This window comes from Streptomyces tremellae, assembly GCF_039540215.1.
Classification (GTDB): Bacteria; Actinomycetota; Actinomycetes; order Streptomycetales; family Streptomycetaceae; genus Streptomyces; species Streptomyces tremellae.
The window spans coordinates 1-50,095 of sequence record NZ_BAABEP010000050.1 but is presented as its reverse complement, the minus strand read 5'-3'; the positions used below and the strand labels follow the sequence as shown (position 1 = coordinate 50,095).

The 50,095-nt window shown below is 74.6% G+C and carries 47 protein-coding genes and 1 riboswitch; of the genes, 24 read left to right on the top strand and 23 right to left on the bottom strand.

Translation table 11 applies throughout. The annotated features are described in order from the left end of the window. Window positions 1-912, top strand: a 912-nt coding sequence (locus ABEA77_RS26200) for a lysophospholipid acyltransferase family protein (RefSeq protein ID WP_345652481.1), incomplete at its 5' end; no start/stop codon positions are given. Between the two features lie 88 nt (window positions 913-1,000). Here the strand turns inward: ABEA77_RS26200 and ABEA77_RS26195 are convergent. The 3 genes from ABEA77_RS26195 to ABEA77_RS26185 all read right to left on the bottom strand — a co-directional run bounded on the left by ABEA77_RS26195 (window position 1,001) and on the right by ABEA77_RS26185 (window position 4,762). Further along, window positions 1,001-2,260 carry a DUF5667 domain-containing protein gene (locus ABEA77_RS26195; protein WP_345652478.1) on the bottom strand — a complete coding sequence of 420 codons (1,260 nt, stop codon included), beginning with the start codon at window positions 2,258-2,260 and terminating at the stop codon, window positions 1,001-1,003. A gap of 258 nt (window positions 2,261-2,518) precedes the next feature. Then, a complete protein-coding gene (locus ABEA77_RS26190) occupies window positions 2,519-3,322 on the bottom strand; it encodes an ECF subfamily RNA polymerase sigma factor, BldN family (RefSeq protein ID WP_345652475.1) in 804 nt (267 codons plus the stop codon). A gap of 480 nt (window positions 3,323-3,802) precedes the next feature. After that, complete coding sequence (locus tag ABEA77_RS26185; RefSeq protein ID WP_345652472.1) at window positions 3,803-4,762, bottom strand: HAD family hydrolase; 960 nt, start codon at window positions 4,760-4,762, stop codon at window positions 3,803-3,805. A 159-nt stretch (window positions 4,763-4,921) separates the two neighbouring features. Between ABEA77_RS26185 and ABEA77_RS26180 the strand changes: the two genes are divergently transcribed. The 6 genes from ABEA77_RS26180 (at window position 4,922) to hemB (ending at window position 11,576) form a co-directional block, all read left to right on the top strand. Beyond that, window positions 4,922-5,227 (top strand): glutaredoxin family protein, encoded by a 306-nt coding sequence (locus ABEA77_RS26180; RefSeq protein WP_345652469.1) that lies wholly within the window; start codon window positions 4,922-4,924, stop codon window positions 5,225-5,227. A 304-nt stretch (window positions 5,228-5,531) separates the two neighbouring features. Next, window positions 5,532-6,374: a redox-sensing transcriptional repressor Rex gene (locus ABEA77_RS26175; RefSeq protein ID WP_345652466.1), complete on the top strand. Its 843-nt coding sequence runs from the start codon at window positions 5,532-5,534 to the stop codon at window positions 6,372-6,374. Beyond that, the gene (locus tag ABEA77_RS26170) at window positions 6,371-7,711 is read left to right on the top strand and encodes a glutamyl-tRNA reductase (RefSeq protein WP_345652463.1); all 1,341 of its coding nucleotides are present in this window, start codon (window positions 6,371-6,373) and stop codon (window positions 7,709-7,711) included. Before ABEA77_RS26175 ends, ABEA77_RS26170 begins: the two co-directional genes overlap by 4 nt. Next, on the top strand, window positions 7,708-8,697 hold the full coding sequence (gene hemC, locus ABEA77_RS26165) for a hydroxymethylbilane synthase (protein WP_345652460.1): 990 nt from the start codon (window positions 7,708-7,710) through the stop codon (window positions 8,695-8,697). The genes ABEA77_RS26170 and hemC overlap by 4 nt, the downstream gene beginning before the upstream one ends. Next, window positions 8,694-10,352 carry a bifunctional uroporphyrinogen-III C-methyltransferase/uroporphyrinogen-III synthase gene (locus ABEA77_RS26160; protein ID WP_345652458.1) on the top strand — a complete coding sequence of 553 codons (1,659 nt, stop codon included), beginning with the start codon at window positions 8,694-8,696 and terminating at the stop codon, window positions 10,350-10,352. Before hemC ends, ABEA77_RS26160 begins: the two co-directional genes overlap by 4 nt. 228 nt (window positions 10,353-10,580) lie before the next feature. Then, the gene (gene hemB, locus ABEA77_RS26155; protein WP_345652455.1) at window positions 10,581-11,576 is read left to right on the top strand and encodes a porphobilinogen synthase; all 996 of its coding nucleotides are present in this window, start codon (window positions 10,581-10,583) and stop codon (window positions 11,574-11,576) included. A 22-nt stretch (window positions 11,577-11,598) separates the two neighbouring features. Here hemB and ABEA77_RS26150 read toward each other — a convergent pair whose 3' ends face one another. Next, window positions 11,599-12,174, bottom strand: coding sequence for a DUF4232 domain-containing protein (locus ABEA77_RS26150; RefSeq protein ID WP_345652452.1), 576 nt, complete (start codon window positions 12,172-12,174; stop codon window positions 11,599-11,601). Window positions 12,175-12,389: 215 nt separating this feature from the next. Between ABEA77_RS26150 and ABEA77_RS26145 the strand changes: the two genes are divergently transcribed. Further along, window positions 12,390-13,835, top strand: coding sequence for a helix-turn-helix domain-containing protein (locus ABEA77_RS26145; RefSeq protein WP_345652449.1), 1,446 nt, complete (start codon window positions 12,390-12,392; stop codon window positions 13,833-13,835). 79 nt (window positions 13,836-13,914) lie between these two features. Next, entirely contained in the window at window positions 13,915-14,499 is a 585-nt protein-coding gene (locus ABEA77_RS26140) for a GNAT family N-acetyltransferase (RefSeq protein ID WP_345652446.1), read from the top strand. 83 nt (window positions 14,500-14,582) lie between these two features. Here the strand turns inward: ABEA77_RS26140 and argS are convergent, their stop codons facing one another. Further along, window positions 14,583-16,382, bottom strand: a complete 1,800-nt coding sequence (argS, locus tag ABEA77_RS26135; RefSeq protein ID WP_345652443.1) for an arginine--tRNA ligase — start codon at window positions 16,380-16,382, stop codon at window positions 14,583-14,585. A 137-nt stretch (window positions 16,383-16,519) separates the two neighbouring features. Here argS and lysS point away from each other — a divergent pair, with 137 nt between their 5' ends. After that, window positions 16,520-18,298: a lysine--tRNA ligase gene (gene lysS / locus ABEA77_RS26130; protein ID WP_345652440.1), complete on the top strand. Its 1,779-nt coding sequence runs from the start codon at window positions 16,520-16,522 to the stop codon at window positions 18,296-18,298. A gap of 76 nt (window positions 18,299-18,374) precedes the next feature. Here the strand turns inward: lysS and ABEA77_RS26125 are convergent, their stop codons facing one another. The 3 genes from ABEA77_RS26125 to ABEA77_RS26115 form a co-directional block, all read right to left on the bottom strand. Then, window positions 18,375-20,066, bottom strand: coding sequence for a DUF2637 domain-containing protein (locus ABEA77_RS26125; RefSeq protein ID WP_345652437.1), 1,692 nt, complete (start codon window positions 20,064-20,066; stop codon window positions 18,375-18,377). 262 nt (window positions 20,067-20,328) lie between these two features. Beyond that, entirely contained in the window at window positions 20,329-21,288 is a 960-nt protein-coding gene (locus ABEA77_RS26120; protein ID WP_345652434.1) for a DUF3558 domain-containing protein, read from the bottom strand. 207 nt (window positions 21,289-21,495) lie between these two features. After that, window positions 21,496-22,503 (bottom strand): DUF3558 domain-containing protein, encoded by a 1,008-nt coding sequence (locus ABEA77_RS26115; protein WP_345652431.1) that lies wholly within the window; start codon window positions 22,501-22,503, stop codon window positions 21,496-21,498. A gap of 214 nt (window positions 22,504-22,717) precedes the next feature. Between ABEA77_RS26115 and ABEA77_RS26110 the strand changes: the two genes are divergently transcribed. Continuing rightward, complete coding sequence (locus ABEA77_RS26110; RefSeq protein WP_345652428.1) at window positions 22,718-23,911, top strand: RtcB family protein; 1,194 nt, start codon at window positions 22,718-22,720, stop codon at window positions 23,909-23,911. 901 nt (window positions 23,912-24,812) lie between these two features. On the opposite strand, the gene ABEA77_RS26105 is transcribed toward ABEA77_RS26110, so the two are convergent. From ABEA77_RS26105 to ABEA77_RS26095, 3 genes are all read right to left on the bottom strand, one after another. Beyond that, window positions 24,813-25,046 carry a hypothetical protein gene (locus ABEA77_RS26105; protein ID WP_345652425.1) on the bottom strand — a complete coding sequence of 78 codons (234 nt, stop codon included), beginning with the start codon at window positions 25,044-25,046 and terminating at the stop codon, window positions 24,813-24,815. Between the two features lie 55 nt (window positions 25,047-25,101). After that, window positions 25,102-25,896, bottom strand: a complete 795-nt coding sequence (locus tag ABEA77_RS26100; protein WP_345652488.1) for an SDR family NAD(P)-dependent oxidoreductase — start codon at window positions 25,894-25,896, stop codon at window positions 25,102-25,104. Between the two features lie 173 nt (window positions 25,897-26,069). Continuing rightward, window positions 26,070-26,420, bottom strand: coding sequence for a YnfA family protein (locus tag ABEA77_RS26095; protein ID WP_345652422.1), 351 nt, complete (start codon window positions 26,418-26,420; stop codon window positions 26,070-26,072). 104 nt (window positions 26,421-26,524) lie between these two features. On the opposite strand from ABEA77_RS26095, the gene ABEA77_RS26090 reads away from it, so the two are divergent. Then, the gene (locus ABEA77_RS26090; protein WP_345652419.1) at window positions 26,525-27,016 is read left to right on the top strand and encodes a MarR family winged helix-turn-helix transcriptional regulator; all 492 of its coding nucleotides are present in this window, start codon (window positions 26,525-26,527) and stop codon (window positions 27,014-27,016) included. A 74-nt stretch (window positions 27,017-27,090) separates the two neighbouring features. Here ABEA77_RS26090 and ABEA77_RS26085 read toward each other — a convergent pair whose 3' ends face one another. The 3 genes from ABEA77_RS26085 to ABEA77_RS26075 form a co-directional block, all read right to left on the bottom strand. Then, entirely contained in the window at window positions 27,091-27,675 is a 585-nt protein-coding gene (locus ABEA77_RS26085) for a GNAT family N-acetyltransferase (RefSeq protein ID WP_345652417.1), read from the bottom strand. A gap of 74 nt (window positions 27,676-27,749) precedes the next feature. Continuing rightward, window positions 27,750-28,820 carry a DUF6597 domain-containing transcriptional factor gene (locus tag ABEA77_RS26080; RefSeq protein ID WP_345652415.1) on the bottom strand — a complete coding sequence of 357 codons (1,071 nt, stop codon included), beginning with the start codon at window positions 28,818-28,820 and terminating at the stop codon, window positions 27,750-27,752. A 158-nt stretch (window positions 28,821-28,978) separates the two neighbouring features. Continuing rightward, window positions 28,979-29,362 (bottom strand): SH3 domain-containing protein, encoded by a 384-nt coding sequence (locus ABEA77_RS26075; RefSeq protein WP_345652412.1) that lies wholly within the window; start codon window positions 29,360-29,362, stop codon window positions 28,979-28,981. Between the two features lie 388 nt (window positions 29,363-29,750). Between ABEA77_RS26075 and ABEA77_RS26070 the strand changes: the two genes are divergently transcribed. The 5 genes from ABEA77_RS26070 (at window position 29,751) to cobM (ending at window position 33,653) form a co-directional block, all read left to right on the top strand. After that, on the top strand, window positions 29,751-30,359 hold the full coding sequence (locus ABEA77_RS26070) for a TIGR03086 family metal-binding protein (protein WP_345652409.1): 609 nt from the start codon (window positions 29,751-29,753) through the stop codon (window positions 30,357-30,359). 82 nt (window positions 30,360-30,441) lie between these two features. After that, window positions 30,442-30,846 (top strand): DnaJ family domain-containing protein, encoded by a 405-nt coding sequence (locus ABEA77_RS26065; RefSeq protein WP_345652406.1) that lies wholly within the window; start codon window positions 30,442-30,444, stop codon window positions 30,844-30,846. Between the two features lie 117 nt (window positions 30,847-30,963). Further along, a complete protein-coding gene (locus ABEA77_RS26060) occupies window positions 30,964-31,230 on the top strand; it encodes a GlsB/YeaQ/YmgE family stress response membrane protein (protein WP_345652404.1) in 267 nt (88 codons plus the stop codon). 378 nt (window positions 31,231-31,608) lie between these two features. Further along, the gene (gene cbiE, locus ABEA77_RS26055; protein WP_345652402.1) at window positions 31,609-32,910 is read left to right on the top strand and encodes a precorrin-6y C5,15-methyltransferase (decarboxylating) subunit CbiE; all 1,302 of its coding nucleotides are present in this window, start codon (window positions 31,609-31,611) and stop codon (window positions 32,908-32,910) included. After that, on the top strand, window positions 32,907-33,653 hold the full coding sequence (gene cobM, locus ABEA77_RS26050; protein ID WP_345652400.1) for a precorrin-4 C(11)-methyltransferase: 747 nt from the start codon (window positions 32,907-32,909) through the stop codon (window positions 33,651-33,653). Before cbiE ends, cobM begins: the two co-directional genes overlap by 4 nt. A gap of 30 nt (window positions 33,654-33,683) precedes the next feature. On the opposite strand, the gene ABEA77_RS26045 is transcribed toward cobM, so the two are convergent. Together ABEA77_RS26045 and ABEA77_RS26040 are read right to left on the bottom strand one after the other, a co-directional pair. Further along, complete coding sequence (locus tag ABEA77_RS26045; protein WP_345652398.1) at window positions 33,684-33,863, bottom strand: hypothetical protein; 180 nt, start codon at window positions 33,861-33,863, stop codon at window positions 33,684-33,686. Window positions 33,864-34,032: 169 nt separating this feature from the next. Continuing rightward, complete coding sequence (locus tag ABEA77_RS26040; RefSeq protein ID WP_345652396.1) at window positions 34,033-35,163, bottom strand: cobalt-precorrin-5B (C(1))-methyltransferase; 1,131 nt, start codon at window positions 35,161-35,163, stop codon at window positions 34,033-34,035. 11 nt (window positions 35,164-35,174) lie between these two features. Between ABEA77_RS26040 and ABEA77_RS26035 the strand changes: the two genes are divergently transcribed. After that, window positions 35,175-36,062, top strand: a complete 888-nt coding sequence (locus ABEA77_RS26035) for a cobalt-precorrin-6A reductase (RefSeq protein ID WP_345652393.1) — start codon at window positions 35,175-35,177, stop codon at window positions 36,060-36,062. A gap of 124 nt (window positions 36,063-36,186) precedes the next feature. On the opposite strand, the gene ABEA77_RS26030 is transcribed toward ABEA77_RS26035, so the two are convergent. The 3 genes from ABEA77_RS26030 to cobG are packed head-to-tail and all read right to left on the bottom strand — an operon-like array spanning window position 36,187 to window position 39,808. Beyond that, on the bottom strand, window positions 36,187-37,794 hold the full coding sequence (locus tag ABEA77_RS26030; RefSeq protein ID WP_345652390.1) for a precorrin-2 C(20)-methyltransferase: 1,608 nt from the start codon (window positions 37,792-37,794) through the stop codon (window positions 36,187-36,189). Beyond that, a complete protein-coding gene (locus ABEA77_RS26025) occupies window positions 37,791-38,435 on the bottom strand; it encodes a precorrin-8X methylmutase (RefSeq protein WP_345652387.1) in 645 nt (214 codons plus the stop codon). The genes ABEA77_RS26030 and ABEA77_RS26025 overlap by 4 nt, the downstream gene beginning before the upstream one ends. Next, the gene (gene cobG, locus ABEA77_RS26020; RefSeq protein WP_425588392.1) at window positions 38,432-39,808 is read right to left on the bottom strand and encodes a precorrin-3B synthase; all 1,377 of its coding nucleotides are present in this window, start codon (window positions 39,806-39,808) and stop codon (window positions 38,432-38,434) included. The genes ABEA77_RS26025 and cobG overlap by 4 nt, the downstream gene beginning before the upstream one ends. A gap of 116 nt (window positions 39,809-39,924) precedes the next feature. Then, window positions 39,925-40,046: riboswitch (cobalamin riboswitch) on the top strand. A gap of 31 nt (window positions 40,047-40,077) precedes the next feature. On the opposite strand from cobG, the gene cobN reads away from it, so the two are divergent. Beyond that, on the top strand, window positions 40,078-43,761 hold the full coding sequence (cobN, locus tag ABEA77_RS26015) for a cobaltochelatase subunit CobN (protein WP_345652382.1): 3,684 nt from the start codon (window positions 40,078-40,080) through the stop codon (window positions 43,759-43,761). Between the two features lie 35 nt (window positions 43,762-43,796). Here cobN and ABEA77_RS26010 read toward each other — a convergent pair whose 3' ends face one another. Continuing rightward, the gene (locus tag ABEA77_RS26010) at window positions 43,797-44,945 is read right to left on the bottom strand and encodes an FAD-dependent oxidoreductase (RefSeq protein ID WP_345652378.1); all 1,149 of its coding nucleotides are present in this window, start codon (window positions 44,943-44,945) and stop codon (window positions 43,797-43,799) included. 82 nt (window positions 44,946-45,027) lie between these two features. Here ABEA77_RS26010 and ABEA77_RS26005 point away from each other — a divergent pair, with 82 nt between their 5' ends. Next, window positions 45,028-45,759 carry a TetR/AcrR family transcriptional regulator gene (locus ABEA77_RS26005; RefSeq protein WP_345652375.1) on the top strand — a complete coding sequence of 244 codons (732 nt, stop codon included), beginning with the start codon at window positions 45,028-45,030 and terminating at the stop codon, window positions 45,757-45,759. A gap of 12 nt (window positions 45,760-45,771) precedes the next feature. Here the strand turns inward: ABEA77_RS26005 and ABEA77_RS26000 are convergent, their stop codons facing one another. Together ABEA77_RS26000 and ABEA77_RS25995 are read right to left on the bottom strand one after the other, a co-directional pair. After that, entirely contained in the window at window positions 45,772-46,320 is a 549-nt protein-coding gene (locus tag ABEA77_RS26000; protein ID WP_345652484.1) for an ATP-binding protein, read from the bottom strand. 20 nt (window positions 46,321-46,340) lie between these two features. Beyond that, window positions 46,341-46,655 (bottom strand): recombinase family protein, encoded by a 315-nt coding sequence (locus ABEA77_RS25995; protein ID WP_345652372.1) that lies wholly within the window; start codon window positions 46,653-46,655, stop codon window positions 46,341-46,343. Between the two features lie 140 nt (window positions 46,656-46,795). On the opposite strand from ABEA77_RS25995, the gene ABEA77_RS25990 reads away from it, so the two are divergent. From ABEA77_RS25990 to ABEA77_RS25980, 3 genes are read left to right on the top strand one after another with little or no spacing between them, the layout of a single operon-like run. After that, a complete protein-coding gene (locus ABEA77_RS25990; RefSeq protein ID WP_345652369.1) occupies window positions 46,796-47,698 on the top strand; it encodes a helix-turn-helix domain-containing protein in 903 nt (300 codons plus the stop codon). A 2-nt stretch (window positions 47,699-47,700) separates the two neighbouring features. Further along, window positions 47,701-47,904, top strand: coding sequence for a DUF397 domain-containing protein (locus ABEA77_RS25985; RefSeq protein ID WP_345652367.1), 204 nt, complete (start codon window positions 47,701-47,703; stop codon window positions 47,902-47,904). Then, entirely contained in the window at window positions 47,901-48,089 is a 189-nt protein-coding gene (locus ABEA77_RS25980) for a DUF397 domain-containing protein (RefSeq protein WP_345652364.1), read from the top strand. The genes ABEA77_RS25985 and ABEA77_RS25980 overlap by 4 nt, the downstream gene beginning before the upstream one ends. Window positions 48,090-48,155: 66 nt before the next feature. Here the strand turns inward: ABEA77_RS25980 and ABEA77_RS25975 are convergent, their stop codons facing one another. Beyond that, the gene (locus tag ABEA77_RS25975) at window positions 48,156-48,533 is read right to left on the bottom strand and encodes an alkaline phosphatase (RefSeq protein WP_345652361.1); all 378 of its coding nucleotides are present in this window, start codon (window positions 48,531-48,533) and stop codon (window positions 48,156-48,158) included. A 166-nt stretch (window positions 48,534-48,699) separates the two neighbouring features. On the opposite strand from ABEA77_RS25975, the gene ABEA77_RS25970 reads away from it, so the two are divergent. Beyond that, window positions 48,700-50,095 (top strand): MFS transporter (locus ABEA77_RS25970; RefSeq protein ID WP_345652358.1); only part of this gene is annotated, 1,396 nt, incomplete at its 3' end.

Below are 50,095 nucleotides of genomic sequence, written 5' to 3'. Positions count from 1 at the left end.
GGCGACCGCGGCTCCGGCGGCGCGCACGGCCCCGGTGGCGCGCAGGGCCCAGCGGCCGGGGCGGCGGGCCGCCCCGGCTGGGAGGAGCGCCTGGCGAGCGGCCTCGCGTTCCTGCGGCGCCGGGTGACGGGCGAGTACGAGGTCGACGACTTCGGCTACGACGAGGAACTCACAGAACAGGTCCTGATGTCCCTGATCAGGCCCGTGTACGAGAAGTACTTCCGGGTCGAGGTGAAGGGCGTCGAGAACATCCCCGCGGAGGGCGGCGCGCTGGTGGTGGCGAACCACTCGGGCACCCTGCCGCTCGACGGGCTGATGATGCAGGTCGCCGTGCACGACCACCACCCCGCCGGCCGGCACCTGCGGCTGCTCGCCGCCGACCTGGTCTTCATGCTGCCGGTCGTCAACGAGCTGGCCCGCAAGGCCGGCCACACGCTGGCGTGCACCGAGGACGCGGAGGAGCTGCTGGGGCGCGGCGAGGTCGTCGGGGTGATGCCCGAGGGCTTCAAGGGGCTCGGGAAGCCGTTCGGCGAGCGGTACAAGCTCCAGCGCTTCGGCCGGGGCGGCTTCGTGTCGACGGCGCTGCGCACGGGCGTGCCGATCGTGCCGTGCTCGGTCGTCGGCGCGGAGGAGATCTACCCGATGCTGGGGAACGCGAAGACGCTGGCGCGGCTGCTGGGGGTCCCGTACTTCCCGCTGACGCCCACGTTCCCCTGGCTCGGGCCGCTCGGCGCGGTGCCGCTGCCGACGAAGTGGACGATCCAGTTCGGGGCGCCGATCGCGACGGACGGCTATCCGCCGGAGGCGGCGGAGGACCCCATGCTGATGTTCAACCTGACGGACCAGGTGCGGGAGCAGATCCAGCACACCCTGTACAAGCTGCTGGTGCAGCGCAGGTCGGTCTTCTTCTGACGGGAACACGGCGCCCGCCACGGAGGTACGCGGGCGAGGAGGGGGTTCCCTGGCCGGGAACCCCCTCCTCGCCCGCGTACGGTGCGGGCTACTGCCCCTGGTCGGCGTCGTGTCCCTGGATGCCGAGGCCCGGCAGGAGGCCGGGCAGCAGCGGCGGGAGCGTGACGTCGGGCGCGGGGTCGCCCGGGTCCTGGTCCTGCGGCGGGGACGCGGGGTCGGAGGCGCCGGGGGACGGCGGGTCGACGAGGCCGCCGGCCGCACCGCCGATCAGGCCGCCGTCGTGGGCGCCGCCGATGAGCCCGCCGTCGTCCTTGGACGGGGAGGGCGAGCCGTGGCCCGCGGAACCGTGCTTGCCGTGGCTCTCGCCCGAGCTCGGGGTGGCGGACGAGGGCCCCCGGTGCTTGCCCGTGCCGGGCGTCGAGGCGTCCTGGGTGCCGGGCACCGAGGTGCCCGCCTGCCCGCCCTGGGGCGGCTGGAGCCGGGACTTGAGCGGGGCGACGTCCTCGTCTATGGCGACGAAGACCGAGTTGACCTGGTCGCCGACGTCGGTGAGCTGGACGGGCAGCCTGCCCCGCAGGCCGTCCCACGCCTGCCGGTGGGAGGCGGCGAACGACGACAGGGTCGCCATCGGGGCGAGCGAGCCGTCCTTCTGGTACGCGGCGTGCAGCAGGCGGTGGCCCTCCGACGCGTCGTTCCTCATCCCGGTCAGGGTGCGGCGGATCTCGTTGAGCGACTCGTGGTCGAGATGGCCGCTGCGGCCGCGTTCCATGAGTCTTCGCGCCTCGGTGAGCCGGGCGGAGGCGTGGTCGAGGTAGAGGCCGCCGCGCGCGGAGTCGTTGTCCGCCAGGTCGAGTCTGATGTCCTCCATGCCGCGCTTGAGGCCGTAGAGCGAATCACCGGGCAGTGCGTCCGAGCTGGCAGCGGCGACTCCGCTGAAGGCGCCCGCGGCCACACCGACCGTGAGGCCGCCCGCTGCGAGACTCTTCGACCAGCGGGACCTCGGCCGCAGCCGCCCGAGGGGGGACGCCCGGTGGGCGCCCCGCGACGTGCGCTGCTCCGGCACCGTAGGGCCCGGGGAGCCCTGGCCCGCGGTGCCTTCCTGAAGCATGGCCTCCATGGCGGCCACGAGCTGGGCTCGCTGCACCACCTTGACCTCGGGGTCCAGCGTGGGTTTCGGCAGTTCGCCGAGACTGCTCGCCAGGCCCAACAGCCGCCTCTGGTCGGCTGTTTCGGTCGGTTCGGCGGCCGGCTCGGCCGACTGCGCCGTCGCCGAGCCCCGGTCGGTCCTGTCTTCCAGGGCCTGGGCGAAGGCGTTCGCCCGCCGGTGTGCCGAGACGTTCGCGATCACTGGCGGCACCTCCTCTCGTCATGACGGTCGACTCCCCTGGGGGTCCGGTGAGGATCGGCCCGCGTGCGCGGGGGTCACAGGGAGCCTGCATCCCGCACAACGAGCGGCGCGGCACTTCGGTTACGCGCGGAAAGTGTTCGGACCACAGTGTGACCACGCTGTCAACACAGCGTGATGAAAAGGGGGTTGAGGACTGTTCTGCCGTGGGGGGTGCGGCGGGCGCCGCCCGGTGGGACCGGGCGGCGGCGGGGGCGGGGGTCAGCGGGCGTCGTCGGGCAGCAGCCTGGCGAGCGTCCGTACGGCGCGGTACTGGAGGGTCTTGATCGCGCCTTCGTTCTTGCCCATGACACGGGCGGTCTCGGCGACCGAGAGGCCTTGGAGGAACCGGAGCGTGACGCACTCCTGCTGCTGCGGGTTGAGCTTGCGCACGGCTTCGAGGAGGGCCGCGTTGGACAGGGACTCCAGGACGGAGTCCTCCGGGCTGCGCTCGACCTCGTTCGCGTCGAGCATCTCGCCGGTGGTGACCTCCAGGCGGAACCTGCTCGACTTGAAGTGGTCGGCGACCAGGTTGCGGGCGATGGTGACGAGCCAGGCGCCGAAGTCGCGGCCCTGGTACGTGAAGGTGGAGATCCGGCGCAGGGCGCGCAGGAAGGTCTCGCTCGTGAGGTCCTCGGCGGTGGCCCGGCCGCCCACCCGGTAGTAGATGTAGCGGTAGACCGTGTCGCTGTACTGGTCGTACAGCTTGCCGAAGGCGTCGGCCTCGCCCGCCTGGGCGCGCTCGACGAGTTCCATCATGCGCGCGCTGTCGCTGTCGGCGGTGGGGCGGCGGGCGGTGGTCTGGGCCGGGCCGGCGGCGGCGCGGGCGCGGCCGCTCCTTCTGCCGACCGCGGCGCCGCCGCTCGCCAGGGCGTAGCAGGGTCCGATCGGGCCGCTCACGGCAGGGGCCGGTGCGGCGAGTGCGGGTACGGCGTACGCGGTGGGGACAAGACCGCGCAAGTGGTCGAGGACCGTTGCGCGCAGCGTAGCCAGGCCCGAGGCGTCAACCCCGACGTGTGAGTACACGGGTCTCCCAGAGGCAGAGCTTCCATCACGTGCAGTGCGGGACCTCTCACCCGCTGTCGCGGTGGAAGGGGTCCGATGTGCGTCTGAGGAGAATAACGCTTCGTACAGGCCGTGCTACACCGAGTTGCTCAAATCATCGATTACGTCGCTTCGGTGATGGCTCGCCGATGGTTCGGATAGCGGATGGTGACCGCTTGTTGACCGTATGGCGACAGGATCTGATCGCCGGGAGGGTGTTCCAGGGGCGTCGGGGGTGTGGCGAATCGGACAGAACGCCGATATTCGCACGAGTGGTGTGACCCTCGGCACAGGAGAGGTGCGGATTCTGTGACCGCGGCCGTGTCACGCCCCGCGCGGGGCGCTCCCGGCGGGTACGGACCGTGGCCGTACGCCCCGTGACGGCCCGGCGGTACGGGGGTGACGCAGCGCAGCCGCCGGGCGCAGGTATCCGGCCGCGGACGGCCGGCCGCAGGCGCCGGGTCAGCGGCGCCTGCGGTGCAGCGCGACCGCGGCGGCGGTGCCGCCGGCGAGCGCCCCGACGCCCGCGGCCGCCGGGATGCCGACCTTCGCCGCCTTGCGGCCCGTGCGGTAGTCCCGCAGCCGCCAGCCGCGTTCGCGGGCGTGCCTGCGGAGCTTGGCGTCGGGGTTGATCGCGTGCGGGTGGCCGACGAGCGACAGCATCGGGATGTCGTTGTGCGAGTCGCTGTAGGCGGCGCACCGCGCGAGGTCGAAGCCCTCGGCCGCGGCGAGCGCCCGTACGGCCTCGGCCTTCGCGGGGCCGTGCAGGGGCTCCCCGACCAGGCGGCCGGTGTAGACGCCGTCCACGGACTCGGCGACCGTGCCGAGCGCGCCGGTCAGGCCGAGTCTGCGGGCGATGATCGTCGCGGTCTCCACGGGCGCCGCGGTCACCAGCCAGACCTGCTGGCCCGCGTCGAGGTGGGCCTGGGCGAGGGCGCGGGTGCCCGCCCAGATGCGGCCCGCCATGTACTCGTCGTAGATCTCGTCGCTGATCGACATCAGCTCCGCGACGCGGTGCCCCTTGACGATGGAGAGCGCGGAGTCCCGCACGTCCTGCATGTGGTCGGGGTCCTCGACGCCCGCGAGCCTGAACCACGCCTGCTGCCAGGCGAAGCGGGCCAGTTCGCGGCGCTGGAAGAACTTCCGCTTGTACAGGCCGCGGCTGAGGTGGTAGATCGCGGCGCCCTGCATCACGGTGTTGTCGAGGTCGAAGAAGGCGGCGGCGCGCTCGTCGCCGGAGACCGGGAACTCGGGGATCTGCTCCGCAGGTGCCGGGTGTTCGCCGTCCGGCTGTTCCGCTTCTTCCGCGTGTGCGGCGTCCGCGCTCGACCTGCGCGCTGCCTCGGCTGCGGCCTCGCCCGCCAGGACGCTCCTGGCTGTCGCGGAGCGCCTGCGCGGGGTGAGCCATCCCAGTGCGGCCATGTGGCGAGCATAGCCAAGTCCGTTGGGTGCTTCCGGCGCTCGGGGGCGCCCCTGGCGTGAACACTGGCCCACCGATGTGTTAATCCGCACACCGCGCCCGTGCGGCGGGGTGTGCGCGGAGGGCTCGGGGAGCTGGCGCGGGGGCGGACAATGGCACCCATGACCCCTCTGCTGCGGCGTACGAAGAAGGAAGCGAAGGGCGCGGCCCCGGAGCGCGGGCCCGCGGGCGCGCACCGGGTCACACTGATCGCGAAACCCGGCTGCCACCTGTGCGACGACGCCCGCGCGGTGGTGGAGAAGGTGTGCGCCGAGACCGGCGCGGCCTTCGAGGAGAAGGACATCACCGCCGACGAGGCGCTGCGCGACGCGTACGGGGAGCAGATCCCGGTGGTCCTCGTGGACGGCGCGCAGCACACCTTCTGGCGGGTGGACGAGGCGCGACTGCGGCGCGAACTGGCCCGCTGACCGCTCTCGCGCGCGGATCCGGCCCATGGGAAAGGCGGTTACGATCGTGGGCGCTTTGCCGGTGTTCTCGACGGGGGCGTGAGGGTGAGAGGTGTGTGCCGACGTGCGCCCTGGCCTGATGCAACGGTCTGACCTGGTGGTTGGTTCCGGCGCCGCGCGATCCGAGCGCGTGACCCCGGTCACTTTGGTCGGACAAAGCGGACACCATCTTTGTGCACGCGTTCACAAAGACATAGCCTGCACTCGACGGGGCGGCCACGAAACGCACGACCGCCTGCAACCCCGCTCATCCCGCAGGAGCACCGTGGCAACTGGCCGAACGCACCGACCGGCGACTCGCAGCCGAGGCATTCCCGAGGCCACCGTCGCCAGGCTCCCGCTGTACCTGCGGGCCCTCACCGGCCTCTCCGAGCGCTCGGTGCCCACGGTCTCCTCCGAGGAGCTGGCCGCCGCGGCGGGCGTCAACTCGGCGAAGCTGCGCAAGGACTTCTCGTACCTCGGCTCGTACGGCACCCGCGGTGTCGGCTACGACGTCGAGTACCTCGTCTACCAGATCTCCCGCGAGCTCGGCCTGACCCAGGACTGGCCCGTCGTCATCGTCGGTATCGGCAACCTCGGCGCCGCGCTCGCCAACTACGGCGGGTTCGCGTCCCGCGGCTTCCGCGTCGCGGCGCTGATAGACGCCGACCCGGCGATGGCGGGCAGGCCCGTCGCGGGCATCCCGGTCCGCCACTCCGACCAGCTGGAGGAGATCGTCCGGGACAACGGGGTCTCCATCGGCGTCATCGCCACCCCCGCGGGCGCCGCCCAGCAGGTCTGCGACCGCCTCGTGGCCGCGGGAATCACCTCGATCCTCAACTTCGCGCCGACCGTGCTGACCGTCCCCGACGGGGTGGACGTGCGCAAGGTCGACCTCTCCATCGAGCTCCAGATCCTCGCCTTCCACGAGCAGCGCAAGGCGGGCGAGGACGTGCCCGACGTGCCGCCGCCACCGCCGACGACCGTCGCCCAGGACGGCGCGGCACCGGCGGACGACGAGGCCCCCGCCCCCGCTCAGGCCCCCGCAGCCGACGACGGGCAGGCGCCCGCCGCGCGCCGCGACCGCAAGGGCCCCGACGACGAACTGCCCGCGGTGATGCCGGCATGAGTCTCCTGGTCGTGGGCCTGAGCCACCGCAGCGCACCCGTCAGCGTGCTGGAGCGCGCCTCGCTCCCCGCCGACGCGCAGGTCAAGCTGTTGCAGGACACCCTCGCGGCGGAACCCGCCACCGAGGCGGCCGTGCTCGCCACCTGCAACCGCATCGAGCTGTACGCCGACGTCGACAAGTTCCACGCGGGCGTCGCCGAACTCTCCACCCTGCTGGCCCTGCACAGCGGCGTCGGGCTCGACGAGCTCACCCCGTACCTCTACGTCCACTACGAGGACCGGGCCGTCCACCATCTGCTCTCGGTGGCCTGCGGACTCGACTCGATGGTCATAGGGGAGGGGCAGATCCTCGGCCAGATCAAGGACGCGCTCGCCCTCGGCCAGGACCTGCACACCGCGGGCCGCCTGCTCAACGACCTGTTCCAGCAGGCCCTGCGGGTCGGCAAGCGCGCCCACAGCGAGACCGGCATCGACCGCGCAGGACAGTCCCTCGTCACCTTCGGCCTCCAGCAGCTCGCCGGCGCCGACGGCGGCGTCGACGTCTGGGCGGCGGGGAAGCGCGCCCTGGTGATCGGCGCGGGCTCCATGTCCTCCCTCGCCGCCGCGACCCTCGCCCGCGCGGGCGTCGCCGAGATCGTCATCGCCAACCGCACCACCGCGCGCGCCGAGCGCCTCGCGGAGATCCTCTCGCAGCCCGGCTCCACCGGCGTGCGCGCCCGCGCCGTCGAGATGGCCGCCGTCCCCGGCGAGCTCGCGGGCGCCGACATCGCCGTCTCCTGCACCGGCGCCACCGGCCTCGTCCTGACCGGCGACGCGGTGCGCGCCGCCGCCGCGGGCCGGCCCGCGGGGACCCGTCTTGCCCTGCTCGACCTCGCCATGCCGCGCGACATCGACGCCGAGGCGCACCGCGTCGAAGGCGTCACCTTCGCCGACATCGAGACCCTCGCGGAGGCGTCCGCGGACGCGCCGATGGCCGCCGACGTCGACCAGGTGCGCGCGATCGTGTCCGAGGAGGTCGCCGCCTTCGGCGCCGCCCAGCGCGCCGCGCACATCACCCCGACCGTCGTCGCGCTGCGCGCCATGGCCGCCGATGTCGTCGCGGGCGAGATCGCCCGCCTCGACAGCCGCCTGCCGGGGCTCGACGACAAGGAGCGCGCGGAGATCACCCGCACCGTGCGGCGCGTCGTCGACAAGCTCCTTCACGCGCCCACCGTGCGGGTCAAGCAGCTCGCGGCCGAGCCCGGCGGCGCCGGGTACGCGGACGCGCTGCGCGAACTCTTCGACCTCGACCCGCAGACGGTCGCCGCCGTCAGCCGCGCCGACAGAGGCCAGGCATGACGGCCGCGGCAGCACCCAGGACACCGGCGGGCCACGGCGCGGCGCCGCTGCGCCTCGGCACCCGCCGCAGCGCCCTCGCCAAGACGCAGTCCCGCCTCGTCGCCGACGCCGTCGCGGCGCGGGCGGGCCGCGCGGTCGAGCTGGTCGAGATCACCACGTACGGCGACACCTCGCGGGCGCACCTCGCGCAGATCGGCGGCACCGGCGTCTTCGTCACCGCGCTGCGCGACGCGCTGCTGCGCGGCGACATCGACATCGCCGTGCACTCGCTGAAGGACCTGCCCACGGCGCAGCCGGACGGGCTCGTCCTCGCGGCCGTGCCGCGCCGCGAGGACCCGCGCGACGTGCTCGTCGCCCGCGACGGGCTGACCCTCGCGCAGCTGCCGGACGGCGCCCGTGTGGGCACCGGCTCGGCGCGCCGCTCCGCGCAGCTCCTCGCGCACGCGCGCGGTCGCGCCATACAGATCGTGCCGGTCCGGGGGAACATCGACACCCGGATCGGGTACGTCCGCGAGGGGGAGCTCGACGCCGTCGTGCTCGCCGCCGCGGGCCTGAACCGCCTCGGCAGGAGCGGCGAGGTGACCGACGTCCTGTCGGCCGACACCGTCCTGCCCGCTCCCGGCCAGGGGGCGCTCGCTGTAGAGTGCGCCGCGGTCAACGGAGACCTCGCCGCCTTGCTCGCCGAGCTCGACGACCCGGTGACCCGGGCCGCCGTGACCGCCGAGCGGTCCCTGCTCGCCGCCCTGGAGGCCGGCTGCAGCGCTCCCGTGGGAGCCCTCGCCGACCTGCTGGCCGACGGGCAGATTGTCAACGAAATGCGCCTGCGTGGCGTCGTCGGCACCGCCGACGGCTCGACGCTGGTGCAGCTGTCCACCACCGGTCCCGTACCCGCGTCGCACCAGCACGCCGTCGCGCTCGGGCGCGAACTCGCGTCCGAGATGCTCGCCAAGGGTGCGGCCGGTCTTATGGGGGAGCGAGCACTTTGAGCCCCACCACCACTGACCTTCCGGCCCACTCCGCATCGGGGTTCGTCACCTTCCTCGGTGCCGGACCCGGTGACCCGGGTTTGCTGACTCTGCGCGCCGTGGAGGCGCTCGCGGGGGCTGACGTACTGATCGCCGAGCCCGAGGTGCTCGACGTCGTACGCGCGCATGCCCGCGACAGTGTGAGCACGCCCGCGCTGACGGTCGTCGATGACGCGTCAACAGCCGCCGGTATCCCCGCGATCAGGGATGCCGCCAATCTTGTCATGGAGGCAGCGCGGGGCGGCAAGCGGGTCGTCCGTGCGGTCTCGGGGGACCCGGGGCTCGACGGCGACGCGGGCCGCGAGATGCTCGCCTGCGCCTCCGCCGGCATCCGCTTCGAGGTCGTGCCGGGCATCGCGGCGGCGGTCGGGGTGCCCGCCTACGCGGGCGTTCCGCTGCGCGACCCCGAGGGCACCGACGTACGGTTCGTCGACGCGCGCACCGCGAGCGAGCGGTGCTGGAGCGAGGTCGGCGCGAGCGACGGCACGGCCGTCGTCTCCACCACCCTCGACACGGTCGCCGCGGCGGCGGGCGAACTCGTCGCGGCGGGCCGCAAGCCCGACACCCCGATGACCGTCACCGTCGCGGGCACGACCACCCGCCAGCGCACCTGGACGGCGACCCTCGGCACCATCGCGGGCACCCTCAAGCAGGCCAAGGTGCTGCCGTCGCCCGACGGGCACCAGCCCGTCATAGCCGTCGTCGGGGAGCGCAGCGCCGCGGCCCAGCGCGACCAGCTCGCCTGGTTCGAGTCCAAGCCGCTGTTCGGCTGGAAGGTCCTCGTGCCCCGCACCAAGGAGCAGGCGGCCTCGCTGTCCGACCAGCTCAGGTCGTACGGCGCGGTGCCGCACGAGGTGCCCACCATCGCCGTGGAGCCGCCGCGCACCCCGCAGCAGATGGAGCGCGCGGTCAAGGGCCTCGTCACAGGGCGCTACGAGTGGATCGCCTTCACGTCGGTCAACGCCGTCAAGGCGGTGCGGGAGAAGTTCGAGGAGTACGGGCTCGACGCCCGGGCCTTCGCCGGCATCAAGGTCGCCGCGGTCGGCGAGGCCACGGCCGCGTCCCTGGTGGACTTCGGCGTCAAGCCCGACCTGGTGCCGAGCGGCGAGCAGTCGGCCGCGGGGCTGCTGGAGGACTGGCCGCCGTACGACCCGGTCTTCGACCCGATCGACCGGGTGTTCCTGCCGCGCGCCGACATCGCCACGGAGACCCTGGTCGCCGGTCTCATCGAGCTGGGCTGGGAGGTCGACGACGTCACCGCGTACCGCACGGTGCGCGCCTCCCCGCCGCCCGCGGAGACCCGCGAGGCGATCAAGGGCGGCGGCTTCGACGCCGTGCTGTTCACGTCGTCCTCGACGGTCCGCAACCTCGTCGGCATCGCGGGCAAGCCGCACAACGTGACGGTGATCGCCTGTATCGGCCCCGCCACCGCGAAGACGGCCGAGGAGCACGGGCTGCGCGTGGACGTCCTCTCGCCCGAGCCCTCCGTGCACAAGCTCGCCGAGGCGCTCGCCGCGTTCGGCGCGGCACGGCGCAGGGCGGCGCTCGACGCGGGCGACCCGGTCACCCGGCCGAGCGAGCGCAGGCCCGGCGCGCGGCGGCGGCGCACGACCTGACAGGCCCCGGAAGGGGTGTGGGCGCGGGACGCGAGAGGCGTGCCGCGCCCTCCGCGCGTTCCGGCTCCGGGGGCCCTTGAGGAACGCGTTCGCCGCGGGCCGGCGCCGACGCCGCGTCGGCAAGGGGACGCTCCCCGCGGGCGTAGCGTGGAGAGGACGGCGCGCCACGCCGCCCCGGCCCGGCCACCGGGCCGTCCACCCGACTCGACTCCGCACGAGGCGACTTCCATGACTGTGTACGGTTCGTTCCCCGGCTCGCGCCCCCGTCGGCTGCGCACCACGCCCACCATGCGGCGGATGGTCGCCGAGACGCGTCTTGACGCGGCGGACCTGATCCTGCCCGCGTTCGTCCGTGAGGGCGTCGACGCGCCCGTGCCGATCGCCGCGATGCCCGGTGTCGTCCAGCACACCCTGGACACCGTCAGGAAGGCCGCCGCGGAGGCCGCGGAGGCCGGGGTCTCCGGGATCATGCTGTTCGGGGTGCCCGAGGACGGGAAGAAGGACGCGGTCGGCACGGCGGGCACCGACCCGGACGGCATCCTCCAGCAGGCGATCCGCGCGGTGCGGTCGGAGACGGGCGACGACCTGCTCGTCATGTCGGACCTGTGCCTCGACGAGTACACCGACCACGGCCACTGCGGTGTGCTGACGGACGACGGCCGCGTCGACAACGACGCGACGCTGGAGCGGTACGCGGAGATGGCGCGGGTGCAGGCGGAGGCGGGCGTCCACGTGGTCGGGCCGAGCGGCATGATGGACGGCCAGATCGGCGTCGTCCGCGGGGCGCTCGACGCGATCGGCGCGCAGGACGTGGCGATCCTCGCGTACACGGCGAAGTACTCGTCCGCGTTCTACGGGCCGTTCCGCGAGGCGGTCGGCTCGTCGCTGCGCGGCGACCGCAAGACGTACCAGCAGGACCCGGCGAACGTCCGCGAGTCCCTGCGGGAGCTCGCGCTCGACCTGGCGGAGGGCGCCGACATGGTGATGGTCAAGCCCGCCCTGCCGTACCTGGACGTCCTCGCGCGGGTCGCCGAGGCGTCGGACGTGCCGGTGTGCGCGTACCAGATCTCCGGCGAGTACGCGATGGTCGAGGCGGCGGCGGAGAAGGGCTGGATCGACCGGGACGCGGCGATCCTGGAGACCCTGACCGGGATCAGGCGCGCGGGCGCGGGGATGATCCTCACGTACTGGGCGACGGAGGTCGCGCGGCGCCTGCGGGGCTGACCGCGCGACCGGTGCGGGCGCCTCAGTAGAGCAGCGCCAGCGCGGGGGTGCTCTGCCAGTACGTGACGAAGGCGCTGTCGTCCTCGTACGCGCCGCCGGGCACCGGAAGCGTCGTCGGGGTGCCGATCGGCTCCAGGTCCCGGTTCTCGAAGCCGGCCCGCAGGGAGGTCACATGGTGGCCGTGGGTGCCGCTGCCGTCGGCGGAGCTCAGCAGGATTCCCGCGTACGCCGAGTCGCCGGGCTCCAGCTCGACGACGGCCTGCGGCACGCTGTCGTCCAGCACGCGCAGGGGCGACTGGTCCCCGTCGAAGCCCACGACGGGGGCGCCGTACGCGGCGCAGCGCGTCGAGCCGGTGTTCGTGACGGTGAGGAGCATGTGGTTGACGGGCCGTACGACCTTCGCGACCGTCACGCGGGTGTGCGCCGTGGTGCAGGGCGGCTCGCCCGCCGCCGGGGAGAGCGTGCCCGCGGTGCGGGCCGTGGCGTGGGCGGGCGCCGCCGCGTGGGCGGCGGCCGACGGGCCGTAGGCCGCGAGGGCGCCGCCCGCGGCGAGGGCGAGGAAGGCGGCGGTGGCGCGCGGGCGCAGGGCGTGCTGCATGGTGGGCTCCCTGGTGTTGCGTGGACGGCTGCGGCGGTTTCGCCGAGCCGCGGCCATCGTGCGGAGCCGGCGGCGGGCCGGACAAGCCGCACGGGACAATGGGGGACGCCGGAACGCCAGGACCCGCCGCCACCTGCGGGGACGCGGTGTTCCTGGAACGCCTTCCCGGGACGCCTCCCGGGGGCGGAGGACGCGCGACGGGGGGATGCGACGGCGTGACCACGACCGAGGGCGAGGAGTTCGCGGCGCGGCTGCGGGCGCTGAAGGACCGTTCGGGGCAGAGCTACGGGGCGCTGGCGGGACGGCTGCACGTCAGCACCTCCACGCTCCACCGCTACTGCAACGGCGACGCCGTACCGGCCGACTACGCGCCCGTGGACCGCCTGGCGCGCCTGTGCGGCGCAGGACCCGGGGAACTCGTCGAGCTGCACCGCGCCTGGATCGTGGCGGACGAGGCGCGGCGCCGCGCCAGGGCCCGGCCGCAGGCGCGGCCGGAGCCGAGCGTGGACGGCGCGCCGGCGCCCGGGGAAGCGGCGGGGCCATCCGCACCCGGGGCGGCAGGCCCTCGGCGGGGTGGTGAGGCGGCCACGGCGCGGGACGGAGCGCAGCCCGGTCCCGCCGCGGGCGCAGGGGCGCCGGGTGCTGGAGGCTTGAGTGCCGGGGCCCTGGGTGCTGGAGGGTCGGACGCCGGAGGGGCGGAGGACGGCGGGGTCCCCGGACGCGGGCCGTCCGCCGGACCCGCGCGCCCGCGGCGCCGCCGCCTCCTGTGGGCCGCCGCCGCGGTCGCGGCCGTCGCCGTGGCCGTCCCCGCGGTCGTGGTGGGCGCCGGGCTCGGCTCGGCGGGCGGGACGGAGGCACGGCCCGTGCGGGGTGCCGAGGCGTCCGAAGCGGGCGGCGGGGCCGCGGCCGGGCCGCCCGTCGCGCGCTCGGCCTCGCCCGCTCCTTCGGTCTCCGCGGCCCGGCCTTCGGCGGCAGGACCGGCCCCTGCCGCCTCCCACCAGGACCAGGCCTGGCACCCGCACGCCGCGGCCGGGTCCGCGCCCGCGGGGGCCCCTTCGGCCCCGCCGCTCGCCTTCACCGTCCGCCCGTACACGTACGAGACCCCGTGCAGCCAGCGCTTCCTCGTCGACAAGGGGCCGGGGGACGTGCCGCCGCCGCCCGAGGAGCAGGACGCCCCCGGCTGGGTCGCCGCGGAGGGCGCGGTCGCCGCGGGCAGCCAGTACGTGGCGCTCACGGTCCAGGGCACGGGCCGGGAGACGGTCGTCCTCAACGCCCTGCACGTCCGCGTGGTCGGCGCGCGGGCCCCGCTCGGCTGGTCCGCCTACCGGATGGGCGACGGCTGCGGCGGCGGCGTCGGGAGCGCGGAGTTCTCCGTGGACCTCGACTCGGGCACCCCGCACGCCGTCGCCGAGAACGGGCAGCGGGACTTTCCGTTCAAGGTCAGCGAGAGCGACCCCGAGGTGTTCTACGTCTCGGGTCTCGCGTCGGCGCACGACGTCAGCTGGTACCTCGAACTCGACTGGTCGAGCGGTACCCGGCACGGCACGCTCCGGGTGGACGACAAGGGCCGTCCGTTCCGCACGAGCGGGGCCCTCGGCAGGCCCGCGTACTACTACCCCGTCGGCGGTGGCGCCTGGCAGCCGGAGCCGAAGGGGAACTGACCGGCACGGCACGGCGGTCCGTGGCACGATCGGCGGCGTACGCACCCCGTGCGCGCGGGTGCGCAGGAGGGAGCCCGCCGTGACCGGTCGAGACGCCGAGCCCGCCGCTGGGGCGCCGCCGCGCTTCCCCGGCCCCGGCGCCCCGGTGCGGCTGGTGGGCGAGGGGCTGGTGCTGCGGGAGTGGTCGGCCGCCGACGTGCCCGCGATGACCGCGCTGTTCGACGACCCGGACACGGCCAGGTTCACGCCGCTCGCCTCGCCGTTCGACGAGGCGGCGGCCCGCGCCTACCTGGCACGCGCCGCCGAGGCCCGCGCGGCCGGGCGCAGGCTCCAGCTCGCGGTGACCGAGGACGGCGGCGCGCCCCTCGGCGAGGTGCTGCTGTTCACCGCGGTCGACTACCCGCTCGCGGTGGAGGCGGGCTACGCCATCGGCCCGCGCCACCGTGGCCGCGGCCTCGCCGCGCGGGCCCTGCGCCCGGCCGTCGCCTACGCGTACGGGACGCTCGGCGCGCGGCGGGTCCTGCTGCGGATCGTCGCGGAGAACGCGGCGAGCCGCGCCGTCGCGCGCGCCGCCGGCTTCTCCCTCACGGACCAGCCACCGGTCGCCGCGCCCGGCGGCGCGCTGCTTTGGACCTGGCAGCACGCGGGCCCGCCGGGCCCCTGACACACGGCGCGGCCACGCACCGGCTCTCCGGTGCGTGGCCGCGAGGCGTGGCGGACGGGGGCCCCTGGTGCGCCCCAGTGCGCTCAGAGCCGCTCGGGGGCCCTGATGCCCAGCAGGGCCAGGCCCTTCTCCAGCGTGCGCGCGGTGATCGCGCACAGGAAGAGGCGGTTCTCGACCTGCTCGGGGGTGTCCGCCTTCAGCACGGGGCACTGGTCGTAGAACGCGGTGAACAGCGACGCCAGTTGGTAGAGGTAGGCGGCCAGCTTGTGCGGCTCGTAGTTCTCCGCGACCTCGGCGAGGGTCTCGCCGAACCGGTCCGCGTGCAGGCCGAGCGCGCGCTCGGCGGGCGCGAGCGCGACCTCCGGGTGCGGCACGGGCGCCGCGGTCCCCTCGGCCCTGCGCAGGATGGACTGGATCCGCGCGTACGCGTACTGGAGGTACACGGACGTGTCGCCGCTCAGCGACACCATCTGGTCGAGGTCGAACTTGTAGTCGCGGACCGCGGACGTCGACAGGTCGGCGTACTTGACCGCGCCGATGCCCACGTACCTGCCGTTCTCCTCGATCTCCCGCTCGCCGAGCCCGGCCTTCTCCGCCTTCTCCCGCACGACGGCCGTGGCCCGCTCGACGGCCTCGTCGAGCAGGTCCTCAAGGCGTACGGTCTCGCCCTCACGCGTCTTGAACGGCTTGCCGTCCTTGCCGAGGATCGTGCCGAACGCGAGCTGGACCGTCTTCACGTCGTCGCTCAGCCAGCCGGCCCTGCGCGCCGTCTCGAAGACCATCCTGAAGTGCAGGGACTGCCGGACGTCGACCACGTAGAGCAGGGTGGTCGCGCCCAGGTTGCCCACCCGGTCACGGACCGCGGACAGGTCGCTCGCCGCGTAGCCGAAGCCGCCGTTGGACTTCTGGACGATCAGCGGGACCTGCTTGCCGTCCGGGCCCTTGACGTCGTCGAAGAAGACGCACAGCGCCCCCTCGGAGCGCACGGCGACGCCGCTCTCCTCCAGCAGCCGGCAGGTCTCCGTCAGCATGTGGTTGTAGCCGGACTCGCCGACGATGTCCTCGTCGTGGATCTCCATGTCGAGCTTGCCGAAGACGGAGTAGAAGTAGACCTTCGACTCGTCCACGAAGCGCTGCCACAGCGCCAGCGTCTCCGGGTCGCCCGCCTGGAGCGCCACCACCCGGTCCCTGGCCCGCGCCTTGAACTCCTCGTCGGAGTCGAACAGCGTCCGTGACGCCTTGTAGAGGCGGTTCAGGTTGGACATGGCGGCCTCGCCCGCGGCCTCGCCCGCCGCGCTCGCGCCGCTCCCGGTGGACTGCCCGGCGCTCCTGTCCAGCTCGTTCGGGTGCTCGATCAGGTACTGGACGAGCATGCCGAACTGGGTGCCCCAGTCGCCGATGTGGTGGCGCCTGACCACCTTCTCGCCCATGAACTCCAGGATCTCCACCACCGCGGCGCCGATGACCGCGGACCGCAGATGGCCGACGTGCATCTCCTTCGCCACGTTCGGCTGGGCGTAGTCGATGACCGTGGTGCCCGCGTCCGGGGACGGCGGCACGCCGAGCCGCTCGTCCGCGAGCCGGGCGGCCAGCGTCTCCACGATGGCCCGGTCCGCGACCGTCACATTGAGGAAGCCGGGCCCGGAGACCTCGACGTCCGCGATCACCTCGGGCGCGGAGAGCGCGCCTGCGACCCGGGCCGCGAGGTCCCGCGGGTTGCCCTTGAGCTTCTTGGCGAGCGCCAGGATGCCGTTGGCCTGGAAGTCCGCCCGGTCGCTGCGTCGCAGCAGGACATCGGCGGCACCGGCCTCGGGCAGAGCTGCCGAGAGGGCGTCCGCGATGCGCTGATCGACGGTCGAAGCGAGTGAGGGAACCGAGGCCATGAGCCGGCTGCCGTTTCTGTAGAGGTCAAGTTTTGTGTGTCATTCTCCCACGTCCGCGAAAGCGATTTTCCAGCTGCCGCGGGCACCTGGGACAATGGCGGTCGCCGCTTTTCCCGACGGCCTGGAGAAAGAAGGACGTGCCGACCGTGGCTCAGAGCACCGAGACCGACTGGGTCTCCCGTTTCGCCGACGACGTCATCGCCGAGTCTCAGCGGCGTGCGCCCGGCAAACCGGTGGTCGTCGCGTCGGGCCTCTCGCCGTCAGGCCCCATCCACCTGGGCAATCTCCGCGAGGTCATGACACCGCACCTGGTCGCGGACGAGATCCGCCGCCGCGGGTACGAGGTGCGCCACCTGATCTCCTGGGACGACTACGACCGCTACCGCAAGGTGCCCAGCGGCGTCCCCGGCGTGGACGAGTCCTGGGCCGAGCACATCGGCAGGCCGCTGACCTCGGTGCCCGCGCCGGCCGGCTCCCCGCACCCGAACTGGGCCGAGCACTTCAAGGCCGCGATGGCCGCGGCGCTCGCCGAGCTGGGTGTCGTGTACGACGGCATCAGCCAGACCGCGCAGTACACGTCGGGCGCGTACCGCGAGCAGATCCTGTTCGCGATGCGCCACCGCGCCGACATCGACGCGATCCTCGACCGCTACCGCACCAAGGACACGTCCGCGGGCACGCCGGGCGCGAAGGCCAAGGGCGCGCCGCAGGGCAAGCAGGGCCAGAAGCAGCAGAAGCCCGTCGACGAGGCGGAGATCGAGGCCGCGGAGGGCTCGGGCGCCGCGGACGAGGACGACGGCAGCGGCGGCGCCGGCGGCTACTCCCCGTACAGGCCCTACTGCGGGCAGTGCGGCAAGGACCTCACCACCGTCACCGCGTACGACGACGAGACGACCGAGCTCACCTACACCTGCACCGCGTGCGGCTTCACCGAGACGGTGCTGCTGCGCGAGTTCGACCGCGGCAAGCTGGTGTGGAAGGTCGACTGGCCGATGCGGTGGGCGTACGAGGGTGTGATCTTCGAGCCCTCGGGCGTCGACCACTCCTCGCCCGGCTCCTCGTACGTCGTCGGCGGGCAGATCGTGCGGGAGATCTTCGGCGGGGTGCAGCCCATCGGCCCGATGTACGCCTTCGTCGGGATCTCCGGCATGGCGAAGATGTCCAGCAGCAAGGGCGGCGTGCCCACGCCCGCCGACGCGCTGAAGATCATGGAGGCGCCGCTGCTGCGCTGGCTGTACGCGCGCCGCAGGCCCAACCAGTCCTTCAAGATCGCCTTCGACCAGGAGATCCAGCGGCTCTACGACGAGTGGGACGCCCTGTCGAAGAAGGTCGCGGACGGGGTCGCGCTGCCCGCGGACGCCGCCGCGTACTCCCGCGCCGTCCGCACGGCGGCGGGCGAGCTGCCGAGCACGCCGCGCCCGCTGCCGTACCGCACCCTCGCGTCCGTCGCGGACATCACCGCGGGCGCCGAGGAGCAGACCCTGCGCATCCTCAGCGAGCTCGACCCCGAGCGGCCGCTGGCCTCGCTCGACGAGGTGCGGCCCCGGCTGGACCGCGCCGAGTACTGGATCAGCAGCCAGGTCCCCGCCGAGGCCCGCACCGTGGTGCGGACCGAGCCGGACAAGGACCTGCTGGGCTCCCTGGACGAGCAGGCCCGCGAGTCGCTGCGGCTGCTGGTCGAGGGGCTGGACGAACACTGGTCGCTCGACGGTCTGACGAGCCTGGTCTACGGGGTGCCGAAGGTCCTCGCGGGCCTCGCGCCCGACGCCAAGCCGACGCCCGAACTCAAGGCGCGGCAGCGGTCGTTCTTCGCCCTGCTCTACCAGCTCCTGGTGGGCAGGGACACCGGCCCCCGGCTCCCCACGCTGCTGCTCGCCGTGGGCGCGGAGCGGGTGCGGAGGCTGCTCGGCGCGTGAGGCGGCGCGGGCGCCCCGCGGGTTCCTCCCGCCGGGCGCCCGCGGCCGTCCTGCGCCTCGCGTAGCCGCGCGGCGGTTACGCGATGTGCTCGGCGTCCAGCTCCTCCTGGAACCTGCGCTGGGCCTCGCGGAGCGGCCCCCGCAGGGTGCTCTCGCGCAGCGGGCCGCCGTCGCGGCCCCTGAAGTCGTACAGGTCCAGCAGGTAGCGGGCGAACTGCCGCTCGTTGGGCATCTCGTTGTTCTCGCTTATGTACTTGCGGAAGGCGGCGTAGTAGGCCTCGTCGCGCGGGATGTCCGTGGTCGCGGCGACCGCCGCGCGCTCGTCCGCCGGGGCGTCGGCGGGTTCCGCAGCCTCCCGCGCGGCGTCCTGCGGCGGTTCGGGCTCCTGCGGCTGCTGCGGCTCCGGGACGGGCACACCGGGGCCGCCGCCCAGCGGGCGGCCACGGCCCGGGGCCTGCTGCGGACCCGGGACCTGGCCCGCGGCCTGGGCCTGGGCCTCCTGGGGGTCGTCTTGGAAGCCCTGCGGGTCCTGGAGGTTCTGCGGGTTCCGGAAAGCCCGCGGGTCCTCGAAGCTCTGCGCGTTCGGGAAGTTCTCCGGGTCCTGGAAGTCGCGGACGTCCCGGGCGGCTTGGGGGCCTTGGGGGGCAGGCGGGCCGTAAGGGGCGCCGTCGCCGGGGCCGTTGGGGGCCGCGACCGCGGTGGGTTCGAGCCCCTCGACGTAGCGGGGGTTGTAGGTGCCGTTGTACGCCCCCTCGGGGATGCGCCGCCCGGCGAACCAGGGGCTGCCCTCGTCCTGCGACGGGTACGCGTACTGCTCGGCCTGCTCCTGCGGAATCCCGTCGCCGTCGAACGCCTGCCGCTGGGCGGCCTGTTGGGGCATCCCGTCGCTGTAAGGGCCCTCCTGCGGGCCGCGTTGGTGCGGCAGCTGCGCCCGTACCCGCGGCTCCTGCCAGGGGCCCTCGGCCATGGGCGGGCCCTGGTCTCCCCGGCCCTGCCCGGATTTCGCCAGATCGGCCCCGCCCGCAGTCAACTCCCGCCCGCCGCCTCGGCCTTCGAGTGCAGCGCCCATGGAGGGCGCCGGGTCGATGCCCGCTGCCGCGAGGCCCGCGTCCGCCGTGTCCGCGAGCGGCACCCCGTACCGCGCGAGCCGCAGCGGCATCAGCGCCTCCACCGGGGCCTTCCTGCGCCAGCCGCGCCCGAACCTCGCCTGGAGCCTCGACTGGTAGATGAGCCGGTCCTGTTCGAGCTTGATGACCTGCTCGTAGCTGCGCAGCTCCCACAGCTTCATCCGCCGCCACAGCTTGAACGTGGGCACGGGCGAGAGCAGCCAGCGCGTCAGCCGCACGCCCTCCATGTGCTTGTCGGCCGTGATGTCGGCGATCCTGCCGACCGCGTGCCGCGCCGCCTCGACCGTGACGATGAACAGCAGCGGGATGACCGCGTGCATGCCGACGCCCAGCGGATCGGGCCACGCCGCAGCGCCGTTGAAGGCGATCGTCGCCGCCGTCAGCACCCACGCGGCCTGCCGCAGCAGCGGGAACGGGATACGGATCCAGGTCAGCAGCAGGTCGAGCGCGAGCAGCACGCAGATGCCCGCGTCGATGCCGATCGGGAAGACCAGCGAGAACGCGCCGAAGCCCTTGCTCTCGGCGAGCGCGCGCACCGCCGCGTACGAACCGGCGAAGCCGATCCCGGCGATGACGACCGCGCCGGTGACGACGACGCCGACCAGTATCCGATGCGTCCGTGACAGCTGCATCGCGGCCACGCGCGATCCCCTCCCGTACTGGTGCTCCGATGTCGACCGCCGCCCCGGGGGCGGGCCCGGCGGGTGTCGGCGGGGCAACAGCCTTGCACATGTGTACGGGTGGCGCGGGCGCGGGAGCGCGGGACGGCCGCCCGGCCCTGGTCACCGGGGTGCCGCCGCGCCGGGCCGCAGACGCGGTCCGCTGCGACCCGACCCGACCCGACCCGACCCGACCAGGCCCGACCAGGCCCGGCGCGGCCGGAGTTGTGTGCGCCGGGAGGGCTCAGCCCGCGACGCCGCCGCCGGACGGCGAACCGGTGGGGTCGGCGCCCGCGGCCGCCTTCGACGCCGAGGGGGAGGCCGAGGAGCCCGGCTTGCCCGGGTCGTGGCCCGTGCTGCCGGACGGAGAGGCCGACGTGCTCGGCTTGGCCGAGGGCGTGCCGGAGCCCTTGCCGGAACCGGACCCCTTGCCCGAACCCGGGCCGGACCCCGAACCCGGGGAGCCGGACCCCGAGGCCGACGGGGTGCCGCCGTTCTCGACGGCGCTGAGCGCGCTCTTGGCGGCCTTCACCGCGCCCTTCGTGATGTCGTCCTTGCTCGGCGTCTTCTGGCCCTCGAAGCCCGCGCCGTTGTAGGTGAGCGACACCACCACGTTGTCCGCGCGCGCCACGACCGTCGCATACCTGAAGTCCTCACCGGACTTGTGCAGTTCGTACGTCACCTGCGTGGCCTGGTCGCCCGCGCCCGTCACCGGGGACGTCATCACGCTCTTGGCGTCCTGCGTGGTCTGCGCCGCGTCGATCTCGGTCGCGTACTGCTTGGACGCCTGGGCGTTCCCGCTGCCGAGCGCCGTCTGCGAGTCGAAGCGCGAGAGCGACACCTCAAGCCAGCGGTACTGCGAACCGTCGACGCCCTTGTCCTTGAGGCCGTTCCACGCGCAGCTGCTGTGCGCGTTGACATCGGTCGACGTGCCGGCCGTCCCGCCCTTCGGCTTGGCGTTCGGCACCAGCGACTTCACCGTCCCCGCGTCGATCGCCTTGCAGGCGTCCGGCAGACTGCGGTACTTCGCGGGCGCCACCGTCGGCGTGTGCGCGGCAGACGGGGAGCTCGACGCCCCCGCGCCTTCCGCGCCGTCCGAGCCGCTCCCGCCGTCCGAGCCGGACGAACAGCCGGCGACGACGAGCAGCGCAGGAACGGCCGCGGCGGCGAGGATGCGGGGGAGTCGCGATGCTGATCGGCGCATGGTTCCTTCAGTCATAGCTTTCGGTCACGGATCGTGGGCGTTCGGGTACCGGTGGGGCGTCGTGGGTCGGTTGTCGTCACGGACCGTGCGCACGGGTCGGTGCGTATGGTCCGAGCCGCCACGGTAACCGCAGCGGCGCCGCCGCAGGACCCGCGCGCCCTCTCCCGCACCCCGCGGCGGGCCGCCGCGCAGGCGGCCGAGCGGGGGCTACTGGTCGAACTCGTCCGCCAGCTCGCTCGCCAGCGCCTGCGCCCTGTCCTGGAGTTCCTTGCTGTCAGGGACCTCGTCGGGGTGGGTCGGCTGGGCCGTGTACGTGACCGTCACGATCACATTGGATGTGCGGAACACCACGCTCACGGTCCGGTTCCTCGCCGCGGATCCGGACTGGGTCAGCACGTCGTCCACGAACGCCGCGTCGCCCAGTCCGCTCAGCTTGCGCGGCTGGAGGTCGGGTTCGGAGCCGCCCGCGCCGCCGTCCGAACTGTCCGTGGTGTCGGAATTATCGGAGCTGCCGGAGCTGCCGGAGCTGCCGGAGCTGCCGGGACTGTCGGGGCTGCCGGAGCCGCTCGCGGCCGGATCGCCCGACGCGTCCGCGTCGTTTGGGCGGCCCGAGCCGCTCGGGGAGCCGGACGCCGGACCGGACGGGTCTGCGGAGTCCGGGGCGCCGGAGGAGCCGGGGGTGCCGTCCGCGGACGCGGTCGCGGAGGACGAGGGCGTCGAGGGCGAGGCGGAACCCGAGTCCGGGATGTGCGCCGCCCGCTGCTTCTCCGCGTAGACCTGCTTCGCGCGGTCGGCGTCGCTGACGGCCGGGTCGTACGAGACGACCCGCTCGATGTCCACCGACAGCCGGTGCGACGCGTCCGGCGCGTCCGCGCGCCAACTGCACCCGACGCGGCGGTCCGTGTCGTACGTCACCACGGGCGTGCCCTGAAGTGCGCGCTCCTGCTGGTCGGGGGAGAGCGAGGCCACCCCGGGCAGCATGTCCTTCAGCAGGGACCTGGGTGCGGCGCCACACGGTTCGAGCAGTGTGCGGTATTTGCCGGGCGCCGGCAGCGAGAGCGCCGGGTCGCCCTGCTTGGCGTCGGTGGGCGACCCTCCCGCGCTCCCGCCCGCCGTGCAGCCGCCCGCCGCCAGCGCGACGAGCAGCGCCGCGAGGCCGGACCCGTACGCCGTGCGGCGGGCGCCGCGGTGCCACGTCTGCCGGAATCCCTGCACGGTCCGGAGCCTCCTCGAAGACGGTCCACGGGGCGCAAAAGTGTTTGCCGCCCCGGGGCGGTGGATGGACACAATGTGTACCGCACACGCCCCTGACGCCGCTGGTCGGTCCAGGTGTCGGCCACTTCGCCGCGCCGCGCGCCCCAGGCGCCGGGTGTCGGCGCACGCCGTGTGCATCGTAGTTCTTCACACGAAACCGGGGGATGAGGAAAACATGGCATACGAGGAGATTCCGGGCGAGAGGGTGCCGATCCGGATGTGGGCCGACCCCGCGTCCGTCGAGGAGTCCGCGATGCGCCAGCTGCACAATGTCGCGACCCTCCCGTGGATCAGGGGCCTCGCCGTGATGCCCGACGTCCACTACGGCAAGGGGGCCACGGTCGGCTCCGTCATCGCGATGGAGGGCGCGGTCTGCCCGGCGGCGGTCGGCGTGGACATCGGCTGCGGCATGTCCGCCGTGCGCACGTCGCTGACGGCGGGCGACCTCCCCGACGACCTCTCCCGCCTCCGCTCCCGCATCGAGGGTGCCATCCCGGTCGGTCGCGGCCTGCACGACGATCCCGTGGACCCGGCCGCCCTGCACGGCCTCCCCGTCGCACCCTGGCGCGACCTGTGGTCCCGCTTCGCCGGCGTGGCCCAGGCGGTCCACTTCCGCGAGGACCGCGCCCGCAGGCAGTTGGGAACGCTGGGATCCGGGAATCATTTTGTCGAGGTATGTGTGGATACGTCCGATTCGGTGTGGCTCATGCTGCACTCGGGCTCCCGCAACATCGGCAAGGAGCTGGCGGAGCACCACATGGGCATCGCCCGGGAACTCCCTTACAACCAGGGCCTCGTCGACCGCGACCTCGCGGTGTTCGTCGCGGACACGCCCCAGATGCGGGACTACCGGGGCGACCTCTTCTGGGCCCAGGAGTACGCGAAGCACAACCGCGAGCTCATGATGCGCCTGCTCCAGGACGTCGTGGCCCGGGAGTTCGGGAAGGCGAAGGTCGCCTTCGAGCCGGTCATCTCCTGCCACCACAACTACGTGGCGGAGGAGCGCTACGACGGCATGGACCTGCTCGTCACCCGCAAGGGCGCGATCCGCGCGGGCGGCGGCGACCTCGGCATCATCCCGGGGTCCATGGGCACGGGCTCCTACATCGTGCGGGGCCTCGGCAACGCCGCGGCCTTCAACTCCGCCTCGCACGGCGCCGGCCGGCGCATGAGCCGCGGTGCGGCGAAGCGCCGCTTCTCCACGCGCGACCTGGCGGAGCAGACCCGGGGCGTCGAGTGCCGCAAGGACTCGGGCGTGGTCGACGAGATCCCCGGCGCGTACAAGCCCATCGAGCAGGTCATCGCCCGCCAGAGCGACCTCGTCGAGGTGGTCGCCCAACTTCGGCAGGTCGTCTGCGTCAAGGGCTGACCCCGCCCGCGCGCCGCACGCGCGGGAGCACGGACGGGGTCCCCGGACGGGGCAGGGCTCCCGCTCTCGGGTCCCCCGGGATCCGGCAGGCTCGTAGCAATGACGTGCGTCGTCGATGTCTTCGGCCACGGTCAAGGAAACCGATTCGGCGCCGTGTCGCTCCGCCCTCGTGAGTACTGCCTCGACCAGGGGCCGCACCGACGCCGCGTCCAGGCCATGCCGGGTCGACCCGCAAGGCGTCGAGTTGGCACTCCTCCGGCCCGGGGTCGGCTGCCGCGACCGCGGCCACCACCCCGACCGGGCGCAGGCCCGCCCAGGCCAGGAGCCAGGCGCTCCGTTCGATCCGCCCGCGCAGTACGCCTCGGGCCGCGCCTGCTCGTCCTCCCACGCGGCCCCGAGGGAGTCCGGGTCCGTTTCCAGGACCCGCGGCCGAAGGCCCCCGAGCGCGGCCCGCTCCTGACCGGCCGTCCTCTCCGCGTGCGACACGCCGACAGGATCGCATCGGTGAGGGGCCCTCGCCGTTCGCCCCGTGGCGGGGCGGACATGCGGAGGCGCCGGCCCCCCGTGTGGGGGCCGGCGCCTGGGCTCGCGGGTGTCAGACCAGCCAGCCGACGAGGTGGACGAGGCCGGCGAGGACACCAGTGAGGATGTTCATGTTCTTCTCTCCTTGCTGTGTGCGCCCTGAGGACGCACGTCGTGGGACATTTCCCGCCTTGTGGGACAAGGGCGGGAGCGCCGTGACGGTCCGCGGCCGGTCACCTGCGCACCACGAGCATCAGCCGTACGGGGGGTCGTTCGCCAGGAGATTGCCGCTCGGCCACCTGAACTGATGATCTTTCGAGCAGGCGTTCAGTTCATCCGGTTCATATGGTGATCGGTGGCGTGCTCGCCCGGCCGTGCTTCAGAGCTCGGTGTCGTGCAGCTTCCGCGCCCGCTCCAGCGCCCGGTCGAAGTCGCGCTGGGTGTCGTCGGCCCAGTGCAGCAGGTCGGCGAGGAGCCTGGTCAGCGTCTCGCCCGGACTCGACCGCCAGCTCTGCCCGCTGCTGGTGTAACCGGAGTACGTGTACGACTCGATGGCCTCGCCGCCGCGCTTGGCGCCCTCGTCGTGGGCGCGCGTGGTGAAGTTGTCGCTCATCGGATGCTCCTCGCGTGGATCGTCCCGGCGGGGGCCGGGGGAGTGGATGCCCGCATCACGGCTCCCTGTGGACCTTGGTGTTGGACGCCTGTGCGCGCGGCCTGACCACCAGCAGGTCGATGTTGACGTGGCTGGGCCTGGTGACCGCCCAGGTGATCGTGTCGGCCACGTCGTCCGCGGTGAGGGGTTCCGCGACCCCCTCGTAGACCTTGGCCGCCCGCTCCTCGTCGCCGTGGAAGCGGGTGGTCGAGAAGCCCTCGGTCCTGACCATGCCGGGCGCGACCTCGATCACCCTGACCGGCGTGCCGACGATCTCCAGGCGCAGCGTCTCGGCGAGCACGTGCGCGCCGTGCTTGGCGGCGACGTACCCCGCGCCGCCCTCGTACGTGCCGTGTCCCGCCGTGGAGGAGACCACGACGACCGTGCCGTCGCCGCTCGCGGTGAGCGCGGGCAGCAGGGCCTGCGTGACGTTGAGGGTGCCGAGCACGTTCGTCTCGTACATCTGCCGCCACTCGTCGACGTCGCCCTCGGCGACCGGATCGAGCCCGAGCGCACCGCCCGCGTTGTTCACGAGCACCTGGACCGGGCCGCGGTCGGCCGCGCGCTGGGCCTCCGCGAGGCCGGCCGCGAAGGCGTCGACCGCGGCCCGGTCGGTCACGTCGAGCACCTGGGCCTCGGCGCTGCCGCCCGCCGCGCCGATCTCCTCGGCGAGCGCGGCGACGCGGTCCCCGCGGCGCGCGGTGACGACGACGTGGTAGCCGGCGGCGGCGAGCTGCCGGGCGGTCGCCGCTCCGATGCCGCCGCTGGCTCCGGTGACGACGGCGGTGGCGGCGGGTTCTGCGGCGGCCACGGTGGGACGGTCCGCGGCGGCTGCGGCGGTCATGGGGATCTCCTCGCACAGGTGGATCGGGGGGCCCTGCGGCCCATGCGCCCCAGGATAGGCAGCCACCCCCGGCCCCTTCGCGGCGGATTGTCCCCGCCCTCCGGCTGCCTGTTCCCCCCGCCGTCGCCCGGCCCGCGGGGTCAGCGCCCGCGCGGGCCGAACATGATCACGCCCATGCCCGCGAGGCAGATCACCGCGCCCGCGATGTCCCACCGGTCCGGGCGGTAGCCGTCGGCGGCCACGCCCCAGACGATCGACCCGGCGACGAAGACCCCGCCGTACGCGGCCAGGATGCGGCCGAACTGCCCGTCCGGCTGGAGTGTCGCCACGAAGCCGTACGCGCCGAGCGCCGCGACGCCCGCGACGATCCACGGCCAGCCGCGCCCGCCGGAACCGCCGTCGCCGCGCACCCCTTGCCAGACCAGCCAGGCGCCGCCGATCTCGAAGAGGGCGGCGAGGACGAACAGGGCGGCGGAGCGCAGCACGAACATGGGCACAGCGTGCCATGGCAGGGGTGGGGCCGAGGCGCCGTCTGAGGTGGGGATGGACCACTGGTGGCCTTGGGGCGCCTGGTGCGTACCCGTACGCTGGGGGCATGGCGGAGCAGGGGGAGCAGGGGGACCCGGCGCCGGGGCGTGCGGCGCTGGTCGCCGAGGCCGCGGCCGTCTCGCGCCGCTGCATGGCCTCGTACGCGCTGCTCACGCAGGCCGTCGCCGACCGGCTGCGGCTGCACCCCACCGACGTGCAGTGCCTGAGCCTGCTCGGCCTCGAAACGGGCTCCGTCACCACGGGCCGCATCGCCGAGCTGACCGGTCTCACCACCGGTTCCGCGACCCGCCTCGTGGACCGGCTCGAACGCGCGGGATACGTCGTACGGCGCAGGGACACCGAGGACCGGCGGCGCGTCCTGGTGGAGGGCGTGCCGGAGCGCATGCGCGGCTTCGCCGCGGTGTGGGAGGAGTCGCGCGGCCCGTGGGACGAGCTGTTCCAGGCGTACGACGAGAGTGAACTCGCGCTCCTCGTACGGCATATGAACCGCACGGTCGAGCTGAACACATCGCGGGGCGCGCGCCGGCCGCGCGGGTGACGCGCCGGTCAGACCCGCTCGGGTCAGGGCGGCCCGGGTGCGGCGGGGCCAGGGGTGCGGCGCCGCGGGCGGGGTCAGCGCCGTGGCGCCGCGGCCGGGGGCCCCGCCAGGTCCATCCACCAGTCGTTGCAGCGCAGGACCGTGCCCGGCGGGTACTCGAAGGCGCGCTCCCCGCGCAGGGTGTAACCCGCCCTGCGGCAGACCGCGTTGGAGGCCGGGTTGGCCACCGAGGGGAACGCGTGGAGGTGGCGGTGCGCCCGCTGGGCGCGGGCCTGCTCCGCGGCGGCGCGGGCCGCCGCCGCGGCGATGCCCCGGCCCTGGAACGCGGTGAGCAGACCCCAGCCCGACTCGTAGATCTCCCGGCCGTCCCAGACGTTCTCCCAGAAGCCGACCGTTCCCACGGACGGCGCGAGCCTGCAGGACCGCTCGCCGGTTTCCCGCTCCGGCAGCAGCACGATCCGGTACAGCCGCCCCTTGCGGGGGCTGTCGCCGCTGAGCGCCACGTACCGCCGGTGCCGCGCGAGCAGTTGCTCGTCCGTCTCGGGCCCGCCGAGGTGGACCATCAGCTCCGGCGCGTTGAGGGCGCGCAGCAGCCCGAGGTCGGCCTCCGACCACGGTTCGAGCCGTACGCGCGGAGCGCGAAACGCCTTCTTCTCCATGTCGAGCCACTGTAGGAGTGCGGCCCGGGTGCGCAGGGGCCGCGGGGGCGGCCGGGGCCGTGGGCGGTGCGGGCTCAGGCCGCGCCCGCGCGGGCGTACGCCGTGGGCGGCACGCCCACCGTCGCGGTGAAGTCCCGCACGAGGTGCGCCTGGTCGCTGTAGCCGAGCTCGGTGGCGAGCGCCGCCCAGTCGACGGCGCCCGCCGGGCCCGCCGACTCCGCGCGCTCCAGCGCCTCGTGGACGCGGTAGCGCAGGATGACCCACTTCGGGCCGACGCCCACGTACCCGCCGAAGAGGCGTTGCAGCGAGCGGGGCGAGAGGCCCGCCGCGGCGGCGAGTCGGTCGACGCGCCGCATGCTCCGGTCGTGCCGCACCATCTCCACGAGGCGCACGGCGCGCGCCGCCTGCCGCATCCCCGCCCCCGGCGCTCCTGACGTGCCGGGGGCGCCCGGCACGGTGGCCGCACAGGACGCGGTGGTGAGCACGCCGAGCAGGTACGCGTCGAGCCCGGCGACGCGCTCGTCCTCCGCCTCGGGCCCGAGGACCGCCGTGATGTCGCGGTCCGCCACCGGCATGGCCTCGGCGAGCGGGGCCTGCCGGTCCTTCCAGTACGAGACGGGCCGCGCGGGCGAGAACGGCCGGAAGCCGCCGGGCCTGAACTGCACCCCGCACACCCGGCCGCGGCCCGCGAGCCGCTGTGTGAACAGCCGGTTGCTGATTCCGGCGATCTCGGCGATCTCGGCGATCTCGGCGGACTCCGTGGCCGCCGGGGACCACGCGGGCCCCGGGGCCGGTGGCCGGGTCGCCCGGTCGGCGGGCGGCTGGGCGGATCGCCCGAAGGACGGCTCGACGGGCGGCTGGGCGGACCGCTCGAAGGACGGCTCGACGGGCGGCTCGACGGATCGCCCGAAGGATGGCTCGACGGGCGGCTGGGCGGATCGCTCGAAGGACTGGAAGACCACGTTGACCGAGGGATGCGGGACGACGCGGGAGGTGTACGGCTCGTCCAGATCCCAGTCGATCAGCCAGTAGTGCTCCACGTAGGGGCGCAGCGCGGGCGCGGGCTCGCGGCGCCTGAACCGTACGCGGGCCAGCAGACCCGCGGCATCGACGATGCCGCGGGTGTCCCGCCGTGGACCGGCCATGGTCCGATCGTAGGCCGCAGGAGGAGGGGCGGCCCGCGCGCGGACGGCAGGTCCTGTGACCCCCGCGAGACGGTGCCGGTCCTCGCGGGGGCCACGCTCTGATGGGCTCCCCGGCCGGCCCGCCGGGGGCCGGCCGGATCGCCGTGGGGCGGCCCGGGTCAGCAGGTCACATAGGCGACATGGATCCAGACGCCGGTGCGCCCGCCCCACAGGTCGCCCATGTACCAGTTGCCCTGCCGGCCCCTGACGTTGATCTTCTGGCCCCTGTTGACCTTGCCGAAGACCGGATAGTTCTCGCCGGGGCCGCCCCGGTAGTTCACACCGTTGTCGTTGACGGTGCAGGTCACCGCGGCCGCCTGGTGGCCGGCCGCGGCGGCGGGCAGGGTGCGGACGGGGCCGGCGGCGCTGCTCGCGGCGGCCGTCGACGCCCCGGCCAGGGTGAGGAGGGCCACGGCGGCGAGGGCCGCCGCGAGCGCGCGCGGTGCGCGGCCGGCGGAGCGTTGGTCGCTGGTCGTACGGGTCGGGCTCGTTGTACGGGTCAACTCGGTCTCCTTCATGGAAGTGATCCCCCGTGGCCGGTCGGCCGGTGGACAGCGGGAACGCGGGGTGACTGTGCGAGTGCACACCGTGTTCGCCGCACGGGTCCATTGGACAGGGGCCCGCGCCCGCACCGCCAGGGGTCGCGGCTGTGATCACCCGGTTGTGCGGTGGTACACGGCGAGGGGCCCCGCGAGGCCGCTCCCCCCCGCGCTCTCGTGCGGCTCCGGGCGCCTCCGTGACCCTCCGTGTTCGAGTTTGGCGGTGGTGCGTGCGGGTCAGGTGGGGGCAGCGGAGGCCCATGCTCCGGATCGGATGAGGCGGCTGGTGCCGGGGCGCGGGATGGCGGGTTTCTTCAAGACGCGTCGTCGCCGCGCCTCTACCGTCGGCGCCATGAGCGAGAAGATCAGCGACCTCTTGGAGCGCGCGGCGGCCCGCACGGTGCCGGTGGTCCGCGCCCTCGACGACGAACAGCTCGGGCTGCCCACGCCGTGCGGCGCGTACGACGTCCGCGCGCTGGCCGGCCACCTCTACCGGGTGGTGATCACCTTCCAGGGGCTCGCGGCCAAGGAGGACGCGGACATGGGCGCGGGGCCCCTGGAGCTGACGGGCGACTGGCGCGCCGGCTTCGCCGGCGAGGCGCGCGCCCTGGTCGCGGCGGGTGTACGCCCCGGCGCCGAGGACGGCACGGCCGGCGCGATGGGCATGCCCGCGCGCACCGCCGGTGTGATGGTCCTCGGGGATCTGGTCGTGCACGGCTGGGACCTGGCGCGGGCCACCGGCAGGCCGTACGCGTACGCGCAGGACGACGCCGTGGTCGAGGACGTCGCCCGGCAGTTCGCCGAACTCGCCCCCCTGGCACGGTCGATGGGTGCCTTCGGCCCGGAGGTGGAGGTGCCGCCCGGCGCGCCGGCCCTCGACCGGCTGCTCGGTGTGACGGGCCGCGACCCGGGGTGGCGGGCACCCGCGCGGTCGGGCGGTCGGGCGCGGGCGGGGAGCTGAGGGCGGCCCGTACGCTGGAAGCGGGCGCCCCGCGCGACCGCCGCGCCCCGCCTGCCGCCACGCGTGCACGAGGAGGCCCACGATGACCGAACGCAAGCCGCCGGGTGTCGACTTCGAGACCTGGGTGGACCGGCAGATCCGCGAGGCGCAGGACCGCGGCGTCTTCGACGGGCTGACCGGAGCGGGCAAGCCGCTCTCCGGGCTCGACAAGCCGTACGACGAGCTGTGGTGGGTCAAGGGCAAGATGCGCAGGGAGAACCTGTCGTACCTGCCGCCCACGCTCGCGCTGCGCAAGGAGGCGGAGGAGGCGCTCGTCGCCGCGCAGCGCGCGCCGTCCGAGGGCAGGGTGCGGCGGATCGTCGCCGAGATCAACGAGAAGATCGGCGCGGTGCTCGCGAAGCCGCCGCCGGGGCCGCCGCTGGGCATCAGGCCGTTCGACGTCGAGGAGATCGTGGCCGACTGGCGCGTGCGCGGGCGGGCCGGCTGACCCGCGGCGCCCCCGGCGCCCGGCTCGCGTTCCGCCCCTGGAGTGAACGTCTGCGGGGAGGGCACAAGCTCCCGCGTAACCCACTGTCAGCGTCAGTGTGGCGAAAAGGGGACGGACATGGAGATTTCGGGCATTGTTTCGGCGATCATCATCGGCATCGTCGTCGGCGTCCTGGGGCGGCTCGTCGTGCCCGGCAGGCAGCACATCGGCGTGGTGTGGACGATCGTCATCGGCATCGTGGCGGCGCTGATCGGCAGCGCGATCGCCTCGGCGGTCGGGGTCGCCGACACGAAGGGCGTCGACTGGATCGAGTGGATCATCCAGGTCGCACTCGCGGCGCTGGGCATCGCGGCGCTCGACCGCCCGCGGACGCACCGCCGTTAGGGCCTCCCGTGCGGATCGTGCCGGGCTCGCGTGCCCCGGCACCTCCCCCAGGCGCCGGACCTCGCTCCCCGATCCGCCCTGACCCGGACGAAACCGCCTCGTGCGCGCCGCCCGGCGCGCACCCCGGCGCGCACCCGTACGGGACGGCGGGGCGGTACCGCCCCGCAGTGGCAGGCAGACGGCCGCCGGAGGACCCCCTTCGGCGGCCGTCGCGCGGTACGGGGGCGGGCTCGGGCGCTGGACGCGGGTGCGCGCCGGGCCACCGGGGGGAAGGCCCCCGCCCCCGGTGACGGCCCCCGGGTAGATTGGCCGGGATCCGCCGCGCCCCGCGCCCGCCGGACCCGCAGCCCAGCCCCCCGCGCCCCTAGGTGACCCCGTATGACGCCGCCGATACAGCCGCCGACGCCGATACCCAGCCCTGCCCGGCCTGCCGAACCGCCCCTCGCCGTCGTCGGGATCGGCGCGGACGGCTGGGCAGGGCTGGCAGGGCCCGCGCGGGAGGCGCTGCTCGCCGCCGAGGTCGTGATCGGCGCGCCCCGCCAACTCGGCCTGCTGCCACCGGAGGTGACCGCCGACCGGGTGGAGTGGCCCTCGCCGCTGCGGCCCGCGGTGCCGGGACTGCTCGCCGCGCACGCGGGGCGCGCGGTCGCCGTGCTGGCCAGCGGCGACCCGTTCCACCACGGCATCGGCAGGGCGCTCGCCGAGACGGTCGGGGCCGGGCGGCTGCGCGTCCTGCCGCACCCGTCGTCGCTCGCCTACGCGTGTGCGCGGCTCGGCTGGCCGCAGGAGGACACCGAGGTCGTCTCGGCGGTCGGCAGGCCGGTGGAACGGGTCGCCGCCGCGCTGCACGACGGGCGGCGGCTGCTCGTCCTCAGCGCGGACGCGGCGACGCCCGCCGCGGTGGCCGCGCTGCTGCGGGAGCGCGGCTACGGGCCGAGCGAACTGCACGTACTGGAGCGTCTCGGCGACGGCACCCGCGAGCGCCATCTGCGCGGCACCGCTGAGACCTGGGACGAGGCACCGGGCGACCCGCTCAACCTCGTCGCCGTCGCCTGCCGCCGCGCGCCTGCGGCGCCGCGGCTCGGCGCCGTACCCGGCTTGCCGGACACGGCGTACGAGCACGACGGGCAGCTCACCAAGCGCCACGTGCGGGCCGCCACGCTCGCGGCCCTCGCGCCCGCGCCCGGCGAACTCCTCTGGGACGTCGGCGGCGGCTCGGGGTCCATCGGCATCGAGTGGATGCGCGCGCACCCGGCGTGCCGCGCCGTCGCCGTCGAGCGCGACCCCGTACGGGCCGGGCGCATCGCCCGCAACGCGCACGCCCTCGGCGTCCCCGGCCTCGCCGTCGCCACCGGCGCGGCGCCCGGCGCCCTGGCAGGCCTGCCAGGGCCGCCCGACGCGGTGTTCGTGGGCGGCGGCCTCACCGCGCCCGGCGTCCTCGACGCGTGCTGGGACGCGCTGCCCGAGGGCGGCAGGCTGGTCGCGAACACCGTGACGCTGGAGTCCGAGGCGCTGCTCGCCCGCTGGTACGGGCACCACGGCGGCGAACTCGTACGGCTCGCCGTCGCCTCCGCCGTCCCGGTGGGCGGGTTCACCGGCTGGCGGCAGGCGATGCCGGTGACGCAGTGGTCCGTCACCAAGGCGACAACCACCCACCCCGGAACGGGAGTCACGTCATGACGGTCTACTTCATCGGGGCGGGGCCCGGCGCCGCCGACCTGATCACCCTGCGCGGCGCGCGGCTGCTCGCCCGCTGCCGGGTGTGCCTGTACGCGGGCAGCCTGGTGCCGCGCGACCTGCTGGCCGAGTGCCCCGCGGACGCCCGCCTCGTCGACACCGCGGACCTCGACCTCGACCAGATCACGGACGAACTCGTACGGGCCGACCGCGCGGGGCACGACGTGGCGCGCCTGCACTCCGGCGACCCGTCGGTCTTCAGCGCGGTCGCCGAGCAGATGCGCAGGCTGGACGCGGAGTCCGTGCCGTACCGGATGGTTCCCGGGGTGCCGGCGTTCGCCGCCGCGGCGGCGGCGCTCGGCCGGGAGCTCACCGTCCCCACCGTCGGCCAGACCGTCGTCCTCACCCGCCTCGCCCAGCAGGCCACCCCCATGCCCCCAGGCGAGGACCTCGCCACGCTCGGCGCGAGCGGCGCCCTCCTCGTCCTCCACCTCGCGGCCCGCTACGCCGACCGCGTCGCCGCCGAGCTCCTGCCGCACTACGGCCCCGACTGCCCCGCCGCGGTCGTCGCCTTCGCGAGCCGCCCCGAAGAACGCGTACTGCGCGGCACCCTCGGCTCCATCGCCGACCAGGTCAGAACCGCGGGCATCACCAGGACAGCGGTGATCCTCGTGGGCCGCGTCCTCACCGCCACCCCCTTCCGCGACAGCCACCTCTACTCGACGACCCGCGAACGGGGGGTCTGAGCGGGGGCGCTCATCCCGGTCGCGCCGCGGTCAGTGCTCCGCAAGGCCGTGCAGGAAGGGGCTGCTCCTCACGAACCGACCGAGCCGCGCCGCGATCTTCGTGACATCGCTCTGGGACTGCGCCGCAGCGAGCATCGGCCCTTCGGCGGCGTCCTCGTCCAACGGGTCGGCCAACCGGCGGCCGTCCAGGCCCGAGAAGACCATCGTCACCGCCCGCGCGGTCCGCTTGTTTCCGTCGACAGGACTTCCGGATCGGTACCTTTGCGGCAAGGTGCCACGCTGCTCGGTCCGTGCGCTCTCGGCGCTCCGGACGGGAGCGTGTGCCGAGTGGTCCCGAGGCGTGGGCCCAAGATCCGCGCCGCACTCGCCGGATCGACCGTCACGCCGGTTCCGCCCGGCCGACCACCGCGCCCGCGCGGTCGATGCAGAGGACGTCGGCCCGTACGCGGGAGCCTCGGAGGACTGTGAGGGCCTCGTCGCGGGCGCGGGTGGCCACGGCGTCGCCCAGGGGGACGCCGGCGTCCTGGCAGAGGCGGAGGGCTTCGAGGCCGGTGTTGGCGGCGGCGACCCGGGCGGCGAGCGCGGGGGACGCGCCCGCGGTGCGGGCGAGCTCGGCGAGGAGGGGCTTGTCCACCTGGGAGCGCGCGGAGTGGAGGTCGAGGTGGCCCGCCGCGAGCTTCGAGAGCTTGGCGAAGCCGCCGCAGAGGGTGAGGCGGTCGACGGGGTGGCGGCGCACGTACTTGAGGACCGCGCCCGCGAAGTCGCCCATGTCGAGCAGGGCGTCCTGCGGGAGGCCGTACAGCGCGGCGACGGTCTTCTCCGAGGTGGACCCCGTGCAGCCGGCGAGGTGTGTGCGGCCCGCCGCGCGGGCGACGTCGACGCCGCGGCGGATCGAGTCGATCCAGGCCGAGCAGGAGTACGGGACGACGACGCCGGTCGTGCCGAGGATGGACAGGCCGCCGAGGATGCCGAGCCGGGGGTTCCAGGTGGAGCGGGCGATCTCCTCGCCGTCGTCCACGGCGACGGTGATCTCGGCGTCCGCCGCGCCGCCGCCGTGGGCCGCCGCGACCGCGTCGAGGTGTTCGGCCATCAGCCTTCGGGGCACCGGGTTGATGGCGGGCTCGCCCACGTCGAGCGGGAGCCCCGGCCTGGTCACCGTGCCCACGCCGGGGCCCGCCCTGAACACCACGCCCGCGCCGGGCGCGAGCCGGCGGACCGTGGCGCGGATCAGGGCGCCGTGGGTGACGTCCGGGTCGTCGCCCGCGTCCTTGACCACGCCGGCCGTGGCCGCGGTGCCGTCCGCCGCGAGCTCCTCGACCGCGAGCGCGAACGCGGGCCGCTGCCCGCGCGGCAGGGTGATCGTCACGGGGTCGGGGAACTCCCCGGCGAGCAGCGCCGTGTACGCGGCGGTCGCCGCGGCCGTCGCGCAGGCGCCGGTCGTCCAGCCGGGCCGCAGGCCGGTGTGTTTGAGTTGGGCGTCCCGCCCGCCGCTCCCGGCCGGCCTAGCCATGGAGGATCCCGATGCGCCACGTGCTGATCCTCGGCGGCACCACCGAGGGACGGCGGCTCGCCGAGGCGCTGGTGGCCGCGGGGGCGTCTGCCGCATCGGGGGCGTCTCCCGCCGGGCGTACGACCCCAGCAGGACAGGCGGCTTCCGGTACGTGGGCGGACACCACCGCGCAGGCGGATCCCGCCGCGCGGGCTCCCACCGCCGCGCGGCCCGCGCGGGCCGCCCGGCTGCGCGTGACCAGTTCTCTCGCCGGCCGGGTCGCCCGGCCCGTGCTGCCGCCGGGCGAGGTGCGCGTCGGGGGCTTCGGCGGTGCGGAAGGGCTCGCGGTGTGGCTGCGTGAGCACCGTGTGGACGCGGTCATCGACGCCACCCATCCCTTCGCGGAGACCATCACTCGCAACGCGGCCCGTGCCGCCGCCACCTGCCATGTTCCCCTGCTCCGGCTGCGGCGGCCCGGCTGGGTCCCGCGGCCGGGCGACGACTGGCGGCCCGCCGCGTCCCTGGCCGCCGCCGCTGGGCTGCTCACGGCAGGGCCCTGGCGGCGGGTGTTCCTCACCACGGGCCGCATGGGGCTCGGCGCGTTCGCGCACCTGGACCGGCCGCGGTTCCTCGTACGGTCCGTGGACCCGCCGGAGCCGCCCGTCCCGCCGCGGCTCGACGTCCTCCTCGCCCGCGGCCCCTTCACCCTGGAGGGCGAGCGCGAGGTGCTGCGGCGGTACGCGATCGACGTCCTCGTCACCAAGGACAGCGGCGGCGCCGCCACCGCGCCCAAGCTGACGGCCGCCCGCGAGGCCGGCCTCCCCGTGGTCGTCGTCACCCGCCCGGCGACACCCGAGGGCGTCGAGACGGCCGACACGGTCGAGGCCGCGACGGCCTGGGCGCTGCGCCGGGTGCGGTAGGGCCGCGCGTGCTCCCTGCGTCGCGCCCGGTGGAGCCGCACGCGGTCCAGCGGGAGCGCGCCGCGCGCGGTCCGGTGGGAGAGGCCCGCACGCGGCCCGCGGGCAACGCGCATGCCCGCGGGCCTCACCCGCCCTCCGGGTACCTCCGGGGCGTCCAGGCGACCTCGCCGCCCGCGCGGTGTGCGGCGACCGTCTGGGACGAGCCGATCAGCAGGACCGTCCGCATGTCGACCTGGGCCGGGTCGAGGTCGGTGAGGCGGACGATGCGGACACGCTCCTCGGGGCCGCCCACGTCCCGCGCGAGGACGACCGGGGTGTCGGGGGCGCGGTGTTCGAGGAGGAGTTCGCGGGCCTTGCCGACCTGCCAGGTGCGGGACCTGGAACCGGGGTTGTACAGGGCCATCGCGAGGTCCGCGGAGGCCGCGGCGTGCAGCCGGGCCGCGACCACCTCCCACGGCTTGAGCCGGTCGGAGAGCGAGATCACCGCGTAGTCGTGGCCGAGCGGCGCGCCGGCGCGCGCGGCGGCCGCGTTGGCCGCGGTGACACCGGGCACGATCCGTACCGGCACGTCCTTGTACGGGTCGGCCGACGCGACTTCGAGGACCGCGGTCGCCATGGCGAACACCCCGGGATCGCCCGAGGAGACGACGGCGACGCGGTGGCCGCGGCGCGCGAGGTCGAGGGCGAAGTCGGCGCGCTCGGACTCGACCTTGTTGTCGGAGGCGTGGCGCCGCTGGCCTGGGCGCTCCGGCACCCGGGCCAGGTACGTCGCGTAGCCCACCAGGTCGTCGGCCGCCGCCAGTTCGCCGCGGGCCTCGGGGGTGAGCCAGAGGGGGCCCGCGGGCCCGGTGCCGACGACCACGACCCCGCCGCGCCCGTGCCGCGGCGCCTCGCGCCCCGGGCCGTCCTGCGCGGCCACGCGGCTCGGCAGCACCGTCACCGCGAAGTACGGCACCGTCTCCGGGTCGGCGTCCGCGAGCGCGCCGGTGCGCTCGCCCGGCATGGTGGCGCGCTCCACGTACCGCGCGTCGTCGAGCCGGCCGGCCCGCTCGACCGCCCGCCGCACGGCGGGGAAGGTGCGGCCGAGCTTCATCACGACCGCGGAGTCCGCGGCCGAGAGGCGGGCCGCGAGCTCCTCCTCGGGGAGCGTGCCCGGCAGGACCGTCAGCACCTCCTCGCCCTCGACCAGCGGTGTCCCCAGCCGCGCGGCCGCCGCGCTCACCGAGGTCACGCCCGGTACGACCTCGGTCGGGTAGCGGTGCGCGAGGCGCTTGTGCATGTGCATGTACGAGCCGTAGAAGAGGGGGTCGCCCTCGGCGAGCACCGCGACGGTGCGCCCGGCGTCCAGGTGCGCGGCGAGCCGCGCCGCGGCCTCCTCGTAGAAGGCGTCGATGGCGCCGCGGTACCCGCCCGGGTGGTCGGTCGTGCCGGTCGTGACCGGGTAGACGAGCGCCTCCTCGATGTGGTCGGGCCGCAGGTGCGGGGCGGCGATGGCGCGCGCGATGGACCTGCCGTGCCCGGCGCTGTGGTACGCGACGACGTCGGCCTCCGCGATCGCGCGCACCGCGCGCACGGTCAGCAGCTCCGGGTCGCCCGGCCCGAGCCCGACGCCGTACAGCCTGCCGGCCTGCCGGTCGGCCGTCCCGCCCGCGGCCGGGACGGGCTCCGTCCGCGCCGCCGACGCGTCCCCGGCCCCCGGGCGCGCGGCCGTGCCCGTCTCGCCCTCGCTCATCGCTCGTCCTCGCTCGCGATCGCGTTGAGCGCGGCTGCGGCGATGGCGCTGCCGCCGCGCCTGCCGCGTACGACCAGGTGGTCGAGGGCGGCGGGGTGCGCGGCGAGCGCGTCCTTGGACTCGGCAGCGCCGATGAAGCCGACCGGTACGCCGATCACGGCGGCCGGGCGGGGCGCGCCCTGCTCGACCATTTCGAGCAGCCGGAACAGCGCGGTCGGCGCGTTGCCGACGGCGACGACCGCGCCGTCGAGGCGGTCACGCCACAGTTCGAGCGCGGCGGCGCTGCGGGTGGTGCCCAGCTCGGCGGCGAGCGCGGGGACGGCCGGGTCGCCGAGAGTGCACACCACCTCGTTGCCTGCGGGCAGCCGCCTGCGGGTGACGCCGCTCGCGACCATCTGCGCGTCGCAGAGGATCGGCGCGCCCGCGCGCAGGGCGGCGCGTGCGCGGGCGACCACGCCGGCGCTGTGGGCGACGTCGGCGACCAGGTCGACCATGCCGCACGCGTGGATCATGCGGACGACGACCTGGGCCACGTCCGCGGGCAGACCGCTCAGGTCCGCCTCGGCGCGGATGGTGGCGAAGGAGCGGCGGTAGATCTCGGAGCCGTCCTTCTCGTAGGCGAAGCCAGTGGTCGTCGTCATCTCGTCACCGTTGTCGTCGTGGGGGTGTCTGGAGTGTCTGGAGTGCCTGGGGTGTCTGGAGTGCCTGGGTCTCGGCGCGGGTGCCGCCGGGCCGGGGCGGGGTCCGGGCCCGGGTCCGGGCCGGGGCCCGTCGAGGGGGCCGCGTCCGTGACCGTGGTCGTCGCGTACGTGCCGTCCCCCGTGGCCACCTTGTCGAGGTGCGGGCCGCGCGGGTGGCCGCAGCGGCGCGCGCAGCCGGAGAAGTAGACGGGCAGGCGCGCCCTGGGGCCGGCCGCGGCAGCCGCCGCGTCGGCCCGTACGTCCGCGAGCGACTTCGCGCAGCCGGGCCTGCCGGTGCACGCGCCGACGCGGGTCCAGGGCGAGTCCGCGCTGGTCACGAGGCCCGCGGCAGCGGCCCGTCCGAGCAGCACGTCGGCCGCGGTGGGCGTGAGGCCCGGCACGACGAGGCTCCGCCAGGGCGTGACCCGCAGGCCGTCGCCCGCGCCCGCGAGCAGCCGCCACTGCGCGGCGGTGAGCCGCCCGAGCGGCGGCTGTACGCAGACGGCGGCGCGCTCCCCGCCCGGCGCGCGGACCGTGCCGAGCGCGGGCGGGCCGCCGCGCGGCGGGGCGTAAGGGTCCGGTACGTGCTCCGCGCGCACGCCGCCCGCGCCGAGCGCGTCGCGCAGCACGGCGGCGAGGCGCGCGGCGCCGTCCCCCGGCAGTTCGTGTACGCGCCAGGCACCGGAGCCGGCGGCTGCCGTACGGAACGCCTCGGCCGCGAGCAGTGCGGCGCGCGGCGCGTCGGCGGCCCGTACGCGCAGCCGTCCCGGCCCGACGAGCAGCACGGCGCTCCCGGCCCCGGGCTCTGCGAGCAACGTCACATCGGCGCCGAGCGTCGCCACGTCGCCCCGCCCGTCGTCGAGCGCGAAGAGGAACCGTCCCGACAGGTCCGCCGCCCGGTCGCTCGCGCAGACCAGCGCGTCCAGCTCGCGCACCCACAACCGCACGTCAGCGAAGGGGAGTTCGTCCTCCCCGGCGAGCGGGGACGCGACGATGTTGCGGGCGCGCTCGTGCCGCTCGGAGGGCAGCAGGCCCGCCGCGTGCAGCCGGGCGGCGAGAGGCGCGGCGCAGGACTCCGCGAGGCCCCGCAGCTGAACGTTTCCGCGTGAGGTGAGGTCGAGGTGCCCGTCCCCGAGCAGCTCGGCCGCGTCGGCGACCACTTCGGCCTGACGTGCCGTCAGCAGCCCGCCGGGCAGCCGCAGACGGGCCAGCCTGCCGTCGTCGGCGGCGTGCAGCCGCAGCGCCCCGGGGCAGGCGTCGCCGCGGTCACGCACGGGGGATTCATCCCGGTGCGTTCCCTTTGGTGGCATGGCTGTCGACACGGCGGCGAGCATACCCAGCCCCACCTGGGCCACCCACCGCCCGCACACACCACGCCCCGCCGGGCGCCCGCCCCGCCCCGTGCCCCCGGCGGCCATGCGCTCTCCCCACTCCGACCAGCACCGCTTACTATCGAGGGACCAGCGACGGCGTCTGGGAGGAAGGCCGGTGAGAATCCGGCACGGTCCCGCCACTGTGAGCCCGGCACTCTCCGGGTGAGTCAGGAACTCCCGCCGTCCTCCCACTGCCCGGGGCGCGGACCCCGAGGAAGGCGAGCCGCCGCATGCTGCTGCTCCTGTCGACGTCCGACACCGATCTGCTCTCGGCCCGTGCCGCGCACGCGGCGGGCGCGCCCGTGCCGTTCAGGTTCGCCAACCCGGCGCGGCTGCCGCTCGACGACCTGCCGGGGCTGCTCGACGGTGCGGACCTCGTCGTCGTGCGGCTGCTCGGCGGGGTGCGCGCCTGGCAGGAGGGGATCGACGCGCTGCGGGCGAGCGGCGTGCCGCTGGTCGTCCTCACCGGCGAGCAGGCCCCCGACGCGCAGCTGATGGAGGCGTCGACGGTCCCCATCGGCATCGCGGCCGAGGCGCACGCCTACCTCGCGCACGGCGGCCCCGCCAACCTCGACCAGCTGGCCCGCTTCCTCTCCGACACCGTGCTGCTCACCGGGCACGGCTTCGAGCCGCCCGCGCCCGCCCCGACCTGGGGGCACCTGGAGCGCGATGCCGCGCCAGGCGCGACGGGGCCGCTCGTCGCGGTGCTCTACTACCGCGCGCACCACATGAGCGGCAACACCGGTTTCGTGGACGCCCTGTGCTCGGCGATCGAGGCGGCGGGCGGCCGGCCGCTGCCGCTGTACGTGGCGTCGCTCCGCACCCCTGAGCCCGAGCTGCTCGACGCGCTCGGCGCGGCGGACGCGCTGGTCACGACGGTCCTCGCGGCGGGCGGCACCCGCCCTGCCGGGGCCTCGGCGGGCGAGGACGACGAGTCGTGGGACGCGGGCGCGCTGGCCGCGCTCGGCGTCCCGATCCTCCAGGCGCTGTGCCTGACGGGCTCGCGCGCCGACTGGGAGGCCAACGACGAGGGGCTCTCGCCGCTGGACGCGGCCGGGCAGATCGCGGTGCCGGAGTTCGACGGGCGGCTGATCACCGTGCCGTTCTCGTTCAAGGAGATCGACGAGGACGGTCTGCCTTCGTACGTCGCCGACCCGGAGCGCGCCGCCCGCGTCGCCGGGATCGCGGTCCGTCACGCGCGGCTGCGCCACATACCCCCTGCGGACAAGCGCCTCGCGCTGGTGCTCTCCGCGTACCCGACGAAGCACTCCCGCATCGGCAACGCCGTGGGCCTCGACACCCCGGCGAGCGCCGTCGCGCTGCTGCGCCGCCTCGTCGCCGAGGGGTACGACTTCGGCCCGGCCGCGCCGCCCGCGGAGGGCGCTCCCGCGACCGGTGCCCTGCCCGCCGTCCCGGGCCTCGTCTCGGGCGACGGCGACGAGCTGATCCGCGCGCTCATCGAGGCCGGCGGCCACGACCAGGAGTGGCTCACCGAGGAGCAGCTCGCACGCAACCCGGTGCGCGTCCCGGCCGCCGACTACCGCCGCTGGTTCGCCGAACTCCCCGCCGAGCTGCGGGAGTCGGTGGAGGAGCACTGGGGGCAGGCGCCGGGTGAGATGTTCGTGGACCGCACGCACAACCCCGAGGGCGACATCGTCCTCGCGGCGCTGCGGTACGGCAATCTGCTGATCCTGATCCAGCCGCCGCGCGGCTTCGGCGAGAACCCCATCGCGATCTACCACGACCCCGACCTGCCGCCCTCGCACCACTACCTCGCCGCGTACCGCTGGATCCAGGCGCCGCGTGCCGAGGGCGGGTTCGGCGCGGACGCCATGGTCCACCTGGGCAAGCACGGCAATCTGGAGTGGCTGCCCGGCAAGAACGCGGGCCTGTCCGCTGCCTGCGCGCCCGACGCGGCCCTCGGCGACCTGCCGCTCGTCTACCCGTTCCTCGTCAACGACCCCGGGGAGGGCACCCAGGCCAAGCGCCGCGTGCATGCCACCCTCGTGGACCACCTGGTGCCGCCGATGGCGCGCGCCGAGTCGTACGGCGACATCGCCCGCCTTGAGCAACTCCTCGACGAGCACGCGCAGATCGCCTCCATGGACCCGGCGAAGCTGCCCGCGGTCCGGGCGCAGATCTGGACGCTGATCCAGGCGGCGAAGCTCGATCACGACCTCGGGCTCGACCCCGACGAGCGGCCCGACGACGAGGGCTTCGACGAGTTCGTCCTGCACCTCGACGGCTGGCTCTGCGAGATCAAGGACGCGCAGATCCGCGACGGCCTGCACGTGCTGGGCGGCGCGCCCACCGGCGAGGCCCGGGTCAATCTCGTCCTCGCGGTGCTGCGGGCCCGGCAGATCTGGGGCGGCACGCAGTCGCTGCCCGGCCTGCGCGAGGCGCTCGGCCTCGACGAGTCCGCCGCCACCCGCACCGCCGCCGACGAGGTCGAGGCGCGCGCCCGCGCCCTCGTGCAGGCGATGGAGGACGCGGGCTGGGCGCCCTCCGCGGTCGCCGAGGTCGCCGCGGGGCAGCCGGAAGCGGTCGGCCGCATCCTCGACTTCGCGGCGCGCGAGGTCGTGCCGCGCCTCGCGGGCACCACCGACGAGATCGACCACGCGGTCCTCGCGCTCAACGGCGGCTTCGTGCCCGCGGGTCCTTCGGGCTCACCGCTGCGCGGCCTGGTCAACGTGCTGCCGACCGGGCGGAACTTCTACTCAGTCGACCCGAAGGCCGTGCCGAGCAGGCTCGCCTGGGAGACCGGCCAGGCGCTCGCCGACTCGCTGCTGACCCGCTACCGCGACGACAACGGCGAGTGGCCGCAGTCCGTGGGCCTCTCCCTGTGGGGCACGAGCGCGATGCGCACCGCGGGCGACGACATCGCGGAGGCGCTCGCGCTGCTCGGCGTGCGGCCGGTGTGGGACGACGCCTCGCGCCGGGTCACCGGCCTCGAAGCGATCGAGGCGGCCGAGCTGGGCCGCCCCCGCATCGATGTGACGCTGCGCATCAGCGGCTTCTTCCGGGACGCGTTCCCGCACGCCATCGGGCTGCTCGACGACGCCGTGCGGCTCGCCGCCTCGCTGGACGAGAGCGCGGAGGACAACCACGTACGGGCGCACGCGCAGGCCGACATGGCGGCGGGCGCCGACGAACGCCGGGCCACCACCCGCATCTTCGGCTCGCGCCCCGGCACGTACGGCGCGGGCCTGCTCCAGCTGATCGACAGCCGCGACTGGCGCACGGACGCCGACCTCGCCGAGGTCTACACGGTGTGGGGCGGCTACGCGTACGGGCGCGAGCTCGAAGGCCGCCCGGCGCGCGCGGAGATGGAGAACGCGTACCAGCGGATCGCGGTCGCCGCGAAGAACACCGACACCCGCGAGCACGACATCGCCGACTCGGACGACTACTTCCAGTACCACGGCGGCATGGTCGCCACGGTCCGCGCGCTCAAGGGCAGCGCGCCGGAGGCGTACATCGGCGACTCCACCCGGCCGGAGACGGTCCGGACCCGCACCCTGGTCGAGGAGACCTCCCGCGTCTTCCGCGCGCGGGTCGTCAACCCCCGCTGGATCGAGGCGATGCGCCGCCACGGCTACAAGGGCGCCTTCGAACTCGCCGCGACCGTGGACTACTTGTTCGGGTACGACGCGACGACGGGCGTCGTCGCCGACTGGATGTACGACAGGCTGACGCAGGCGTACGTCCTCGACGAGGAGAACCGCGCGTTCCTCCAGGAGGCCAACCCCTGGGCCCTGCACGGCATGGCGGAGCGCCTGCTGGAGGCCGAGTCGCGCGGCATGTGGGCCAAGCCCGACCCGCAGGTGCTCGCGGAACTGCGCCAGGTCTTCCTCGACACGGAGGGCGACCTGGAGTCCGACGCCGAGGACGCCGCAGACGCCACCGACGCCTGAGCCCCCGGGCCGCTCCCCCTCCCGGAGGGGCGGCCTCACGCGCCCTGGATGTGGCCCGCCAGCAGGTTGACCAGGCTGTGCGGGGTGCCGGGGCCGTACATGATCTCGTGGAGGCGGTCGGCCTCCGCGGCCTCCGCGGCGCTGCGCGGGAACATCTCCCGTTCGTGCGCGGCGAGCGCGGCCTCGACGTCGCCGGGGTGCTCGACCAGGGCCCTGGCGAGTTCCGCGCCGTCGTACATGGCCAGGTTGGCGCCCTCGCCCGAGGGGATCATGAGGTGCGCGGCGTCGCCGATCAGGGTGACGCCCGGCACCCGCTCCCACCGGTGGTCCGCCGGCAGCGTGTGCAGGGGGCGCAGGACCGGTGGGGTGTCCGCGTCGGTGATCAGCGCGGTCAGCTCGGGCGCCCAGCCGGCGAACTCGGCCGCGATGCGCGCCACCGCCGCCGGTTCTGCGAGGTCGACGGCGTCGAACCACTCGCGCGGCTTGGTGAGCGCGGCGTAGGTGTGCAGGGTCCCGCGGGTCTCCCGGTGCGCCGAGATGCCCTTGCCGGGCGCGAGCGCGAACATCGAGCCGCCACCGACCGCCTTCGCGCTCGCGGGGTGCCGGGTGTCGGCGTCGTGGAGGTAGGTCTCCACGTAGGTCGTGCCGGTGTAGACGGGCACGGCGTCGGAGACCAGCGGCCGGACCCTGGACCAGGCGCCGTCCGCGCCCACCAGCAGGTCGGTGGCCGTGGTGGTCCCGTCGACGAAGGCGATCTCGTGGCGCCCGCCGCCGAGCGGCCGTACGGCGGCGACCTTGTGCCCCCACCGGACGGTGCCCTCGGGGAGTGATGCGAGCAGGATGCGCCGCAGCTCGCCGCGCTGGACCTCGGGGCGCCCGCCGGTGCCGTCGTCGGGGTGGTCGATCAGGACGGTGCCGTCCTCGGCGAGGCCCCTGGTCGCCTGGTGGCCGTGGAGGATGAGGGAGCGGAAGGCGTCGAACAGGCCGGCCGCCGCCAGGGCGGGCTGGCCGTTGTGCTCGTGGATGTCGAGCAGGCCGCCCTGGGAGCGCACCGTGGGGGAGGTCTCGGCCTCGTAGACCGTGGCGGATACGCCGTTGACATGCAGGATCCGGGCGAGCGTGAGGCCGCCGAGTCCCGCGCCGACGATCGTGACATGGAGGGGTGCGGTGTTTGTGGCGTTCATGGCGGGCTCCTCTGGGTCGGCTGACTGGAATGTCGTTCCAGTCGATTCTGGAACACCATTCCAGTCATGTCAAAATGGCCGTATGGCACCACGGAGGAACACAGGCAGTACGGGTACGGGGCGGCGCGCCGACGCGCTCTCCCGCGAGCGCATCGTCGAGGCGGCCGTCGAGCTGCTCGACACGGCAGGCGAGAGCGGGCTGACCTTCCGGGTGCTGACCGAGCGCCTCGCCACCGGCGCGGGGGCGATCTACTGGCACGTGGCGAACAAGGGCGAGCTGCTCGCCGCCGCCACCGAGGCCGTGGTCGCCGCCGCCCTCACGGCCGCCCCCGCCCGCGCCCCGCGCACGCCGCGTGAGGCCGTGCGCGCGGTGGCGCTCGGCCTGTACGGCGCGATCGACGCGCACCCGTGGCTGGCCCCGCAGCTCGCCGTCCAGATGCCCAGGGATCCGGTGAAGTCGGTGACCCCGCGCATCTACGAGGCCGTCGGCCGCCAGGTGCGCGCGCTGGGCGTCCCCGAGTCCGCCTGGTTCACGGGGACGTCCGCGCTGGTGCACTACATCCTGGGCGCCGCGGGCCAGAACGCGGCGAACGGCCGCGCGGCCCGCGCCCATGTCGGCACGGACCGTGGCGAGTTCCTCGACTCCGTTTCGACGGCGTGGGAGGCGCTCGACCCGGGGGAGTACCCCTTCGTGCGCGCCGTCGCGAAGCAGCTCCGCGACCACGACGACACCGAGCAGTTCCTCGCCGGGGTCGACCTGATCCTCGCGGGCATCACGGCCCTGCACGCCCCGGGTGCCGGGGCGTCCGACTGACGCCGGGCGGGCTCAGTCCGTCGCGGCCAGGCGTACGAGGCCGGTCAGGACGCGGGTGAGGACGGCGGTGTCCACGCGGTGGCGGACCGCGCTGATCAGGGCGGGCGCGCCGGCGCCCGCGGGGCGCGGGGGGAGCGGCGGAAGCAGGGGCAACGGGCGCGGCGCGGGCGGCAGTTCGGCCCACACGACCTTGCCTGGCGACCCGGCGCCGCCGCGGACGCCCCAGCTGCGGCTGAGCGCCTCTACGAGGAAGAGGCCGCGACCGCTCTCCGCCTCCTCGCTCTGGTCGGGCACGCCGGGCCTGCCGTCCGCCGCGTCCCGCACCTCCACCAGCAGTCCCGCGTCCCGGAGGGCGAGCCGCACGCCGACCTCGCGGTCCGCGCACGCCGCCTGGCGCGCCGCGTGCGTGACGGCGTTGGCCACCAGCTCGGAGACGATCAGCTCGGCGTCGTCGCGATGTGCGGGCAGATCCCAGGCCGTCAGCGTGTGGCGGGTGAACTCCCTTGCCATGGAAGCTGCTTCGGGAATCGCGGGCAGGCAGACCCCGGCCGCGTAACACACCGTACGTGCGGGGAAGCCGGTCACCGGGGGCCTCCCGTGCTGTACACCTCGGCACCCGTGGTGCACAGGAGATGGTCGACGATCTGGGCCTGGAGCACGAGGTTGGCGCCGAGGTGCAGGAAGCTCGGTACGAGCACCTGGCGCGCGCCCGACTCCCGTAACGCGCGCACCAGTTCGTCCAGCGCGGTGAAGGCGCCCTCCGTGTCCTCCTCGTGCACCCTGGCCAGCTCCCACCCCCGTGCCGCCGCCCAGTGCCGCATGCGGTCCTGTTCCGCCTCGATCTCGTCGTCCCCGGCGTCGTGGGTCCGCATGTAGCCGTGGGCGGTTTCTGGCATGGCTGTCTCCTCGGACGGGGGTGGACGCTGCGTGTCGACGCCGTCGCGTACCGCAGTGATGGGTACAGCATGCAGAGTGGTTGGTGAGTAGTGTCAAGTCAACACTTCCTTGATAAGTGCTATTACTTGCGTGCATGGTGATGGAGCGTCACACTGAGGCTCCCGCGACCTTCGAGGAGGCCCCCGCCATGCCGCTCAACCAGAACCCGACGATCCGCCAGCGCCGACTCGCGCGTCGGCTGCGCGAGTTGCGGATCAGCGCGGGGCTGACGCACGCGGACGCCTCGGTGGTGCTCGACGCGGACAAGTCCAAGGTGGGCCGCATCGAGAACGCCCAGTCCGGCGTGCGCCTGCCCGATCTGCGTGCCCTGCTCGACCTCTACGGCGTCACCGACCCCGCCGAGCGCGCCGAGATCGAGAAGCTGAACCGCGAGTCGAAGCAGAAGGGCTGGTGGTCGCGGTTCGCCGTCGACGGCTCGTACGCCACGTACGTCGCCGTCGAACACGACGCGAGCACGCTGTACAACGTGGAGACCCACCTCGTCCCCGGGCTGTTGCAGACGCCTGAGTACACGCGGGCGCTCATCGAGCTCCAGAACCCCGAATTCACCAGTGAGCAGATCGAAGTCCAGGTTGCGGTCCGCGGCGAACGCCGCCAGGTGCTCACCAGAGAAGACCCGCTCCAGCTCTGGGTGGTCATCTCCGAGAGCGTCCTGCGCCACCGGGTCGGTTCGGCGGCGGTCATGAAGGAGCAGCTGGAGTCGCTGCTCGCGGACAGCCGCCGCTCCAACGTCCAGCTTCAAGTGCTGCCGAGCGAGGATCCGATGAACGCCTGTCTCTACGGCCCGTTCGTCGTGATGAGCTTCCCCGCCGCGGCCGAAACCGACATCGCCTATAGCGACCTGCCCACGGGGACGCTGTACTACGAGGAGGCGGCCGAGGTGGAGGTGTACACCAAGCTCTTCCGGCGCCTCAACATGGCCGCTGCTAACGTCAGGGCATCGCGGGCGTTGATCTCGGACGTCGCACGGGAGATGGGTTAGATATGAAGCGGTACAGCGAGCCGGTGCCGGCGACCGGGCCGGCCTGGGTGAAGTCGTCGTACTCCGGCACCAACAACAACTGCGTGGAGGTCGCCGTGCTGCCGCGCGGCGGGCGTGCGGTGCGCGACAGCAAGGACCCGCAGGGTCCCGCGCTGGCTTTCGCGCCGGGCGCCTTCGACGCGTTCATCGGAGCGGTCGTCCGGTGAACACCCCGATCGCCGAGTCTGCCTGGGTGAAGTCGTCGTACTCCGGCAACAATGGCAACTGCGTGGAGGTCGCCGTGCTGCCGCGCGGTGGGCGCGCGGTGCGCGACAGCAAGGATCCGCAGGGTCCCGCGTTGGCCTTCGCGCCGGGCGCCTTCGACGCGTTCATCGGAGCGGTCGCGCGCTGAGCGGCATGCGGCGGCGCCCCGTCCCCGCCGGGGCGGGTTCTATTGATCCCCGCAACACCCTGGAGTTCAGGGGGTTGCGGGGATCGTGGATTTTGAGGCGCTGAAACTGCCGTCGGTGACGTACTGGTATCCGGCCTTCTTCGCCCTCTCGACGAGATGGCCCTCGGTGCCCCTGCTTTCCTCCGAGGAGTCCTCGGCCGGGTGGTCGGCGAATGCGCCCGGCGTGCCAGCGGGCAGCCACCAGTCCTCGCCGCCGCCGAGGATCACCTCCGGCTTGCCGGCCCTCAGATACTGCGTCGCGATGCTGTCCTGCTTCGCACGGTCCGCGCCGTTGGCGAAGAACGCGGCTGGGGAACGCGTCGGTGACCTGCGCGGTCGTGACGAGTCCTGTCGCCAGGCCCGCGGCCTTCGCCTGCTGCCCGAGGATGGGCGGCCTGGTGCCATCCGGTGTCGACGCGGCTCGCGCCGTTGTGCGTCCTCGGAGAGGCATGGAGTGCCTCCGGTGAACGGCGCGTGACGTCTCCGCGCGGGCGGTGCGCCCCGTGCCCGGTGGCCACCAGGAGATCCGACGCCCTCCGAATATTTCGGTGTCCGTTGTAATCTGGACGGCATGACCGCCCGTACGCCGATCCGCCCGCGCGCCCCGCGCCTGCCCGCCCTGCTCACCACCGAGCGGGCGCGCCCCGACGGCGTGAGGTCCCGGCCGAACGCGTGGTGGCTCGCGGTGCTCACGGTCTGCTTCGGCGCCTTCATGGGCCAACTCGACGCGAGCATCGTCACGCTGACGTACGGCAGCCTGCGCGCGGGCTTCCACGCCTCGCTCGCCGCCGTCGAGTGGGTGTCCCTCGCCTATCTGCTGGCGCTCGTCGCCCTGCTGGTACCGGCCGGGCGGCTCGCCGACGCGCACGGCCGCAAGCTGCTCTACCTGTACGGCTTCGCGGTGTTCACGGCCGCGTCCGTCGCCTGCGGGCTCGCCCCCTCGCTCGGCGCGCTCGTCGCCTTCCGCGTCCTCCAGGCGGCGGGCGCGGCGATGATGCAGGCCAACAGCGTCGCGCTGGTCACCACGAGCGCCCCGCGCGAGCGGATGCGCGCCGCGCTCGGCGTGCAGGCCGCGGCGCAGGCGCTCGGCCTCGCCCTCGGCCCCACGGTCGGCGGCGCGCTCGTCTCCGCGCTCGACTGGCGCTGGGTGTTCTGGGTCAATGTGCCGGTCGGGCTGATCGCCCTGGTCAGCGGCCACTACCTGCTGCCGCGCACCCGCGCGCGCAGCCGGGCAGCCGGCTTCGACTGGCCGGGCCTCACCCTGCTGGCCGCGGCGACGACCGGCGCGCTGCTCGGCGTCTCCGCCGCCTCAGGTCTGCCCGTGCCCGGCTGGGGCGTCGCCGCGCTGTTCGTCTTCGCGGCCCTCGCGGGCTGGGGCTTCGTGCGGCGGCAGCGGCGGGCCGCGGCCCCGCTGCTCGACCTGGCGCTGCTGCGGGTACGGGCGGTGGCGTCCGGCCTGGTCGGGGCGCTCAGCGGCTACCTCGTGCTGTTCGGGCCGCTGGTACTCGTACCGGTGCTGCTGACCGCGCGCGGCGCGTCCGAGCTGACGGCGGGGCTCGTCCTCACCGCGCTTCCCGCGGGGTTCGCCCTCGCGGCGGCCGGCGGCGACCGGCTGCTGCCGCGCTCCCTCACGGACCGCGGCAGGTGCCTGACGGGCGCGGCGCTGTGCGCGGTCGCCGTCGCCGCGCTGCTCGCCGTGCCGCTCACCGTCGGATGGCTGGTGCCCGTGTTCGCCGTCGTCGGCCTCGGCCTCGGCACCTTCACCCCGGCCAACAACACCCTGATCATGAGCGCGGTCCCGGCCCGCTCCTCGGGCACCGGGGGCGGCCTCGTCAACATGACGAGGGGCCTCGGCACCGCGCTCGGCGTCGCCCTCGTCACCCTCGCCCTGCACACGGCGGGCGGCGGGGTGCAGGCGGGCGCGCGCCGGGCCGCCGCCGTCCTGACCGCCGCCGCGCGGGCCGCGA

Bases quoted from the DNA above. Each gene is read 5' to 3' on its own strand.
- ABEA77_RS26170 (WP_345652463.1), top strand. From the start codon at position 6,371: ATGAGTCTCCTGGTCGTGGGCCTGAGCCACCGCAGCGCACCCGTCAGC.
- ABEA77_RS26080 (WP_345652415.1), bottom strand. From the start codon at position 28,820: ATGGCCGGTCCACGGCGGGACACCCGCGGCATCGTCGATGCCGCGGGT.
- ABEA77_RS26005 (WP_345652375.1), top strand. From the start codon at position 45,028: ATGGCACCACGGAGGAACACAGGCAGTACGGGTACGGGGCGGCGCGCC.
- ABEA77_RS26105 (WP_345652425.1), bottom strand. From the start codon at position 25,046: ATGAGCGACAACTTCACCACGCGCGCCCACGACGAGGGCGCCAAGCGC.
- hemB (WP_345652455.1), top strand. From the start codon at position 10,581: ATGACTGTGTACGGTTCGTTCCCCGGCTCGCGCCCCCGTCGGCTGCGC.
- ABEA77_RS26035 (WP_345652393.1), top strand. From the start codon at position 35,175: ATGCGCCACGTGCTGATCCTCGGCGGCACCACCGAGGGACGGCGGCTC.
- ABEA77_RS26030 (WP_345652390.1), bottom strand. From the start codon at position 37,794: ATGAGCGAGGGCGAGACGGGCACGGCCGCGCGCCCGGGGGCCGGGGAC.
- ABEA77_RS26185 (WP_345652472.1), bottom strand. From the start codon at position 4,762: ATGGCCGCACTGGGATGGCTCACCCCGCGCAGGCGCTCCGCGACAGCC.
- ABEA77_RS26095 (WP_345652422.1), bottom strand. From the start codon at position 26,420: ATGTTCGTGCTGCGCTCCGCCGCCCTGTTCGTCCTCGCCGCCCTCTTC.
- ABEA77_RS26110 (WP_345652428.1), top strand. From the start codon at position 22,718: ATGGCATACGAGGAGATTCCGGGCGAGAGGGTGCCGATCCGGATGTGG.
- ABEA77_RS25975 (WP_345652361.1), bottom strand. From the start codon at position 48,533: ATGGCACCAGGCCGCCCATCCTCGGGCAGCAGGCGAAGGCCGCGGGCC.
- hemC (WP_345652460.1), top strand. From the start codon at position 7,708: ATGACGGCCGCGGCAGCACCCAGGACACCGGCGGGCCACGGCGCGGCG.
- ABEA77_RS25990 (WP_345652369.1), top strand. From the start codon at position 46,796: ATGGAGCGTCACACTGAGGCTCCCGCGACCTTCGAGGAGGCCCCCGCC.
- argS (WP_345652443.1), bottom strand. From the start codon at position 16,382: ATGGCCTCGGTTCCCTCACTCGCTTCGACCGTCGATCAGCGCATCGCG.
- cobM (WP_345652400.1), top strand. From the start codon at position 32,907: ATGACGGTCTACTTCATCGGGGCGGGGCCCGGCGCCGCCGACCTGATC.
- ABEA77_RS26150 (WP_345652452.1), bottom strand. From the start codon at position 12,174: ATGCAGCACGCCCTGCGCCCGCGCGCCACCGCCGCCTTCCTCGCCCTC.
- ABEA77_RS26060 (WP_345652404.1), top strand. From the start codon at position 30,964: ATGGAGATTTCGGGCATTGTTTCGGCGATCATCATCGGCATCGTCGTC.
- ABEA77_RS26040 (WP_345652396.1), bottom strand. From the start codon at position 35,163: ATGGCTAGGCCGGCCGGGAGCGGCGGGCGGGACGCCCAACTCAAACAC.
- ABEA77_RS26065 (WP_345652406.1), top strand. From the start codon at position 30,442: ATGACCGAACGCAAGCCGCCGGGTGTCGACTTCGAGACCTGGGTGGAC.
- ABEA77_RS26025 (WP_345652387.1), bottom strand. From the start codon at position 38,435: ATGACGACGACCACTGGCTTCGCCTACGAGAAGGACGGCTCCGAGATC.
- ABEA77_RS26120 (WP_345652434.1), bottom strand. From the start codon at position 21,288: ATGCGCCGATCAGCATCGCGACTCCCCCGCATCCTCGCCGCCGCGGCC.
- cobN (WP_345652382.1), top strand. From the start codon at position 40,078: ATGCTGCTGCTCCTGTCGACGTCCGACACCGATCTGCTCTCGGCCCGT.
- ABEA77_RS26010 (WP_345652378.1), bottom strand. From the start codon at position 44,945: ATGAACGCCACAAACACCGCACCCCTCCATGTCACGATCGTCGGCGCG.
- ABEA77_RS26090 (WP_345652419.1), top strand. From the start codon at position 26,525: ATGGCGGAGCAGGGGGAGCAGGGGGACCCGGCGCCGGGGCGTGCGGCG.
- ABEA77_RS26085 (WP_345652417.1), bottom strand. From the start codon at position 27,675: ATGGAGAAGAAGGCGTTTCGCGCTCCGCGCGTACGGCTCGAACCGTGG.
- ABEA77_RS25985 (WP_345652367.1), top strand. From the start codon at position 47,701: ATGAAGCGGTACAGCGAGCCGGTGCCGGCGACCGGGCCGGCCTGGGTG.
- cbiE (WP_345652402.1), top strand. From the start codon at position 31,609: ATGACGCCGCCGATACAGCCGCCGACGCCGATACCCAGCCCTGCCCGG.
- ABEA77_RS26070 (WP_345652409.1), top strand. From the start codon at position 29,751: ATGAGCGAGAAGATCAGCGACCTCTTGGAGCGCGCGGCGGCCCGCACG.
- ABEA77_RS26180 (WP_345652469.1), top strand. From the start codon at position 4,922: ATGACCCCTCTGCTGCGGCGTACGAAGAAGGAAGCGAAGGGCGCGGCC.
- ABEA77_RS25995 (WP_345652372.1), bottom strand. From the start codon at position 46,655: ATGCCAGAAACCGCCCACGGCTACATGCGGACCCACGACGCCGGGGAC.
- cobG (WP_425588392.1), bottom strand. From the start codon at position 39,808: ATGCTCGCCGCCGTGTCGACAGCCATGCCACCAAAGGGAACGCACCGG.